The organism is Paenibacillus sp. An7 (assembly GCF_009870785.1).
GTDB lineage: Bacteria > Bacillota > Bacilli > Paenibacillales > Paenibacillaceae > Paenibacillus.
This window is the reverse complement of record NZ_WTWX01000004.1, coordinates 115344-173014: the sequence shown is the minus strand read 5'-3', so window position 1 is coordinate 173014 and position 57671 is coordinate 115344. Positions and strand designations below refer to the sequence as shown.

55 protein-coding genes (2 of these 55 cut by a window edge) are annotated in these 57671 nt (G+C 41.9%); 18 read left to right on the top strand and 37 right to left on the bottom strand.

Features of this window, described 5'->3' with window-relative positions; all coding sequences use genetic code 11:
* The 22 genes from polA to GQY27_RS07525 all read right to left on the bottom strand — a co-directional run.
* A protein-coding gene (gene polA / locus GQY27_RS07635; protein WP_160032952.1) for a DNA polymerase I crosses the window boundary here: on the bottom strand, positions 1-146 show its 5' portion. The gene continues 2512 nt to the left of window position 1, outside the view; 146 of the gene's 2658 nt are visible here — the first part of the coding sequence; it begins with the start codon at positions 144-146; the stop codon falls past the left edge of the window.
* A gap of 154 nt (positions 147-300) precedes the next feature.
* Positions 301-1899: a glycine betaine ABC transporter substrate-binding protein gene (locus GQY27_RS21990; RefSeq protein WP_328802971.1), complete on the bottom strand. Its 1599-nt coding sequence runs from the start codon at positions 1897-1899 to the stop codon at positions 301-303.
* Between the two features lie 83 nt (positions 1900-1982).
* Positions 1983-2651 (bottom strand): ABC transporter permease, encoded by a 669-nt coding sequence (locus tag GQY27_RS07620; RefSeq protein ID WP_160032951.1) that lies wholly within the window; start codon positions 2649-2651, stop codon positions 1983-1985.
* Entirely contained in the window at positions 2638-3795 is a 1158-nt protein-coding gene (locus tag GQY27_RS07615; RefSeq protein ID WP_160032950.1) for an ABC transporter ATP-binding protein, read from the bottom strand. The genes GQY27_RS07620 and GQY27_RS07615 overlap by 14 nt, the downstream gene beginning before the upstream one ends.
* 276 nt (positions 3796-4071) lie before the next feature.
* Positions 4072-4731: a phosphate signaling complex protein PhoU gene (gene phoU, locus GQY27_RS07610; protein WP_160032949.1), complete on the bottom strand. Its 660-nt coding sequence runs from the start codon at positions 4729-4731 to the stop codon at positions 4072-4074.
* A gap of 55 nt (positions 4732-4786) precedes the next feature.
* On the bottom strand, positions 4787-5545 hold the full coding sequence (gene pstB, locus GQY27_RS07605) for a phosphate ABC transporter ATP-binding protein PstB (protein ID WP_160032948.1): 759 nt from the start codon (positions 5543-5545) through the stop codon (positions 4787-4789).
* A gap of 219 nt (positions 5546-5764) precedes the next feature.
* A complete protein-coding gene (locus GQY27_RS07600) occupies positions 5765-6496 on the bottom strand; it encodes a response regulator transcription factor (RefSeq protein WP_160032947.1) in 732 nt (243 codons plus the stop codon).
* A gap of 106 nt (positions 6497-6602) precedes the next feature.
* Positions 6603-8420, bottom strand: a complete 1818-nt coding sequence (pnpS, locus tag GQY27_RS07595) for a two-component system histidine kinase PnpS (RefSeq protein WP_160032946.1) — start codon at positions 8418-8420, stop codon at positions 6603-6605.
* Positions 8421-8467: 47 nt separating this feature from the next.
* Positions 8468-9466, bottom strand: a complete 999-nt coding sequence (locus tag GQY27_RS07590) for a bile acid:sodium symporter family protein (protein WP_328802969.1) — start codon at positions 9464-9466, stop codon at positions 8468-8470.
* A 128-nt stretch (positions 9467-9594) separates the two neighbouring features.
* Positions 9595-10458 carry an SDR family oxidoreductase gene (locus tag GQY27_RS07585; RefSeq protein WP_160032945.1) on the bottom strand — a complete coding sequence of 288 codons (864 nt, stop codon included), beginning with the start codon at positions 10456-10458 and terminating at the stop codon, positions 9595-9597.
* Positions 10459-10783: 325 nt separating this feature from the next.
* Entirely contained in the window at positions 10784-11203 is a 420-nt protein-coding gene (locus tag GQY27_RS07580; RefSeq protein ID WP_160032944.1) for a hypothetical protein, read from the bottom strand.
* 209 nt (positions 11204-11412) lie between these two features.
* On the bottom strand, positions 11413-12354 hold the full coding sequence (gene mdh, locus GQY27_RS07575) for a malate dehydrogenase (protein ID WP_160032943.1): 942 nt from the start codon (positions 12352-12354) through the stop codon (positions 11413-11415).
* Positions 12355-12366: 12 nt separating this feature from the next.
* Positions 12367-13662, bottom strand: coding sequence for an NADP-dependent isocitrate dehydrogenase (gene icd / locus GQY27_RS07570; RefSeq protein ID WP_160032942.1), 1296 nt, complete (start codon positions 13660-13662; stop codon positions 12367-12369).
* 129 nt (positions 13663-13791) lie between these two features.
* Entirely contained in the window at positions 13792-14904 is a 1113-nt protein-coding gene (citZ, locus tag GQY27_RS07565) for a citrate synthase (RefSeq protein ID WP_160032941.1), read from the bottom strand.
* 305 nt (positions 14905-15209) lie between these two features.
* Positions 15210-15605, bottom strand: coding sequence for an FxsA family protein (locus GQY27_RS07560; protein ID WP_160032940.1), 396 nt, complete (start codon positions 15603-15605; stop codon positions 15210-15212).
* A 23-nt stretch (positions 15606-15628) separates the two neighbouring features.
* Positions 15629-16138: an acyl-CoA thioesterase gene (locus GQY27_RS07555; protein ID WP_160033156.1), complete on the bottom strand. Its 510-nt coding sequence runs from the start codon at positions 16136-16138 to the stop codon at positions 15629-15631.
* A gap of 107 nt (positions 16139-16245) precedes the next feature.
* Entirely contained in the window at positions 16246-17661 is a 1416-nt protein-coding gene (gene pyk / locus GQY27_RS07550) for a pyruvate kinase (protein ID WP_160032939.1), read from the bottom strand.
* 98 nt (positions 17662-17759) lie between these two features.
* Positions 17760-18767 (bottom strand): acetyl-CoA carboxylase carboxyltransferase subunit alpha, encoded by a 1008-nt coding sequence (locus GQY27_RS07545; protein ID WP_160032938.1) that lies wholly within the window; start codon positions 18765-18767, stop codon positions 17760-17762.
* Between the two features lies 1 nt (position 18768).
* A complete protein-coding gene (gene accD, locus GQY27_RS07540) occupies positions 18769-19659 on the bottom strand; it encodes an acetyl-CoA carboxylase, carboxyltransferase subunit beta (protein WP_160032937.1) in 891 nt (296 codons plus the stop codon).
* 211 nt (positions 19660-19870) lie between these two features.
* Complete coding sequence (locus tag GQY27_RS07535; RefSeq protein ID WP_160032936.1) at positions 19871-20059, bottom strand: glutamate decarboxylase; 189 nt, start codon at positions 20057-20059, stop codon at positions 19871-19873.
* A gap of 168 nt (positions 20060-20227) precedes the next feature.
* Complete coding sequence (locus tag GQY27_RS07530) at positions 20228-20719, bottom strand: phosphatidylglycerophosphatase A (RefSeq protein ID WP_160032935.1); 492 nt, start codon at positions 20717-20719, stop codon at positions 20228-20230.
* A 200-nt stretch (positions 20720-20919) separates the two neighbouring features.
* Complete coding sequence (locus GQY27_RS07525) at positions 20920-24627, bottom strand: DNA polymerase III subunit alpha (protein WP_160032934.1); 3708 nt, start codon at positions 24625-24627, stop codon at positions 20920-20922.
* A 155-nt stretch (positions 24628-24782) separates the two neighbouring features.
* Here GQY27_RS07525 and GQY27_RS07520 point away from each other — a divergent pair, with 155 nt between their 5' ends.
* From GQY27_RS07520 to GQY27_RS07510, 3 genes are all read left to right on the top strand, one after another.
* Positions 24783-25109, top strand: a complete 327-nt coding sequence (locus GQY27_RS07520) for a YtrH family sporulation protein (RefSeq protein ID WP_160033154.1) — start codon at positions 24783-24785, stop codon at positions 25107-25109.
* 18 nt (positions 25110-25127) lie between these two features.
* Positions 25128-25613: a sporulation membrane protein YtrI gene (locus GQY27_RS07515; protein WP_160032933.1), complete on the top strand. Its 486-nt coding sequence runs from the start codon at positions 25128-25130 to the stop codon at positions 25611-25613.
* Positions 25614-25717: 104 nt separating this feature from the next.
* Positions 25718-26029, top strand: a complete 312-nt coding sequence (locus GQY27_RS07510) for a YtpI family protein (RefSeq protein ID WP_160032932.1) — start codon at positions 25718-25720, stop codon at positions 26027-26029.
* A 20-nt stretch (positions 26030-26049) separates the two neighbouring features.
* On the opposite strand, the gene GQY27_RS07505 is transcribed toward GQY27_RS07510, so the two are convergent.
* From GQY27_RS07505 to GQY27_RS07495, 3 genes are all read right to left on the bottom strand, one after another.
* Positions 26050-27387: a DRTGG domain-containing protein gene (locus GQY27_RS07505; RefSeq protein ID WP_160032931.1), complete on the bottom strand. Its 1338-nt coding sequence runs from the start codon at positions 27385-27387 to the stop codon at positions 26050-26052.
* A 156-nt stretch (positions 27388-27543) separates the two neighbouring features.
* Complete coding sequence (locus GQY27_RS07500) at positions 27544-27813, bottom strand: hypothetical protein (RefSeq protein WP_160033152.1); 270 nt, start codon at positions 27811-27813, stop codon at positions 27544-27546.
* Positions 27814-27964: 151 nt separating this feature from the next.
* Positions 27965-28312 (bottom strand): YlbF/YmcA family competence regulator, encoded by a 348-nt coding sequence (locus tag GQY27_RS07495; protein WP_160032930.1) that lies wholly within the window; start codon positions 28310-28312, stop codon positions 27965-27967.
* 195 nt (positions 28313-28507) lie between these two features.
* Here GQY27_RS07495 and GQY27_RS07490 point away from each other — a divergent pair, with 195 nt between their 5' ends.
* The 5 genes from GQY27_RS07490 to GQY27_RS07470 all read left to right on the top strand — a co-directional run bounded on the left by GQY27_RS07490 (position 28508) and on the right by GQY27_RS07470 (position 34742).
* Complete coding sequence (locus tag GQY27_RS07490) at positions 28508-29875, top strand: YheC/YheD family endospore coat-associated protein (protein ID WP_160032929.1); 1368 nt, start codon at positions 28508-28510, stop codon at positions 29873-29875.
* Between the two features lie 31 nt (positions 29876-29906).
* The gene (locus GQY27_RS07485; protein WP_160032928.1) at positions 29907-31022 is read left to right on the top strand and encodes a YheC/YheD family endospore coat-associated protein; all 1116 of its coding nucleotides are present in this window, start codon (positions 29907-29909) and stop codon (positions 31020-31022) included.
* A gap of 108 nt (positions 31023-31130) precedes the next feature.
* A complete protein-coding gene (locus GQY27_RS07480) occupies positions 31131-32504 on the top strand; it encodes a YheC/YheD family endospore coat-associated protein (protein WP_160032927.1) in 1374 nt (457 codons plus the stop codon).
* Complete coding sequence (locus tag GQY27_RS07475; protein WP_160033150.1) at positions 32504-33613, top strand: YheC/YheD family endospore coat-associated protein; 1110 nt, start codon at positions 32504-32506, stop codon at positions 33611-33613. Before GQY27_RS07480 ends, GQY27_RS07475 begins: the two co-directional genes overlap by 1 nt.
* A 16-nt stretch (positions 33614-33629) precedes the next feature.
* A complete protein-coding gene (locus GQY27_RS07470; RefSeq protein WP_160032926.1) occupies positions 33630-34742 on the top strand; it encodes a YheC/YheD family endospore coat-associated protein in 1113 nt (370 codons plus the stop codon).
* 138 nt (positions 34743-34880) lie between these two features.
* Here GQY27_RS07470 and GQY27_RS07465 read toward each other — a convergent pair whose 3' ends face one another.
* Positions 34881-35570 (bottom strand): HAD family hydrolase, encoded by a 690-nt coding sequence (locus GQY27_RS07465; protein ID WP_160032925.1) that lies wholly within the window; start codon positions 35568-35570, stop codon positions 34881-34883.
* A gap of 379 nt (positions 35571-35949) precedes the next feature.
* On the opposite strand from GQY27_RS07465, the gene GQY27_RS07460 reads away from it, so the two are divergent.
* Positions 35950-38610, top strand: a complete 2661-nt coding sequence (locus GQY27_RS07460) for a cation-translocating P-type ATPase (RefSeq protein WP_160032924.1) — start codon at positions 35950-35952, stop codon at positions 38608-38610.
* A 98-nt stretch (positions 38611-38708) separates the two neighbouring features.
* Here the strand turns inward: GQY27_RS07460 and yfkAB are convergent, their stop codons facing one another.
* The 3 genes from yfkAB to GQY27_RS07445 all read right to left on the bottom strand — a co-directional run bounded on the left by yfkAB (position 38709) and on the right by GQY27_RS07445 (position 42562).
* Positions 38709-39851 carry a radical SAM/CxCxxxxC motif protein YfkAB gene (yfkAB, locus tag GQY27_RS07455; protein ID WP_160032923.1) on the bottom strand — a complete coding sequence of 381 codons (1143 nt, stop codon included), beginning with the start codon at positions 39849-39851 and terminating at the stop codon, positions 38709-38711.
* A 101-nt stretch (positions 39852-39952) separates the two neighbouring features.
* Positions 39953-41068, bottom strand: a complete 1116-nt coding sequence (locus GQY27_RS07450) for an HD-GYP domain-containing protein (protein ID WP_236570525.1) — start codon at positions 41066-41068, stop codon at positions 39953-39955.
* Positions 41069-41113: 45 nt separating this feature from the next.
* Entirely contained in the window at positions 41114-42562 is a 1449-nt protein-coding gene (locus GQY27_RS07445; protein WP_160032922.1) for a bifunctional metallophosphatase/5'-nucleotidase, read from the bottom strand.
* 132 nt (positions 42563-42694) lie between these two features.
* On the opposite strand from GQY27_RS07445, the gene moaD reads away from it, so the two are divergent.
* The 4 genes from moaD (at position 42695) to GQY27_RS07425 (ending at position 45861) form a co-directional block, all read left to right on the top strand.
* Positions 42695-43426, top strand: a complete 732-nt coding sequence (moaD, locus tag GQY27_RS07440; RefSeq protein WP_160032921.1) for a molybdopterin converting factor subunit 1 — start codon at positions 42695-42697, stop codon at positions 43424-43426.
* An 85-nt stretch (positions 43427-43511) separates the two neighbouring features.
* Positions 43512-44567: an HD-GYP domain-containing protein gene (locus tag GQY27_RS07435; protein WP_160032920.1), complete on the top strand. Its 1056-nt coding sequence runs from the start codon at positions 43512-43514 to the stop codon at positions 44565-44567.
* Positions 44568-44922: 355 nt separating this feature from the next.
* Entirely contained in the window at positions 44923-45180 is a 258-nt protein-coding gene (locus GQY27_RS07430; protein WP_160032919.1) for an autorepressor SdpR family transcription factor, read from the top strand.
* A 48-nt stretch (positions 45181-45228) separates the two neighbouring features.
* Positions 45229-45861 carry a DUF1648 domain-containing protein gene (locus GQY27_RS07425; protein WP_160032918.1) on the top strand — a complete coding sequence of 211 codons (633 nt, stop codon included), beginning with the start codon at positions 45229-45231 and terminating at the stop codon, positions 45859-45861.
* Between the two features lie 220 nt (positions 45862-46081).
* On the opposite strand, the gene sufB is transcribed toward GQY27_RS07425, so the two are convergent.
* From sufB to GQY27_RS07395, 6 genes are all read right to left on the bottom strand, one after another.
* Complete coding sequence (gene sufB / locus GQY27_RS07420) at positions 46082-47479, bottom strand: Fe-S cluster assembly protein SufB (protein WP_160032917.1); 1398 nt, start codon at positions 47477-47479, stop codon at positions 46082-46084.
* A 20-nt stretch (positions 47480-47499) separates the two neighbouring features.
* Complete coding sequence (gene sufU / locus GQY27_RS07415) at positions 47500-47931, bottom strand: Fe-S cluster assembly sulfur transfer protein SufU (protein ID WP_160032916.1); 432 nt, start codon at positions 47929-47931, stop codon at positions 47500-47502.
* Positions 47921-49144 carry a cysteine desulfurase gene (locus tag GQY27_RS07410; RefSeq protein WP_160032915.1) on the bottom strand — a complete coding sequence of 408 codons (1224 nt, stop codon included), beginning with the start codon at positions 49142-49144 and terminating at the stop codon, positions 47921-47923. The genes sufU and GQY27_RS07410 overlap by 11 nt, the downstream gene beginning before the upstream one ends.
* On the bottom strand, positions 49141-50442 hold the full coding sequence (gene sufD, locus GQY27_RS07405; RefSeq protein WP_160032914.1) for a Fe-S cluster assembly protein SufD: 1302 nt from the start codon (positions 50440-50442) through the stop codon (positions 49141-49143). Before sufD ends, GQY27_RS07410 begins: the two co-directional genes overlap by 4 nt.
* A gap of 26 nt (positions 50443-50468) precedes the next feature.
* Positions 50469-51251 (bottom strand): Fe-S cluster assembly ATPase SufC, encoded by a 783-nt coding sequence (sufC, locus tag GQY27_RS07400; protein ID WP_160032913.1) that lies wholly within the window; start codon positions 51249-51251, stop codon positions 50469-50471.
* Positions 51252-51634: 383 nt separating this feature from the next.
* A complete protein-coding gene (locus GQY27_RS07395) occupies positions 51635-52099 on the bottom strand; it encodes a Dps family protein (protein ID WP_160032912.1) in 465 nt (154 codons plus the stop codon).
* A 298-nt stretch (positions 52100-52397) separates the two neighbouring features.
* Here GQY27_RS07395 and mtnK point away from each other — a divergent pair, with 298 nt between their 5' ends.
* Positions 52398-53621 carry an S-methyl-5-thioribose kinase gene (gene mtnK, locus GQY27_RS07390; protein WP_160032911.1) on the top strand — a complete coding sequence of 408 codons (1224 nt, stop codon included), beginning with the start codon at positions 52398-52400 and terminating at the stop codon, positions 53619-53621.
* Positions 53618-54727 carry an S-methyl-5-thioribose-1-phosphate isomerase gene (gene mtnA, locus GQY27_RS07385; RefSeq protein WP_160032910.1) on the top strand — a complete coding sequence of 370 codons (1110 nt, stop codon included), beginning with the start codon at positions 53618-53620 and terminating at the stop codon, positions 54725-54727. The genes mtnK and mtnA overlap by 4 nt, the downstream gene beginning before the upstream one ends.
* 127 nt (positions 54728-54854) lie before the next feature.
* On the opposite strand, the gene GQY27_RS07380 is transcribed toward mtnA, so the two are convergent.
* Positions 54855-55157: a YunC family protein gene (locus tag GQY27_RS07380; protein ID WP_160032909.1), complete on the bottom strand. Its 303-nt coding sequence runs from the start codon at positions 55155-55157 to the stop codon at positions 54855-54857.
* Between the two features lie 264 nt (positions 55158-55421).
* Here GQY27_RS07380 and GQY27_RS07375 point away from each other — a divergent pair, with 264 nt between their 5' ends.
* Positions 55422-55913 (top strand): hypothetical protein, encoded by a 492-nt coding sequence (locus GQY27_RS07375; protein WP_160032908.1) that lies wholly within the window; start codon positions 55422-55424, stop codon positions 55911-55913.
* A 41-nt stretch (positions 55914-55954) separates the two neighbouring features.
* Here GQY27_RS07375 and GQY27_RS07370 read toward each other — a convergent pair whose 3' ends face one another.
* Positions 55955-56329, bottom strand: a complete 375-nt coding sequence (locus GQY27_RS07370; RefSeq protein WP_160032907.1) for a DUF423 domain-containing protein — start codon at positions 56327-56329, stop codon at positions 55955-55957.
* 189 nt (positions 56330-56518) lie between these two features.
* Here GQY27_RS07370 and GQY27_RS07365 point away from each other — a divergent pair, with 189 nt between their 5' ends.
* Positions 56519-56947: a hypothetical protein gene (locus GQY27_RS07365; RefSeq protein WP_160032906.1), complete on the top strand. Its 429-nt coding sequence runs from the start codon at positions 56519-56521 to the stop codon at positions 56945-56947.
* 93 nt (positions 56948-57040) lie between these two features.
* Positions 57041-57671, top strand: the 5' portion of a protein-coding gene (locus GQY27_RS07360; protein WP_160032905.1) for a DegV family protein. 218 nt of this gene lie beyond the right edge of the window; the window shows 631 of its 849 coding nt (coding positions 1-631); it begins with the start codon at positions 57041-57043; the stop codon falls past the right edge of the window.

The window sequence follows — 57671 nt, the reverse complement described above, 5'->3', positions numbered from 1 at the left end:
TTGTGTTCTTCCAGCAACCGAAGAAGCATGGTCGTAAATCCGTACACCGCGTTTGTATGTAATCCGCTTGAATTCGTCAGCGGGGGCATGGCAAAAAAGGCTCGATAAATAATACTATTCCCATCAATTAAAACAAACTTTTCCATAGATACACCTCTCTTACTCTTGTTTCACTTCTTCCTATATGATAACACAAGGGAACTCTGCTTCAAAAAACAAAACCAAATAACTAGTCACTCTCCAGCATTATCGGCCAAATGAAAGAAAAACAGTCCGAACCGGAGTTCAGACTGTTTCCTTTTACCGTTTTGCTATTTTAAATCGTTGTGCCAGTCTACCAAGGAAGATATCAGCCAGAATGGCAAGTAAAGCAGCGGGAATAGCTCCAGCTAATATTTTGATATTATGCCGCTGATTCAGACCTGCATAGATTTCACGGCCTAGTCCATCTCCTCCGATAATCGGTGCGAGTGCAGCCACCCCAATTGCAATGACCGCTGCTACACGTAAACCTGCCATGAGGAATGGAATGGATAAAGGCATTTCCACTTTCCACAGCAGTTGGAACCTGCTCATGCCCATCCCTTTTCCTGCATCTTGGAGTGCGGGACTTACTTCCTTTAAGCCAACATAAGTATTACGCACGACGGGATTTAAAGAGTAAAGGAATAAGCCGATCACAACACTCTTAAATCCGAGACCGAACATAACCATGAGTAGAACGAGCAGTGCCATACTTGGAAGTACTTGAATAATGTTTGTAATGAACATGATGACTCTGCCTGTTTTGTCATAACGAGCACTAAGAATACCAAGTGGAATCCCAATAACTAAAGCAAGTCCCAGCCCGCAAAGCACCATTAAAATATGTACCCATGTTAAATGAAATAAGTAAGATGCATTTTCCGTAACGTAATAATAAAATTTCATAAATGAATTTGCATCTGGATGCATCGCTGATGCAGGAAGCTTAGATTGATCAAGCAATCCTAAATCGACCAGATACTTCATCGCTACCGTTTTCGGTTCCATTTTTTCTACATCTACTTGATAACTAAGCCCTGTCATTGTCTCTTCATCAATGGTTCCCACTAGAGAAGAAAGCACTTCATCCAGTTCAGGATGCTCTTCAATCAACTCTTTACGAACAACCGTTGAAGCATCAAATGGAGGGAAGAATTGTTTGTCATCTTCAAGGGTCACAAGATTAAATTCTTTTAGCCCTGGATCTGTAGTATACGCTAGCACAACATCTACAATGTTATCCGAAACTGCTGAATATACGAGTGAAATTTCCATAGGAGAGGTCTGAGCAAAAGTAAACCCGTACTCTTTTGTGAATGCCGGATAGCCGTCAGTCGGACGCTCAAGCCAAGTCGTATCCACTCCAATTCTCATATCTGCTGCATGTTCTTTTAAATCAGACATCTTGCTAAGACCGTATTTATCTGCAACTTCTTGTTTTACCGCTAATGTATACGTGTTCTCAAAGCCAAGCGGCTCATACCATTTCAGATTCCATAGCTTATCAAAACCTTCCTGAGCCTGACGGAGGACTTCATCTCGATCTCTAGTATCCTCAACTTCAAAATAACCGTTAAAAATTTCTCCTGAATATAAACTTCCCATATCCATTTCGCCTTTGCTAAGTGATCTTAGCAGTAGACTGGAAGAAGCTAGGTCTGTCGTTACATCTACATTTAGATCGGTGCGATCTTCAATTATGGCTTTATATATCTCAGCAAGCACCTTGGATTCCGTAAAGGTTTGCGTTCCAATTCTCACCCTGTCTGCAGCTGCTGCCTTACCAGGCAAGTTTACTGAAAAAATAGACAGAATGAGCATGAATAGAACCAATGTGCGCGTGGCTTTCCACGATTTTTGTTTAATAATTCTCATTTGTACGATCTCCCTCTTTCCTTAGTAGCTTATGAGACTTTGATCTTTATATCTCATATGATTTCTTCAGACAATTAGGAAACCTACGCCTTTGCACTATTTTGGTTCGGTCTAATTGCTTTCTCTAGCGCTCCAAGTAACAAGTCAGCAAGCAGTGCAAAAAGAATAGCTGAAAGTGCGCCTGCTACAATAAGTTCGGTCTTGTTAACCCCAAGTCCCGACATAATTAACTGTCCGAGTCCACCAGCTCCAATAAGTCCAGCGAGAGTAGTCCAACTAATGATATAGACTGTCGTTATTCTAATACCTGACATAATGTACGGAACCGCCAAAGGCAGCTCGATCTGAAATAAACTTTGAAGTCTGCTGTAGCCCATTCCCTTCGATGCATCTCTCAGTGCAGGGTCAACTGCCTGTAGTCCAGCATATGTATTTCGTAAAAGCGGCAACAAAGAATATAAAAATAAGGCAACAATGGCCGGTGTCATTCCAATACCGAATAAAGGAATCATCAAAGCAAGAAGTGCTAAACTTGGGATGGTTTGAAATAGATTCGCGACACTAAATACCAGGGAATTCACCCATTTTATCTCTGAGCTTGAGATCATGATCGCTACGGGTATCGCAACAACAATGCCTAAAATGGTAGCAATCGCTGCGATTAAACCATGCTGACCTGCTGCACTAAGAATATCTGGGTAACGTTCACCTATGAAAACAAAGAAACTTCTTATCGATTCAAATACCTGCATTCACTTCTGCCTCCTCTGGTTCTGGAGTATAGACGTCTGCAAGCAGTCTTACCACACTACCTCTTGTGATGAGACCAAGGAAAATTCCATCTTCATCCACGACAGGCAAATTAGAAAGCTGGTTCTCATTCATTATCGTAAGCGCGGTGGTCACCGAATCTCCTCTATAAAGTACGTGCTCTACGGGGTTCATAACATCGACTATTTTCTTATCTTCTTCACGATAATGTTTAATTAACTGATAGATCGTTACGTTACCGAGCAAACGTTTATTCTTATCAACCACCAGCAATGAGTCTACTTTACGTCTTTGTAGAATCGTAATTGCTTCTGCAATCCCTCTGGATGGGAACGCAGTAGCTGGATTATTAATCATAACTTCTTCCACATTCGGGAATTCAGTGAGGTCGTCTGACAGCAAGCGATCTTTACCGATAAAGCTTTCCACGAATTCACTTGCCGGGTGACGTAAGATCTGATCTGGTGTTCCTACTTGTTCTATTTGCCCACCTTTCATCAGGACAATGGTATCGGCGAGTTTAATCGCTTCATCCATATCATGTGTAACGAAAACAATGGTTTTTTTCACTTCTGTTTGAAGACGAATTAACTCATCTTGCAGTTCTTCTCTGCTAATCGGGTCAAGTGCACTAAAAGGTTCATCGAGCAAAATAATATCGGGATCTGCTGCTAGTGCACGAATAACACCAATCCGCTGTTGTTGTCCACCACTGAGTTCGGAAGGATAACGATTTCCAAATGTCTCGGGTTCAAGTCTGACTTGATTAAGGAGTTCATCTACACGTGCATCGATTTTTGTTTTATCCCATTTCAGCAAACGAGGTACGACACCTACGTTTTTAGCAATTGTCATATTGGGGAATAGACCCACACTTTGAATGACATAACCGATGCTTCTTCTGAGGTCAACTGCATCCGTTTTCGATATATCTTTCCCGTTAATCAATATTTGACCATGGGATGGAACATTCAAACGATTGATCATTCGCATCGTGGTTGTTTTACCACAACCAGAAGGACCAATGAACACCGTGATTTCACCTTCTTTGATCGTAAGATCAATGCCTTTTAATGCTTCAAAACCATCATCATACACTTTCTTAACACCTTTAAATTCAATCATGAATCGTTTCCCCCTGTCATATTTCGTCACTGCGCCTAAAAAACTCCCAGCATATAGCAAAAAAAGCCGATGTCAACAGCGGCTCATTTCACTATCTTTACGAAATTTGCTAGGTGAGTTGCTTAACTGACAGAGTATAATTACCCACTACAGCACAAAAAGAAACAGAATTACCCGAAAATTTCTAAAAAAAAATAGAAATTCAAGAATAATTCTGCTGTTATTTGGGTCTAAGAACCCTATATTATAAAGTATATTACTATGCTTTTCGTCCTCTTATTGATTCAGATCAGGACGTTTACCTGTAACTAAATATACAGCACTCTCACCAATATTCGTTGCATGGTCACCTATCCGTTCGATATAACGACCCACGAGCATAAGAAGCATAGCCTGGGAAGCATCTTGCGGGTGATCCACCATGAGTGCATATAGGTCTGTTATCATATGACTGTACAGTTCATCCACTTCATCATCCGTTTTTGCCATTTTGTAAGCCAAATCTGCATTTTCATCAAGATAAGAGGTAATGGAATCATTAATCATAAGCTTTACAATCTCGCCCATTCGCGGGATATCAACAAGAGGTTTAATTAGTTTCTGACCTTCCATTCGCAGTGTCACTTTGGCTATATCCAGTGCAAGATCACCCATTCGTTCGAGGTCACTTGAGATTTTGAAAGCTACGATAATTCTTCTTAGATCTTTAGCGACAGGCTGTTGTGTAATAATTAGCTTCGTTCCAAGTTCCATAATCTCTTCTTCCATTGCATTCAGCTGGATATCTTCCGATACTACCTTTTGCGCAAGTTTGAGATCACCTGACTTTAAACTGCTAATGGCATCTACCAATGCTGTGTTTACATGTTCCGCCATCTTAAGCAATACATCTCGAAGCTGATTTAATTCCCGGTCAAATCCCTTTCTACGAATCATCCCTGCTGTTCCTCCTCATGTAAATGAAGTGTAGCTATGTTATACGTACAATCCGTTAACCAAAACGCCCGGATACATAGTCTTCCGTTCTAGGGTCTTGTGGATTAGAGAAAATTTCGTTCGTTTCTGCCGCTTCGATCACTTCCCCATTCAGGAAAAAGACCGTTTTTCCAGATACGCGAGCAGCTTGATGCATATTATGTGTAACCATAACAATCGTGTAGTGATCTTTTAACTCTTGTACAAGTTCCTCGATTTTGAGGGTAGAGATCGGATCGAGAGCTGATGTTGCTTCATCCATAAGCAGCACCTCAGGCTGAACTGCCAAAGCACGGGCAATACATAAACGCTGTTGTTGTCCTCCAGACAGACTCATTGCCGAGCGTTTCAAATAATCTTTCACTTCATCCCACAGTGCAGATCGGCGTAAACTTTGTTCAACAATCTCATCAAGTACCTTTTTATCCGTTGTGCCGTGAAGGCGCGGACCATAAGCGATGTTATCATAGATCGTCTTAGGAAAAGGATTGGGTTGTTGAAACACCATGCCTACCCGTTTACGAAGGGTCTCTATCGGCAGGTTATCACTATAAATATCTTGTCCGTCTATCTCTACTTTCCCTTCAATTCGTGTGCCCGTAATCATATCATTCATACGATTGAGTGTACGAAGAAGTGTAGATTTACCACAGCCAGAAGGTCCGATAAAAGCGGTTACTGTATTTTTGGGAATCTGAAGATTCACATTTTTTAGCGCATGAAAAGATTCATAGTATAAGTTCAGGTTTTTAATATTTATCATCGTGCTGTTCATCCCTGGTTTATCTCCTTTACTGCATAGTGAGGATCATCTGATCTACAGATAACAAACCTCACAAAATAAAAGCTCTACAACATTGTAACGTCTCATTGTAAAGGCTATATAAACAATTGTTAACGCTATGTAAAATGTAAATCAGACCATTCCCCTCATCCGGTTATTTTTCAGCCTCAAGAAGTAGACTTTTAGGCTTAAAAGGCTTTGCATATAGATTCATCGGAGCGGCGAAACCGTCTTTCGTTTCCCTGCTACAAGCTTATATCCCACACCACGTATGGAGTCAATATGAACCGTTTCGGGATCCAGCTCCAGCTTTTTGCGCAGAGAACTTACATGAACATCTACGGTTCGCTGACCTCCAATATAATCAAATCCCCATACCGCATTCATTAAATCATCCCTAGTTAATACAACACCAGGTTTTTTAGCTAAATACAAAAGCACTTCAAACTCTTTCGGTCGAAGCTGTATAGGTTGTCCGCTCAGCGTCACTTCATACTTCTTCGGATAAATCTCAAGTTCTCCTAGAACAATTCTTGATCCATCCTCTTCATCAGGTACGGGCTGTTCCTCAATCCCCGATACCCTGCGCAGTACGGCATCCACTCTGGCCAGCAGTTCCGATACGCCAAATGGTTTTGTTATATAATCATCTGCACCCAGTTTGAGTCCCTGAACCACTTCATTTTCCCCATTTTTAGCGGTGAGAATAATAATAGGGGTTTTTACCCCCGTACTTCTAAGTTTACTTAGAACCTCAAGTCCATTCATCCCAGGAAGCATAATATCGAGCAGGATCAGATCAAACTCCTGAGAAGAAGCTCGTTCGTAACCGGATGTACCGTGATCCTCTACTGTTACATCATGACCTTCTTGGGTCAAATTATAGGAGAGTAATCTTGCTAGTGTAGGCTCATCTTCAATAACTAATAATCGTTGTGCCATGGTATCCCCTGCTTTCTTTTCATGTTCATTCAGTCCATAATACCACCACTTTGTTATCGTGGTGTAAAATATGAGAGTCTATATAATCTGCTATCTATTAGATAATCTATTCCTCGTCTGCATGTTCCTGAAGAAGCGGTAAAACAACGGTAAATGTCGTTCCTGTACCCAGCTCGCTCTCCACCATTAACGTTCCATGATGCAGTTCAACCAAATGTTTTACAATGGAAAGTCCTAGTCCCGTACCGCCTGAATTACGCGATCTCCCTTTATCTACCCGATAAAATCGCTCAAATACTCTAGGTAAGTCGGCTTTTGGTATACCGATCCCCGTATCACTGATTTGGAAAACTATATTTTCTTCTCCTTCATTCTTGTCAATGGATGCCTGAATTTTCACTTGTCCACCCTCAAGAGTATAGTTAATCCCATTACTAATTAGATTCAAAAAGATTTGTTTCAGCTTATCCTCATCCGCTTCCATAAATAATTCATTAGGCACGTCTACAAGAAGACGGATCTGTTTTTTCTCTGCTTCATTGCTTAGCGTTCCGATCACCATATCAAAGAACGAATGAAGATGAACCGGAGAGCAATCCAGGTTAGATCTTTTCGATTCTATTTTCGATAATTCTAATATGTCACCAATGAGCCGGTTTAATCGATCACCTTCATCATATATAATTTGCAAAAAGGATCGTACGGTTTCCTCGTCTTTTACCGCACCGCTAAGAAGTGTCTCTGCAAAACCTTTCACTGCTGCTACTGGTGTCTTTAATTCATGGGATACATTGGCTACAAATTCACTCCGTATATTTTCCAGACGCCGAATGGCTGTGATATCTTGAAGTAAAAATAGCATCCCTCGATAACTTCCATCATTCTCCAACATCGGAACACCGTCTAAACCAACAATTAATTCTTCGGGTGTATATAAACGCACCTCTTCATGTATACGATCTCTATGATCTATAGAAGATTCAATGAGTTTCGTTAACTCATAATGTCTTTTTTTGAGTTCATGATAGGGTCTGCCCATCACACGATGCTGTTCAATACCAAGCATACGCTCACTTTCTTTATTGAGCACAGCTATATTTTGCGTGGCATCAATCATAATAATACCACCTGTCATATTACTCATTACACTCTGAACCAAATCCTCACTGTCACGGATCATTTTTAGCTGAGTCTGCAGGCTGTCAGCCATACCGTTAATCGCTTTCCCCAGTTGGCCGATCTCATCATCACGATTAAATTTAACTCTTGCATCATAATCCAGTTTTGATATTTGATTCGCTACCTTCGTAATGTGTTCAATAGGACTCGTAAGACTTTTCCCCACCCGATAGCAAACAAATGCCACTAATACAAACAAAATAATAAGAGTGATAAACATAAGAAACCAGCCTCGGCCTAGACCTTCGTCCACTGCTTTCAAGCTCATAGAAAGCCTGATGTACCCATCAAAGTTCCCATCTGATGAAGTTACAGGAAGCGCGATATATAACATCTTATCGCCAAGTGTTTCGCTCGTTCGAATCGAATGTCCGTATGAAGTAGTCCCTTCGGTAATGGATGTAATTTCCTCACGGTTTAAATGGTTATCCATTTTTGATGCACTATGCTCCGAATCACCAATGACTGTACCATCTCTAAGAATGAACGTCGTTCTAGAATCGGTGAGTTCCTCAAGTTCTTTGGCATTTTCTGTATAATATTTGGTTACCGTCTCGGAGTCCCCTTGCGTCTTCATAAAAGGAAAATGGGTTTGTAGTAGTTTAATCTCACGCACCATATTTTCTTCAAGGGCATTAATATGTACTTCTTTGAACACTTGACCCAGAGCCACACCTGCCGCTAAGACAGAAATAAAGATCAGCGTCATCATAATGGCTGTAAGCCGAAAACGAAAAGTCTTCATATGCGTTATTTACTCATCCTTTATATAGTTATTCTAAACATTGTATTTTACATTTCTTCTTTTTGAACAGGAACAAAACGTTGCAATAGCGCATGATGCAGTGTTGCAAGCGGCTGCTGAACCATAATTCCAAGCACAACAGGGATCGCTGCCTGCGGCGAAAAATAACCCATCGCAAGAACAAGGCCGAGTGAGATATTACGCATCCCAGCTGCATAAGACATCGTCACCCTTATTTCCCGGGAAACATTTCTCATAAGATAAGAGCCTGCAAATCCAATACAATAGCATAACGCAACTAACAACACGACAGCAATAGAAGCGAGAATAACACTTGTTTCCAATGTTCTCATATGAGGAGCGATGGCTGCGGCATTTAGAAGTACGACTGCAGCGAAGAATATTTTTGAAATAGGCAACGTAACGGGAGCAGACCAAGCTTTGAATCTTCCTTTTGAAATTTCGTAGATGGTTACGCCAAGTACAGTAGGAACTACGATTATTAACAAGAGATCCTTCATAAGTGAAACGGTGTCAAATTTGATAGCAGTTCCAAAAAAAAGTTCAATGAGCCCAGGTACAGTAAGCGGACTAAGTGCTGAATCTACAACTACCATAGCAAGCATTAAGGGCACACTTCCATAAGACATGCCGACCCATAATACCGAAGAAACACCTAAAGGAATAATCGAGAATAAGACCAATCCCACCGTATAGTCAGAACTCGGGCCAAACAGAGCGGCTCCAATCGCAAAAGCTATCAGTGGTGTAAGCACATGAGCTAGAAGCAGTGTAATAAATACAGGCAACGGTTTGTATACTACATTTTTCAAATGAGTAAGACCACATCCCAAAGCCATGACAAACGTGACAAAGCCAAATAAGTAGGGAACCCAGGAGACAAATGGTAAAAATAGTTCAGAAAAAATAATCCCTATAATTAGGGTCATTGGAATAATAGCAAACATATATTTCTCAAACCAGGCTGCAAATCGAAGTGACCAAGATCCCATATCATATCCGATTCCTTTCCCTAATTCTATCAAATTGATCATACCACACATTAAACAGCGTACTTCGATCGTTATGTAAATTTTATCAAATTAATGTAAAAAGGTCTCATACGGATGTAAGACCGTACAAGACCTAATTAGTTAAGTTAGTGCTGATGTTATTAACCGTTGACTACTTCTCCGCCATTTACATGAATCACTTGTCCGCTTACGTAAGAAGAATCACTGGATGCGAGATATACATAAGCTGGCGCGAGTTCTTCAGGTTCACCTGGACGTTTCATCGGCTGCGTTGCTCCGAATTCACTTACTTTCTTCTCATCAAAAGTAGAAGGAATGAGCGGAGTCCAGATTGGACCCGGTGCTACCGCATTTACTCTGATTCCTTTATCGGCCACATGCATGGACAAGGAACGTGTGAAAGCAGTAATGGCACCTTTCGTAGCAGAGTAATCGATTAGATTTTCACTGCCTCGGTAAGCCGTGATGGAAGTCGTATTAATGACTGCACTGCCGCTTGTTAAATGAGGCATTGCTGCTCTTGTCATGTAGAACATACTGAATATGTTCGTACGGAACGTTTTTTCCAGCTGTTCATCGGTAATATCTTCAAAGTTCTGCTGTGGATGCTGTTCCGCTGCGTTGTTCACTAGAATGTCTAGTCCGCCTAATTCCTCTACCGTTTGTTTGATCGCTTCGCTGCAGAATGCGGAGTCCCGAATATCACCTGGGATCAGAACACACTTCACACCCTCTTGCTCTACGCATTTCTTTGTCTCCTCAGCATCGCTATGCTCATCTAAGTAGACGATCGATACGTTTGCACCCTCTTTTGCGTACGCAACGGCTACAGCACGTCCGATTCCGCTGTCACCGCCCGTAATCAGAGCATTCTTTCCTTTCAATTTCCCTGCTGCTTTATAGGATTCTCCCTTGTATTTCGGTCTTGGGGTCATTTCCGATTCAATCCCTGGCTGTTTGCTTTGCTGCTGTGGAGGTAACGTTTTGTTTTGATTCTCTGACATGATCTCGTTCTCCCTTCCTTTTCTAGAATGTTCTATCACGTATTTCCATAAACAAGTTATAGGATGGCTCATCTTACTGTCCTTATACGTTAAGCTTTGAATCCTACAGTAGACTAGCAACAATCCTCTTCGTAATGATTTTACCCGTCCTCTGCTTAATGAAACTTTCTTGCCCCACCCTATGAAAAGAAAACTCATCCTTTTTCTATGGAAAAACACAAAAAAAAGACAGAACATTGCGCAAATATTTGCGTATGATTCTGCCTTACTTAAACATATATAGGTTGATAAATACTCTATATCGATATGTATCTTTACCAGGTTTCTACCAAGGGTAGACCATGATTCCAAGTATAGCGAGCAACAATACAGCTAAAATAATACTGAACATACGCAGTTTATTTTTTTCTGCACTGATATCACGTTTCTCTTGAATGCCTGCAATGCCAAGACGAAGTGATTTACCCATGATTCCACCAATGGCAAGCATTGCGACGAAGATCACAACAACTAGAATCATCCAGGAAGTAGCGTAATCCCCTTGACTCATGATGTATCCACCGCTAATAAACTGAATGATCAACCCGTATTGAGCAACACGATTAAATGTTCTTACTGCGGCAATACTTCCCTCTTGAGCGGGTGCTGCTAGTTTCATAAGTGCACTAACCACAAAAGGAAGTAATAGATAATAACCTACTGATACCGCACCAAGGATGTGTACAAAATAAAAAATTGAACCCATTTTTTCCATTCACTCCTTTCCCTACTATTTTAGTATGATCTTACCCATAGAAATAAAGCCGGAATCAATCCATGGACAATAATAAATGACTTTATTCCTATCTCTCAAATTATACTGATTATGAAGCATAAAGAAAAGGAAACCCTGCTCTTTTACAGGATTTCCTTATCATTTATTCACTATTTATTCATTTTATTATTAAATGAGTCCTATACCGTTACGACAGACATGACATTACGCACAGATTCAGCCGATTGATCAAGAGCTGCTTTTTCCTCTGTTGTAAGATCAAGTTCAAATATTCGCTCAATTCCACCACCGCCCAGGATCGTAGGAACACCAAGAAATAAATCATGGTAACCATATTCACCTTCAAGATAAGCAATGACAGGAATAATCCGCTTTTTATCCTTGAGAATAGCTTCCGTCATTTGTACAAGGGAGGCAGCAGGCGCATAATAGGCACTTCCGTTACCAAGCAAGTTCACAATTTCTCCACCGCCAACGCGAGTTCGCTCTACGATGGATTCTATCCGTTCTTCTGAGATCAATGATTCGATAGGAATGCCGCCCACACTGGAGTAACGTACGAGAGGTACCATATCGTCGCCATGACCTCCAAGCACGAAGCCGCGAACATCCTCGACAGAGACGTTCAGTTCTTGAGCGATAAAAGTGCAGTAGCGAGCCGTATCCAGTACACCCGATTGCCCAATAACACGGTTCTTTGGAAAATCAAGTGCATGGTATGCAACATAAGTCATCGCATCCACTGGATTACTTAATATAATAACAATGGAATCAGGACAATATCTTTTAATATTTTCACAAACCGATTTGACAATCCCTGCATTGGTGTTCACCAGATCATCACGACTCATTCCTGGTTTCCGAGCAATTCCTGCAGTGATAATAACAATATCCGAATCAGCTGCATCTTCGTAGTCTGAAGTACCAACGATGTTACTATCAAAACCTTGAATTGGGCTTGCTTCGAGCATATCAAGCGCTTTTCCCTTCGTTGGGTTCTCAAGTTGAGGAATATCAACAAGAACAACGTCACCAAGTTCTTTCTGAGCTATCATAAGTGCGGTAGTAGCTCCGGTAAACCCGGCTCCAACGACAGTAATTTTTTTACGCTGAATTGTCAATAGATTCGCTCCTTATAGGTTTTTAATAATTTCATTAGCAAATTCGGAACATTTCACTTCAGTAGCCCCATCCATCAAACGTGCGAAATCGTAAGTTACTGTTTTGTTATTGATGGAAGTTCCCATACCTTTATAGATCAGGTCTGCCGCTTCCTGCCATCCCAAATGTTCAAGAAGCATTACGCCGGACAAAATTACTGAACCTGGGTTAACCAAGTCTTTGTCTGCATATTTAGGAGCAGTACCGTGTGTTGCTTCAAAGATTGCATGTCCTGTTACATAGTTGATGTTTGCTCCCGGTGCAATACCAATTCCGCCTACTTGGGCAGCAAGAGCATCAGACAGGTAATCACCGTTCAAGTTAAGCGTTGCAATCACATCAAATTCAGATGGACGAGTCAACACTTGTTGTAGGGCAATATCAGCAATCGCATCTTTAATGATAATTTTACCTGCATCTTCTGCTGCTTTTTGAGCGGCATTCGCTGCATCCGTACCTTCTTTTTCTTTGATTTCATCATACTGAGCCCAAGTGAATACTTTATCGCCGAATTCAGCTTCAGCCACTTCATAACCCCAGTTTTTGAAAGCACCCTCTGTAAACTTCATGATATTACCTTTGTGTACAAGGGTAACGCTCTTACGTCCATGAGTGATCGCATACTCAACAGCTGCACGTACAAGACGTTTGGATCCTTCGGAAGAAACAGGTTTAATGCCGATTCCGGAAGTTTCAGGGAAGCGAATTTTGTTAGCGCCCATTTCCTGTTGTAGGAATTGGATTACTTTCTTCACTTCTTCCGAACCTTCTTGGTATTCAATTCCTGCATAAATGTCTTCTGTATTTTCACGGAAAATGACCATGTCAACAAGTTCAGGACGTTTTACTGGAGAAGGTACACCATCGAAATAACGTACAGGACGCAAGCACACATACAGATCAAGTTCTTGACGAAGTGCTACGTTTAGTGAACGAATTCCGCCACCGATTGGTGTAGTAAGCGGTCCTTTAATTGCTACGATATACTCACGGATTGCTTCAAGTGTATCCGCAGGAAGCCACTCACCGTATGTATTAAATGCTTTTTCACCAGCAAAAACTTCATACCAAGCAATTTTCTTTTCGCCGTTATATGCTTTCTCAACAGCCGCATCTAGTACGCGTTTGGATGCTTTCCAAATATCGCGGCCTGTTCCGTCCCCTTCAATAAAAGGAATAATCGGGTTATTAGGAACTTGAAGCTGTCCATTATCAATGGTAATTTGCTCGCCTTCTGTAGGGAGTACGAATTTTTCAAAGTTTGGCATAATATATTTCCTCCTTGTTTTGTAAATCTACAGCATTACTACATGGGCATAGAAGAGCCCTGCAACAAATTTCCTTCACGGAAACTATTGCCAAGGGCACTTTCTTTTATTATACATGTTTCTTAGTAACTAGCGACGTTCAATCGGGATATACTTCTGATTCGTCGGACCGGTATACTCTGCACGAGGACGAATAATCCGGTTATCAGAAAGCTGTTCCAGGATATGAGCAGTCCATCCAGACACTCGACTAATTGCAAAAATCGGTGTGAACAATTCTCTATCAATACCAAGCTGTGTGTACACAGAGGCTGAATAGAAATCTACATTAGGTTTCAGACCTTTTTGAGAGGTAATCAACTCTTCAATCTGAACTGACATCTCATATAGATCGGTATTTCCTTTTTGCTCTCCAAGTTCAAGAGACATTCTTTGCAGATGTTTCGCACGCGGGTCGCCATTTTTATATACCCGATGACCAAAACCCATAATTTTCTGGCGGTTATCCAGTTTATCTTGAATATAGGATTCGAGTTTTTCTACAGAACCGATCTCACTAAGCATTTTCATTACCGCCTCATTGGCTCCACCATGAAGAGGGCCTTTGAGCGCTCCGATAGCTGAAGTCACCCCTGAATAAATATCAGAGAGCGTGGCTACTGTCACTCGGGCAGCAAAAGTTGAGGCATTAAGTTCGTGGTCTGCGTGAAGCACGAGTGCTTGATCAAGTGCTTTGACAGATGTTTCGGACGGTTCTTCACCTGTCAGCATATACAAGAAATTCTCAGCGATGGATACACCCTGTTTAGGCGCTACGGGTTCATTTCCTTCACGAATTCGGGCAATCGCTGCAACGATGGTTGGAAGCTGAGCCTGCAATTTCACTGCTTTGATCTCATTTGCTTCCTGTGAATCATCTTCCGCATTCTCATCATAAAGTGCCAAAGCTGAAATGGCAGAACGAAGAGCCGCCATAGTGTTTAGTTTTTTTGGATATAATTTAATTTGAGAAATAAGGGCATCAGGAATAGGTGCATATTCACTCAGCTTCTGTTTTAGGTTATCAAGTTCAATCCTGTTCGGCAGTTTGCCAAACCAGAGCAGATAAGCAACTTCTTCAAAGCAAGCATTTGATGCTAAATCATCAATATCATACCCACGATAAGTGAGGACGCCGTCAACAATAGAACTGATTGAGGAAGTTGTCGCCACAATGCCTTCAAGTCCTTTGGTAGCTGTCATTTTACACCTCTCCTTTTGTACAAAATAGAGTTCTAATCAAAATGAAAACAGTTACATTATTAAATATTCATAAGAAATTCTAGGCTCTGCAGACATCATGTGTAAAAGTATCACTTCCATCATCATACTGGATTTTGTCGATGATGTGAACAATTTGAAGGTTTCAAAGGATATCAAAGATTTCTTTCAGAGGCATAAGTATTTTTTTGTAATCACTTTCATTGACAAATAAGGACCCTTATGTATATATTTGCCTATCATAAAAAGGAGCAGAAAGAAATTAATCTTCCTGCTCCTATAAATAATCAGAATCGCCGATGAATTCTAATTTTTCCTTCTTTCAGTTTCTTCTCCAGCCATTTTAATAAAAAGATTCGATATAATGGTCTTGTTAATGGAAAGAGAAGAGTAAAGCCAATAATATCAGTGACAAATCCGGGAATGACAAGCAGCATGCCCCCTACAAAAACACAGAGGCCATCCAGCATCTTGCGGCCAGGCACCTGGCCATTTTTCATTTCTCTCTGGGTGTCCTGCATTACTTTACGGCCTTCAAATTGCATCATCGCGATCCCAATCAGCGATGTTAAAACAATCATCAAAATCGTGGATCCAGCGCCGATTCTTTCACTTACCCATATAAATCCAAACAATTCCACACCGGGAATGATTAAAAGCGCAGCCCACATCCAATTTCGCATGTACGGTTACTCCCTTCCAAGCCTTAAAGCCTTAAAGCCTTACTTAATGCATCGTACAGGTTCGGAAAACTTTTATCAAGTCTAACAGGGCGGAAATCACTGTTTACCCACGCATGCTGTGTTGTACCGGTAACAAGAAGTTCACCTGGAAGCTTCGCAGAGGAGAGGATAGGTCCTAAGGAGATGGGGCTTTGCCCTTGTAATGACAAACTTTCATCTCTTCGCACTTCATACTCATAAGTAAGCCGAACACTGCTCATTTGATTGATTCGAGTCCAAACCGTGACACAATCATCATATCTGGCAGGTTTTTTGTATGTTAGATCAAGTCCGATTACAGGTAACAGCACCCCCGCTTCTTCCATACTGCGATATGTCAGCCCAAGACTGCGGATCATCTCGGTTCTGCCAATCTCAAACCAATTCACATAATTGGCATGATATACAACGCCCATTTGGTCACTTTCCTGATAACGCACACGAAAACGAGTACCAAACCACGCACTTTTTTCTTGTTCATCCCTATTCTTTATTGGACTCATAGATGTTCACACCCTTTACATAGCTTCATACTGTGAAAAAAGCAATGGGACCGATTGGCCCCATTGCTTTTTGTCGTCTATTATTTGAATTATATCGATTAGATATGATCAATTTTAATGAGGTTTGTAGAACCAGAGCGTCCAAGTGGAATACCTGCTGTAATAACAACAAGATCGCCTTCTTCTACAATACCGGATTTTCTGCCGCCTTCTACTGCATTTGCAAACAATCCGTCCGTAGTATCACAAGGTTTACCTTTAACAGGAGCTACACCCCAAGTCAAAGCCAGCTTACGCATTGTACGGTCTTCATTTGTTACGGCTACAATTGGAGCTTCAGGACGGTATTTGGAAACCATACGAGCAGTATGACCAGATTCCGTTGAAGTAAGAATCGCTTTTGCATGTAGTTCATACGCACTGATCGCAACAGATTGGCTGATCGCCTCAGTTACTGTGATTTCTTGAGCACTGCGTTGTTTTTTGTAAAGCTCTTTATAATTCAAAGCAGATTCTGCTTTTTCTGCAATACGAGCCATGGTTAGAACAGACTCAACTGGGTATTTCCCTGCTGCTGTCTCACCAGACAACATGATTGCATCTGTACCATCAAAGATTGCATTCGCAACGTCACTCGCTTCTGCACGAGTAGGACGAGGGTTACGCTGCATAGAATCCAACATTTGAGTTGCTGTAATTACTGGTTTACCAGCAATATTACATTTCTCAATCATGCGTTTTTGCGCAAGAGGTACCTCTTCTGCAGGAATTTCTACTCCAAGATCACCACGAGCAACCATTAAACCATCGGAAACTTCAAGAATTTCATCAAGGTTATCTACACCTTGTTGGTTTTCAATTTTGGAGATAATGTGGATATGACCAGCGTTATGCTTTTCAAGCAATTCGCGAATTTCAAGTACGTCACTTGCTTTACGTACGAAGGAAGCCGCAACAAAATCAATACCTTGCTCAATTCCGAAAATGATATCGTTAGCGTCTTTCTCGGTAATACCTGGCAGGGAAATGTTAACTCCTGGTACGTTAACGCCTTTTTTGCTCTTAATCGTACCGCCGTTAACGATGCGGCATTTAATTTCTGTGCCATTTACTTCCACTACTGTTAAACCGATCAAACCGTCATCAATCAAAATTGTTGATCCTGGAGATACATCTCCTGGCAGATCTTCATAAGTAACAGAAATACGATCTTTGGTACCGAGGATTTCTTCGGTTGTAAGGGTAACAAATTCATCTTGAACTAGTTCAATCGGTTCTACTTCAAGTTTACCTGTACGAATCTCAGGACCTTTCGTATCAAGCAAGATTGCAACCGTCTTGTTCAACTCTTCAGAAGCCTGACGAATGGTTTTGATACGTGCTCCGTGCTCTTCATAATCACCGTGGGAGAAGTTTAGACGTGCCACATTCATACCAGCCATGATCAACTTTTTTGTGTTCTCCAACGATTCACTGGAAGGACCAATGGTACATACAATTTTTGTTTTGCGCATTTTTGTAGTTTCCTCCGTTTTCAAGACTCTCTTTATATATCTTTTCCAACAATTAAATCTACTACAAATTTCGTCATTTGTATAGGAACTTTGTCATATTAATCTTTGCCGAAAGAAGAATCTTCTATAAGAGGGTCTTTTATTTTTTCTAAATTCTCTTGAAACTTTCCGATTTTGCGGAATTTGTTGTATCGATCTTGACGAAGTTCTTCCCCTGTCATACTTATTAACTCGGAAAGATGCTGTTCAATCATTAGTTTAATTGATTTGGCTGTCGCTTCATAGTCAAGATGGGCTCCGCCTTTAGGTTCAGGAACAATGTCTTCAATAACTTCCATCTCTATTAGATCCTGTGCTGTAATCTTCATAGCTTCTGCAGCTTGGTCTGCCTTCGCGGCATCCTTCCACAGAATAGAAGCTGCACCGTTAGGCGAAATGACAGAATAAATGGCATGCTCCAACATAAGTACCCGGTTTCCAACGGCCATCGCTAATGCTCCGCCGCTTCCGCCTTCTCCAATTACGACACAAATGACAGGTACAGACAGCTTCGCCATTTCAATTAAATTGCGAGCAATCGCTTCTGACTGTCCTCTTTCTTCCGCCGTTTTACCAGGATAAGCACCTTTAGTATCAATAAACGTAATGATGGGACGACCAAACTTGTCCGCTTGGCGCATCAAACGCAGTGCTTTTCGAAACCCTTCTGGATGAGCGCTTCCGAAAAATCGTGCTATGTTATCTTTAGTATCTTTACCTCGTTGCTGACCAATAACCGTCACTGGTCTGCCTCCAAGTTTAGCAAGACCTCCTACTACTGCTAGATCATCACCAAACAGGCGATCGCCATGAAGTTCCATGAAATCGGAAAATACAAGCGTAATAAGATCTAGTGAGGTTGGACGCTGGTGATGCCTTGCAATATGCATTTTCTGAGGAGCCGTGATCGAAGAATATACTTCTTCCTCAAGTTTGGCATATCGCTCTTCTAATCGGTTTACCTCATCTGTAAAGTCAATTCCTTTTTCAAGACCGAACTGCTGAAGCTCTTCAATCTTCTTGCGCATCTCCGTAAGGGGCGCTTCATGTGGCAACTCTCCCGCCAACTTACACCTCTCCCTTCACTTCATGCATGTCTAGTAATTTGGCTAGAGTAGTCCGTAAATCTTTACGATGCACTACCATATCGAGCTGTCCATGCTGCAAGTTAAATTCAGCAGTTTGAAAATCATCCGGTAACTTTTGACGAATGGTTTGCTCAATTACAATTCGGCCAGCAAATCCAAAAATAGCTCCTGGCTCCGCAATATTAATATCGCCGAGCATAGCAAAGCTGGCAGATACACCGCCTGTTGTTGGATCAGTGATGACAGAGATATATAGTCCTCCCTGCTCGTCCAGTCTTGCAAGAGCACTGCTTGTCTTAGCCATCTGCATTAAACTTAAGATACTCTCCTGCATTCTAGCTCCTCCGGATGTGGAGAAGATAATGAGAGGCAACTTTTTCTGGGTCGCTTTCTCTATAGCCCTTGTGATCTTTTCGCCAACCACGGAACCCATACTTCCTGAAAAGAAGTCAAAACTCATAACACAGACCACTACAGGATGACCATCTATGCTGCCTTCACCAGTAACTACAGCATCCTTCAGACCTGATTTCATCGTTTGTTGTTCCAGCTTTGATTTGTAACCAGGGAAATCTAATGGATCCACTGAGACCATATCTGCGTCATATTCGATAAAGCCTTCATCAAGTGTCATCTTGACACGTTCCATTGCATTTAAACGCATATGATAGCCGCACGAAGGACAGACTTTCAGATTCTTCTCAAGCTCTTTACTATATTGAATCGTGCCACATTTACTGCACTTGTTCATGAGCCCTTCCGGGATCTCACGTCTTGGGCGGTCCACTCCTTCAGGAGCATCATTCTGCCCTGTTCGCTCTGAAGGTATGGTCGCGTATTTCCGCTTTTTCTGGAATATATCTTTGAACACAACTACACCTCTTCAGCCGTAAATTTGATGGCTTGCTAGTCTAGAAATGACCAGCCATTAACAACATAGCATGGGCAAACATAAAAAGTGCCTATACGCAAAAAAAAGAGGAGACAGACACACACAGACAAGGGAGTCGTTCGCTCTTTCCTTTAAATTCCCTGCCGCATAGAATAGGTCCGCAAACAAGAATAGAACTCCATTGCTTCATCTAGGAATGCAAGATGGAATTCAGTACTTCCTGAACCTCTTCTAACTCACCGGAGGGAACGAGAATTTCATACTGTTGCTTGGATAAACTGATGGGACGGGTCTGTACTAGAAATCCTTCATCCGCAAGCCGAGTTTTTAGTCTGTCAGCAACTTTTGCTGTCGGTGCAATATATATCACCGTCCACATGCCATTTCCGCCCCCTAAGCCCTATGATTAAAGCTCGCATAATGGCTTAATGATAACATAACTCTCTTTTTTTTCGCAAGAAAGGCTTGGAGGCAGAATGATTCATGTGTTTTTCCCTATTCATGTAACTATTGTTTTCGCCTATTTTCACGGAAGATAAACCTTTATTTATGGATTAAAAGGATAATTTTTAGCGCTGATGTTCTTATGAGCAATTCTGGCAGATGCGGCAGCGGCAAGACCAGCAACTAAGTCATCCAAAAAAACATGAACTCCTGAATTTTTGTCATTCAGTGTTTCAATGATCCCCATTTTTTCTTTATCTAAGTAGCCAAAACTCGTCAGTCCAATCATTCCATATACACTAGTAATACCAAGTGCTAGAGTCTCGTCCACACCATAAAGTGGCTCATCAGCTTCGAGCAGTGCTTGAAGCGGCTGCGGTAACAGTTTTTTCTCTGCGAGCTCATCCAGTGCAATTCCTGTGTAAAGTGTATACTGGACCTCTCGTTTACCTAAAACCGCACGAACACTTTCCACACACTCTTGTTCTCTCAGTTCCGGGTGAAACTTCTTCTGAAGGGTGAACACGATCTCTGCAATCGATTCAATCGTCACACCTCGTCGTTTCAGCATCGCTTCCACAATTTCATATGACATCCGCTGATTCCCCCATCCCTGTAGCCATGATTGTCTCATTTTGAAAACGTCTATACCAAAGTGAGAGCAAATCATCTACTTAAAAATGCACCAAATGTTTGGTGTTCCTAAGTGTATGCAGCGGGGATGGAAATTGTTCGTAAAAAGTACGTTAAATGAATCATTTTCACAAGACCTTACTCTTGCTTTAATCACAGGTATTACTTCACTACGACGGTTCCCTTACCCAGAATTTCTTCAAGCCCGGCAATCAGTTCTGGAGAAGGTTTAATACTATACGCATCACTTAATGCTCTATAAGACCTGTGCTCTTCATAGAATAAGACAGTTGTTACAGGTCCGGGATGCTGCTGTAATACAGCCTTCAGTTTTGTAAGGACACCTGACTTTTCTGCTGCTGATGTTATTTTCATATACACCCGCTGTTTTACATGCACGTTAAGTTTAGGTGTCGACTCGTTCCCTGACCCCGATTTTGTTGTCCCTTTCGCTTTGAGAGAAGCATAAGAATCCCCCCTCGGCGATGTATTCACTCTAGCACGGTTCGCTGCTTCGGAAGCTCGCTGCGGCAGAGGAGAAGGAGCTGTCTTCGCCCGAAAAGAGGAACCATATTTTTTATCCTGCCGCCCTGTATTTCGCTGTTTTTGTAAGGCTAGACGATGCAGGTTCTCACCGGATAAAGGAGCTATTTCGTCAGCAAGAAGCTTAAATCCTTCATCCTGAAGCTGTACTTTAGCTCGAATCGCAAGTAATGCACCTTTGTCAATCAATTGCTCGCTTTTTCGCCATACTTCTGGAAAAAGAACTACTTCTGTCCGCTCGATCTGATCCTCAAGCTCCATGAAGGCCATCGATTTCCCTTGTTTGGTCGTAATCTGTTTGACCGATACAACCATGCCTGCGGTTACAACCACTGACTCATCTTCGGCATCTGTAAGTTCCATCAGCTTGCTTGCTTCTTCTGTCTCCAAAACATCACTATAATCGTCAAGCGGGTGGCCAGAGAGGTACAGCCCAAGCAGTTCACGTTCGAGCTCTAACTGTTGTGACATGCTATGTTCAGGTATATTCGGATACTCAATCTCCCAATTTGGCGTTTCTACAAAATCAAAAAGTTGAATTTGTAAATCTTCTCGCTCTTTCCGCCATTTCAGAGCCGCTTCTACCACCTCATCGAGCATGGCGAGCAGCTGTGCCCGGTGGCCTGGAAGCTTGTCAAAAGCACCTGCCTGAATCAGAGATTCAATTACTCGTTTATTGCAGACTCTAAGATCAACTCTTCTGCAAAAATCAAGCAAACTTTCAAATGGACCGTCTTTGCTGCGAACAGCAAGAATACTCTCCATCGCTTGAGTTCCCACATTTTTAATGGCAGCAAGCCCGAATCGGATACATCCCTGCGGCTTCTCTTCTTTGGCCGGTTCAACCCCAGGAGAGTCTCCATTATGTCCTGCAATTGGAGTGAATAAAATCCCGCTCTCATTCACATCAGGCGGAAGAATCGGAATACCCATCCGTCTGCATTCGACAACATATTCCGCTACTTTCCGGTGATTTCCCATGACCGCAGTTAACATGGAAGCCATGAATGGTGCAGGATAATGCGCTTTTAAATACGCGGTTTGAAATGCCAAAATCCCATAGGCTGCCGCATGCGCACGCGGGAACCCGTAGTTAGCAAAACGAACAATCATGTCATAGACTCGGTCCGCCTCTTCCTGGCTATAACCTTGCGCCGCACTTCCTTTAACAAAGTGTTCTCGCTCGAGATCGAGTACTTCTCTTTTTTTCTTAGACACAGCTCTGCGCAGCAAATCGGCTTCTCCAAGTGAAAAACCGGCCATGCCTGAAGCAATCTGCATAATCTGCTCCTGATATACGATAATTCCGTACGTGTCTTCTAAAACAGGTATGAGATCTTTATGCGGATACTCCACTTCAATGAGTCCATGCTTACCCTGAATATACTTAGGAATAAATTCCATTGGACCCGGACGATAAAGAGCAAGTACCGAGATGATATCTTCAAAAACAGAAGGTTTCAGATCCTTCAGCACCTTACGAATTCCTGCAGATTCCAATTGGAAAATGCCTGTCGTATCCCCATTTCCCAGCATTTCATAGGTCTTCGGATCATCATCAGAAATATACCGGAAATCTGGAGCTTTGCCTTCCTGTTCACTAACCCAGCGTAAACAACGTTCGATGATGGACAGCGTTCTTAGTCCCAAAAAGTCCATCTTGAGCAAACCAATCGACTCGAGGTTTTCCATAGAGTACTGCGTCAGCGCTGCTCCTTCGCTGCCTTCCTGAAGAGGAACCACATCTGTCAGTGGATCTCTCGATATGACAACCCCAGCCGCGTGTGTCGAAGCATGTCTTGGCATGCCTTCTACTTTTTTCGCCATATCCAGCAGTGCTCTTGTTTTGGGTTTAGTTTCATAGAGTGCTTTGAGCTCAGGAGTGAGTTCGAGCGCCTTGGCAATATTCATGCCGATCTGACCTGGAATCAGCTTTGCTGCTTTATCAACTTCTGCATACGGAATGCTGAGTACTCTTCCCACATCCCTTACTGCAGCCCTCGCAGCCAGTGTTCCAAAGGTAATAATCTGTGCGACATGCTCGCGGCCATATTTTCTAGATACATAGTCAATAACTTCATCTCTTCGCTCATCGCTAAAGTCAATATCGATATCAGGCATCGTAATCCGCTCGGGATTTAGGAACCTTTCAAAAAGAAGCCGATATTTTATCGGATCGACATTTGTAATGCGCAGCACATAAGCGACAAGGCTGCCCGCTGAGGAGCCCCGTCCTGGTCCAGTCGCAATGCCCTCCTGATGGGCATAGGCAATAAAATCCCACACAATTAAGAAGTAATCAGAAAAACCCATTTCTTCAATTACACCAAGCTCATAATACAGCCGGTCAAATAGTTCCTTTTTCCCTTCTTCACTGCTCCAGTGGCTTGTATCCTCATATCGTGATCTAAGTCCTTCTTCACACAGCTGTTTAAGATACTCGCCTGGTGTGAGTCCTTCTGGTATCGGTCTATAAGCCGGGAGAATATAGTTTCCAAACTCAAGTTTTAAGTCGATACGCTCCGCGATTCGCACTGTATTTTCAACCGCTTCTGGTACATGCGGGAACAAACTTTGCATCTGCTCACTGCTCTTTAAATAAAGCTGGCTTGAGGGGATGCGAAGCCGGTCTTCATCATCCACGGTCTTCCCCGTACCAATGCAGATGAGTACGTCCTGAACTTCCGCATCTTCTTCCGACAGATAATGAGCATCGTTCGTTGCAACGAGCGGAATATCTAGTTCTTTGGATAGACGAATGAGTTCAGGGTTTACTCGTTTCTGTTCTGAGAGACCGTGATCTTGCAGTTCAAGATAAAAGCGGTCTCCAAATATCGTTTTATAACGAGTAGCAGCCTCTCTAGCCTCATCTATCCGTCCCATGAGTATATGCTGCGGAATCTCTCCACCAAGACACGCACTTAAACAGATAATTCCTTCACTATATTCCGTAAGGCTCTCCATATCGATTCGAGGCTTATAATGAAAACCTTCCAAATGACCAATCGAGCAAAGTTTCATTAGATTTTGATAACCGATATGGTTCTGAGCAAGCAATATCAAATGATAAATCGGCTGATCTTTACGGTTTCCCCGTTCATGACGAGAACCTGCTGTTATATAAGCTTCACAGCCGATAATCGGCTTAATTCCTTTTGCTACACATGCTTTATAAAAAGGGATTGCTCCGTACATGACCCCATGGTCTGTTAATGCAAGAGCCTTCATCCCATCGTTCGCTGCCTTGTCCACGAGCTCTACAATCCGTGCAGCACCGTCAAGCAGGCTGTATTCGCTATGAACATGTAAATGCACAAATGAACTCATGACCGTTACATCCTTTCCTTAATCATATTTCACGTATTTTATCTTTTCTATTTTATCATATCAAGGCAGGCTCCGCCCATAGAATAGAGTACAAGCAAGCTGTGTCCTTCCTTTCTAGGATTCACATGAAGGAGGACAGAAAGGAGCCGGACCACATTATGAGTTTCATGTCTAAGATTATCCTTGATTTCTTTATTGCGTTTGGCATTGTACTCGGCGGGGCAATGCTCGGCGGAGTCGGTGCAGTTGTATCCCTTCAGCCTCCTACTCAGACGATGCTGGATGTTGCAGGCAAAATAAAAATCTGGGCCCTGGCCGCCGCTGTCGGTGGAACGATTGATCCCATGCGTGTCATAGAAAGCAATATGCTGGATGGGAACTTATCTCCTGCGATTAAACAAATCTTGTATCTGATTTTTGCTTTTTTAGGTGCTCATATGGGGACAGAGCTAGTCAAATGGATATGCACAACACGAAACTAGGAAGGAGGTAAACGTATCATGCGTGTACCGCCAACCTATCTTATACGTCCTTTTATACAATTATCCGGTGTCTTTGTGCTGGGTATAATTATCGGATGCGTCGTCTACAATGCCGTATTTCACGCAAGTTACAATGAGCTTTGGCTTGAAAACAAGGATTTAAAGATTCAAGAAGAACAGTATATCGAAGATATAAAAACCTTAAAAAAATATAGTAAACGACAAACTGTAATCAAAGAAATTCATGTTCGTGCAGAAGAATCAGACAAGATCCCCGACTCGGTTTCAGTGAAGGAGATTATACAACTGTTAGGCGATGAACTCGAGGTACTGCGGGGCAGAGATGTATATAACATCGATGAGTACAGTAAAATGACACGAATTATGATGGATAAAAAAACATACACCGTGAGAGAGAAGCCCTACGCTGTGAAAATTACAACCATGCTTGTTATGGAAGGTGTGCTTCAAGTATGGGTCGAAATCACGCCATCTTTTCGATAAGGAAGGCTAAAGCCCGCAGGATCTTTTTAATATACTAGAGGAAATTCATGATACAATGAGGACAACATGTATATTTTTCCTAAAAAGGAGCTGTCTTACCAACTATGCTAGATATCATTAGATACGTTTTATTCGCACTGCTTCTTATCTCTACAGTCACGGCGGGTATCTCTAGTGTTCGTAGCAGACGGTCACGTGATCTGCAGCAGAGAGGCATTTTACAAGCGCTTAGCAATATTTGGATGGGCATCATGCTGATTGTACTGGCATGTATCCAGATGTTCATGTTTCAGGGGTCTACGATTGCCGTTATCATCGAAGCTATCTTTCTTGTTCTAGGCGCATTCCATGTATTTTCCGGTATTCGTAACCATAGTTACTATGCAAATCAAAAAAGCGAAAAGTCCCCTGTATAAGGTGGACTTTTCGCTGTAGTTTACACCCGGTCAATCGCTTGAAGGGTCATGATTGCTTTACAGATTAACTTATTATCTTCAAGGACAATATCAATATCCAATTTACAGTTAAGTCTGCTGACTTCAAGTATTCTCGGTACAATACTAATCTTGTCTTCAATCTGTACAGGCCGGACAAAGTAAGTTGTTATATTCTCAAGTACATGATCACTGCCTGTCTTCTCCTGAGCGGCTTTATAACCCGCCTGCGTCATTAAGTTGACAAGTACACCTTCCGAGATCGTTCCTAAGTCCGTAGCCATCTGAGGAATGATAATCCCATTATATCTTGTCTCTCCTTCGGGTCCTCGCTCTTCTACAAAACCATTCCATATCAAATGATCGAACGTTTCGCCAAGCTGCGGTTGTTTCTGTGCTTCTCGCATGGCATCCAGCACTTCTCTGCGTTTAACCGAGGTAATGAGCTTCCGATTTCGATCCACAATAGGTAAATAATCAATCCCCTCCGAAGCCATTAACTGAGCCGCAGAAGCAAGAGAAGTTTTGAGGGTTGCTGTAACCGGCTTGCGAACCACACATTTTTCGATCGCCTCGTTCTGATCGAGTTCGATGACATCTTTGCGAGTAATAATCCCGATCACCCGATTCCATTCATCTATAACCGGAAAACGGAGCTCGCCTGTTTCCAAGACCAGTCTGCTGAAATCGGAAACTGTACTGCTAAGTTTCAGATAATAGGATCTGGGCTTATCTCCTACTATATCTTCAACAAGCATAATCTTTTTCTTAATCAGCCGATCAAAAATAGCCCTATTGATCATAGATGCTACTGTAAAGGTGTCATGTCGGGATGAGATAATAGGAAGGCTCAGTTCATTCGCAAGCTGAATTACCTCTGCACTCGTCTCGAATCCTCCTGTAATTAGCACCCCGGCCCCCTGATTCAAAGCCAGTAAATGGGCATTGTCGCGATTTCCTACGATGAGCAAGCTGTCTGCATCAATGTATTTAGCCATCGCTTCTTCTTTCATTGCACCGATAACATACTTGTGCAGTGGTTTAGAAAGCCCCTCTCTGCCTCCAAGAACATACCCTTCTACAATCTCTACTACATCTCCAAACGTCAACTGTTCTGAAGCACCGCGCAGTCTTTTCTCTACTCTTATCGTTCCTACTCTTTCTCTCGTAACAACAAGTCCCGCATTTTCTGCTTCTTTTACAGCCCGATAAGCCGTTCCCTCACTTACACCTAGTTCTTTTGCCAATCCACGAACTGATATTTTTGTTCCGATTTTGAGATGCCTTATGTATTCAAGAAGCTGCACATGCTTCGTAACGTTTTCTTCGTTCCCTTCCAATCTGTTACACCCCTTTATTTCCGAACTGTACTAGTCTGTACTCATTATATCACGAACTACACAAAATAACCAAAAAAAGGTTTTTAATAGAAACAAAAAAAGGGTTGTTCTGAAGCCATTTCCAGCTTACAGAACAAACCCTTGCGTGTGAAAGATTCACTGTGAACGCTCCTTAGCAGGAACAATTTTCACCGTCTTCCCACTCTCCTTATCTTCCATCCACTTTAATTCCCACTGACGAAGTTTCGATTTGCGTACTCGGTCAAGTGCTTTTTTCTTCTCCTCGTCTACACCCAGTATAAAGTGCAGATTAGCACCAATAACGAGAAGGGCAAAAGCTAACCAAGTAGCACTGAATGCTGCACTCCATCCGGTAAACGATAGGTTAGGCAAGGCATAAAGCGTCATTCCACCGGCAATAAGCATGTAGAAAATATGTTTTGCCTTCGATAATTTTAATTTTCCTGCCACATTTCTCACTCCTCTTTTTCATGAATCTATATATCTACTCTATGAATGAGAAGTGGTAAATATGTGGACAAATTAGGAAGCGTGAGAAATCAGAGAATCGATCCTACTAATTTGCAGGTCCGCCATATAGATGTTGCAGACTTTCCATAATAATTTTGTTTACATCTTCAATGATCACACTCAAACGGCGTTCAGCTTCAAATAGTCTGCGGATATTAAGATTCAGGCTAAGTACTTCAAATGATTTTTCCATTTGTTCCATCTCTTCTTGAGCCGGCATATCACCTGACATCATGCGTTGCTGAATTTCGTTCTGGCGTCTGCGGAAGTCCTCGAGCATACGTTTGCTGTCTGGATCTGCATCCACCAATTTCATAGCTGCTGTAATTTCCTGTACTTCTTCACTTTCTTTCAGTGCTTTTGCAAGTTCGTTAGCTTTGTCATGAACATTCATTAATAATTCCTCCCAGCTGATTTTAAATAATACTTCGTTTCTAGGTTAGGTTTTCAGGCAAGTTAAAAACAATTTTAAAAAGTAGGTCAATCACCAAGGGATATATGTCCTCATATGATGAATTACATGCATTGTTCTATTACCCATTCCACCCTAAAACAGACATCTTGTTTGCCCCCTGGAAGGAGATCCACGATGTCAAAGAAAAAAGTAGTGATCCAAATAAGCGGATCTGGCCTTCTGCAGGATGACGTCGTGATGCTCGGGGATAAATTTCTCAAGCAGTGGAAAATCCCCACTGGACGTCCGTTAATCCTCGCATTCGGAAGTTTCAATCAAGAAGTAACCGTTCTTTCCGTCCCGAAATACGAAGGGATGCGGATGAGTCCCTCCTTTGCTAAGAAACTGGGTCTCATTCACCGTTCTGTCCTTCAAATTCGTTATCATGCCGACAGCCGTACACTACGTATTGGTCCGCTCATTAGTGTTCTAATCAGCAGAGACTACCCGGAACAGCTTGAAAAACCTTTTGGTTCAATCACCATGTTCTGTAGAGAACTGGTCGGTGCGTGTCAAAAACAGGGTGCGTATGTGTATTTCATTACTCCAAGTCACATCGAAACGGTAACTGGGCAAATCGAAGGCTGGATCTACGACGATGGCTGGAAAAAAACAGTCATGCCAGTAGCCGACGTCATCAATAATCGGCTTACTTCACGCAAACTTGAGAATAAACCTAGCGTACAGCATTTTGTGAAGGAAGTAAAATCCCTGCACGGAACAGAGATGTATAATGAGAAATTTCTCGATAAGCATGAAGTATTCGAAGCGCTGAAAACAAATGCTGGACTTAAACGATATTTGCCTGAATCCCATCTGCTTAAGTCCTTTTCTAGATTTAAAAGTATGTGTTTGGCTCATCCCGTTGTATTTCTAAAACCTGTACGGGGCAGTCTTGGCAAAGGCATTATTCGAATTTCACGGCAAACGGACGGCTCCTATCTGACTCATGCCACCTTAGTAGGCGGTGTACAGAAACAGACTTATCCGACTCTAGCCAAACTTTTCACAGGATTATCAGGAAAAATGAAAACAACAAAATATCAGATCCAGCAAGGGATCTCGCTTATTGATATTGGGAAAAAACCGGTAGACTTTAGAGCCTTGGTCCAGAAGAATAACACAGGAAAATGGAAGGTTACCTCTATTGTCGCGCGAATCGCCGGAGGAAGCCATTTTGTGTCGAATCTGGCTAGAGGCGGCTCACTTAGTACGTTAAAAGAAGCGGTAAATAAAACGTCACTTTCTCCTGAAGTCAAAAAAAATGCCCTTCCGCAAATGCGCCGAGCAGCCCTTGATATTGCTGCAGCCATTGAAGAAACCATCCCAGCTCACTTTGGAGAACTTGGTATTGATCTTGCTATGGATACATCAGGAAACATTTGGCTTATTGAGGTGAATTCCAAGCCTTCCAAAAATGATAACACACCGCTTTCGGATAACAAGATACGACCTTCTGTAAAAGCAATGCTTGAATATTCTGCCTATTTGGCAGGCTTCTAAATCCATATACCAGAAAGGAGGAACATGAGATATGCAAGGAACACTCGGTACTCTCGGGGTTCTCGTTAACGAACGAGAAGGTTCACCTCCTTTTGCGGATGAAGTCTTTTGCCAAAGGTTATGTGAGGAAAGTGATAAATTTGATATGGACGTTGTGGTGATCACTCCTAAAGGGTCTGCACCCAATGGAAAATATCAAGGTTATCGCTATGTAAATGAGAACTGGACTCAAGAAACGATTGATTTACCTGACCTGATATATGACCGTTGTCTCACTCCAGTTCCCGGAGTATTTCGGCGCAGGTTACGTCAGGCAAGCAAATCTGCTTCGCGCAAAATTCGGTTTCTCTCTAGAGCCCTGCCAGGCAAATGGCATGTATATCAGGCACTACAATCATGTAAAATACTGCATAAACATTTACCTGAGACTGAACTCTACACCTCTAAAGAGCAGCTAAAAGCATGGCTAAAAAAACATCCGGATGGCGTCTTTCTGAAACCGCAAGCAGGATCCCATGGCAAAAGTACGGTGAAAGCACAGTGGATCTCTGAAGAGCAAACTCTATATATTCAGGGACGAAACCGGTATAACCGGAGCTTCGAAAAACGATTCTCCCATCTCTCTTCCGGCCTTGCACAGCTGCATCGTATTCTCATCGCCAAACCTTACATTATCCAGCCCTTTCTGCCGCTTATAAATAAAGATACGAAACCATTTGACCTTAGAGCTTTGGTACAAAAAAATGGTGCTGGCCAGTGGGACCTTAGCGGGCTAGTTATTCGAGAAGGTCCGGCAGGCAGTCTTACCTCCAATCTTCACGGGGGCGGAACAGCTAGGGATGCCCTCACCTTTCTTGAACAAGAATACGGAAAAGAAACCACCTCTCTCCTTTTCGCAAAAGCTACAGCACTGTCTGCTCTTATTCCGAGCATTCTAGAAAGCCGCTATGGAAGACTCAGCGAGCTTGGCATTGATTATGGAATCGACCGAAACGGTCAACTATGGATTCTTGAAGTGAACTCTAAACCAGGGCGTGCTGCCTTCCTTCTCTCCGGTGATTCCGAGAGTATAAATAAAGCTTGTCATCGACCGCTAGAGTATGCTCGTTATTTACTGCTCCGTTCACATGACTCACCTATTCATTAGAGTAATCACAAATAAGAATGAAATACATCCCTCCAAAGCAAGCTGACAGTTCTGTAAATATACACATCAATAATCCTTTGCGTTTTTGGGATAGGAGGATAAAAATAAATGAGCCTGACATTATGCAATCTGCATTTTACGAAGCGGCCGGAGAAAATCATCTATTTATCTAATGCCCTTATTAAAAATTTTCAATTATCCGGTAAAAAAAATATTCATATCCGGCTGGGGAAAAATCGGATTCAAGTCAATCTAAAGCCAATGAAGAAAAGCGGAAAACATATCTATCTTTCAAATGGTGTTCGCAGTGCGATTAAGGTACCAACCACAGGCGGCATCCTGGTAAAAAATGTGGAAGGAGACGAAGTGCATCTCGGACCACTAATCGGGATTTTATCAGATGGCCCTCCCTCTGCTGTCAAACCCTTTGGTTCAAGAACCGGCTTTGTGAAACAGTTACTCAGAGAGGGAAGCCAAAAATCGTACACTTTTGGTTTCACACCTCGAGATATTGACTGGAGCAGTGATACGATAAACGGTTATTTTCTTAACAGCTCTGGCAGTTTTGTCAGAAAGCGTGTGCCGCTTCCTGATGTGATCTATAATCGCCTGCCGAGCAGACGATCTGATTTCTCGTATTCTACAAACCAGCTCCGAGATCGTTTTGAACGAAAAAATATCCCTTTCTTTAACTGGAGTTTCTTTAACAAATCAGATATTTACAAACTCCTTGAAGATGATCAAACCGTCAATGGTTATGTACCGGAGTCCCATCTAAATCCAAGCATGGAGCTCATTAATGAAATGTTAGAAAAACACCAAATTGTGTATTATAAACCTTCTTCCGGAAGCCTGGGTCAAGGTATCTATCGATTGACCTATTTGCCGAGCCGCGGATATTTTTGCCGTTATCGTAAAGCAGGCGGCAATGTACTTCTGCGCTTTAAGACGTTTAAAAGCCTTGCCCGAATGTTAAAAGCAAAAGTTGGCTCGGAGTCTCATGACTATGTTGCACAGCAAGGAATTAGGCTTATTGAAATTGACCGCTGCCCTATCGATTTTCGATTTCACATGCACAAGAATGGTAACAATAAGTGGGTTGTCGTGGGAATCGGGGCTAAAAAAGCCGGAAAAGGATCCATTACCACCCACATAAAAAATGGCGGTTCTTTAATGACACCAGAACAAGCGCTCAGCAAAACATTTGGCAGCAGATCATCTGAAGTTTTGCAAAAAACAAAAGATGTGGCTATAAAACTTGCAGAGGCCATTGAATTTCATCATAAGCATGTTCTTGGTGAAATCGGATTTGACCTTGGCATTGATCAGGAGGAACACGTATGGATGTTCGAAGCGAACGCAAAACCGGGGCGATCGATCTTCCGTCACCCTCAGCTCAGAACAGAGGGGAAAGCATCGGTGGAACACATAGTAGACCACTGTTTATATCTAAGTCAGTTCCACCAGAGGGAAAATTTGTGATTAGCGAGATCAGGGACACGAAGCCTACTATTGCGATTCTGACCATGCATGATAAGAAGCTTCTCTTTCGGGGAAATCGCAACAATTTTCGTGACATTATAAGTACCGGTGAAGAGCTTGGTTGTTCCGTATACATCGTAACCGTTCGCGACCTGAAGCTGTCTTCTCGTGAAATTAAAGGATATCGTTATGATGAACACGTAAAGGAATGGGTCCAAGACCTGTTCCCCCTTCCTCAGGTGATCTATAACCGAATTCCTCAACGGGAAGATGAACAAGATCCACTTGTAAAGAAAAAAATACAGGAGTGTCTGGACCATCCCCGCATCACTCTGTTCAATCCTTATTTTTTTAATAAATGGGATCTGTTTGAATGGCTTAGTAAAGGAAAGTCTACCCGCGATTTTATCCCGTATACCAAAAGACTTCGAACCAGGCGAGGATTAGGAAAAGTGCTGGAGCAATATCCCTATGTTTATTTAAAACCGGAAAATGGAAAAGCAGGAAAAGGAATTATGCGGCTTACTTTTCAGCAAAAAGAGAAACTGCCTTATATCCTTCGAATACAAGATAACAAAAAAAGTGTGACTTACAAGGCAGCTACTCTCCAGAAACTTTGGAACAGAGTCCAACTAGAAACGGAAGATTGCAAATATATCATTCAGCAAGGAATCAAACTCGCCACCTATAAGGGCCGGCCTTTTGACCTTCGCGTACTGGTTCAGAAGAACAACAAAGGCGTATGGAGCCTCTCAGGAATTGGAGCAAGACTTGCTGGTCATAAAAGTATTACAACACATGTTCCTCGCGGAGGCAGCGTGGAAGACCCGTATGAACTGCTGAGTGAAGTATTTGGTTCAGAAGGGGCAAGTCAAATTATGAATCATGTGAAAGAAACAGCCATCACGATTGCAAAACAAGTGGAAAAGGCAGCTGGGCATAAGCTTGGTGAGATGTCCATGGATCTCGGTGTTAACCCGAGCGGAGGCATCTGTTTCTTTGAAGCGAATGCAAAACCGATGAAATTTGATGAGCCTTTGATACGCAAACGATCACTGGAGCGAATCATTCATTACTGCACCTATTTAGCGAGACAAATACAAAATTAGAGAAGGTGATCCTTTTATGCCATCACCTGTCCTAGGCATACTCACGCTGTACCTTAACGATAAAAAGCATCTTGAAGAGAAAAAAGTCTATGAGATGATGATCGAGGAAGGCCAAAAGCTGGGCATTGACGTATATGTATTCACTCCCTCCGATGTAAATTCCAGCAAAGAATTGATTCATGCCCTCATGTATTTACCTGAGCAGAACCGCTGGATCCGTAAATGGCGTTCTTTTCCGGACCTTATCTTTGATCGTTGCCGAATTCAGCGAGGAGAACGATTCCAGGAACTGCTTCGTTTTCGCAAAAAGTATGCACATCTACTATTTCTAAATCGTCCGCTTCGTAATAAGTGGACCCTGCATCAAACATTGAATAAAAAAGCACTTTTTCGCCCTTTTTTACTTGATACCAAACTGTATGGAAGCACAGCCGATGTCAAATTAATGCTAAAAAAACACAAACTTCTTTACCTGAAACCAATTAACGGTACGGGCGGCCGTGGAATTTTGCGTATTGAGCACAGCTCAAAAAACGGTAACACCTTACTTGTACAAGGACGGGATCAACAGAGACATATCCTGTCCCCTAGAAAGATCGAAATAGAGAATATATCTACGTTACTTCCTTCTGCAGATACGAAAACTCGTTATATCATCCAAGAAGGCGTTCAATTAAAACTTCCCAATGGTCGTGTTCACGATTACCGTATGCTCGTACAGAAGAATAAACATGGGCAGTGGGAGTGCACCGGCTGTGCGGGACGAATTGGTGCAGAACGTAGCGTAACTTCTAATCTGCATGGCGGCGGCAGAGCTGCAGAGATGAACGAACTTTTATCGAGATGGATCTCCCTTCCCGAAAAACGAAACGAGGTCCGAGAAACAGCAGAAGAATTCGGTATTGAGGTTGCTAAATATTTGGAGAAAACCTACGGAGATTTATGTGAACTGGCTCTCGATCTGGCTATTGATAAGAAGGGGCATATTTATCTTATTGAGGTCAATCCTAAACCTGCGCGTGAAGTATTTATTGAGATTGGTCAAGAAGAGGTATACCGACAGGCCATGATTAAACCTCTTGAATACTCGCTCTGGCTCTACAAACAAAAAAACAGTTCATTATTATAAAAGATATGCCAAAAATAAGCCGTATATGTTATATCTATCCACTGAAGGAGCGTTCCATCCTTCATGTAGGAAAGCATATAACAAATAGCGGCTTGTTTTATTTTTATTATGCAGCTTTAATAGGTATTCCTAATTTATCTACTCCTCGGCTTGATTGTACAGCTCGAGAAGCTCCGTGAAGTCATTTATATATGCATTTGATCCCTTAAGTTCGTCTTCCTTACCAAACCCAGCATAGGTGCAGCCAATAACAGTCTGACCATTCTCGGCCCCCGCTTCCACATCGGATGAACGATCTCCTACCATCCATGCATTTTTAATTTGGTGTTTATCTAAAAGCAGCTTCACAAGATCAACTTTTGAAGCGGTACTGAATTCACCTGCACTGTATAGATCGTCAAACCATTCGGTGATTCCGTGGATTTCTGCTATCCCTTTTACATAATGTTCTAGTCCATTACTTGCTACAAAAAGTTTGACACCCCTGTTATGAAGCTCTTGAAGTGTTTCTTTTACTCCTGGATAAAGGACTCCAGATCCTGCTTTTAGATCTTCTAGTTCAAGCTGCAGAAGAAGCTCATCCGCACGAGCCTTTGCCTCATCTGTTGCATTCGGAATTACTTTATTCCATATATCCGGCAGCAGCATCCCAAGACATCCGAGCATGAGTTCGTCAGGCGGAGTTGGACCTTCATGATGACCTTCCTCCCTCAAGATATCAAACAGGCGGTGATATACGGGAATGAGAAGTGATTCTGTTTGAAAAAGAGTACCATCCATATCAAAGATCATGGCCTCCGGCTTTTTGAGGGTAACCATTTGATTCATTATTGCAGCATCCTTTCCGTAACAAAATATTTCGAAGTATATAACGATCTATATATATGATACGCATTTTTTAACAGCCATGTAAACCTGGGTTATGTAAAATATAAATTGTTTGGATCCATTCCATAACTCATTAAATGGATTCGATTCACAAAAGATATATATTTAACTGAAAAAATGGGGTGTCTCCGCTTATTTATGCGGGTAATGAACAGAGTATTTATGATTCAAGCATAACAAGAGGAGGGTGTGGAGAAATTACACTGGAGAGAGATAATAACTTTCTTTTGCTGATGCTTGAAATATACATAAGGCAAAAGAGAATGCAAGCCTGGTTTACATCTTCGACAGCCAGAATAACAAGGGAGGGAAATTCGAATTGAATTACTATCAACAAAGTAAAGAAGAAGTTCTCAGCAAAGTAAATAGTTCAGAACAAGGGATTTCCAGTACAGAAGCACAAAAACGACTGGACTCAGAAGGCTATAATGAACTGAAATCAAAAGATAGAGATCCCCTATGGAAACTTTTCCTAGATAACTTTAAAGACCCTATGGTCATTGTACTTCTCATTGCAGCTGCTGTTCAGCTTTTCCTTGGGCAATATATTGAATCTTTGATTATTTTCCTTGTTCTTGTTCTTAATGCCATCGTTAGTGTTGTGCAAACAAGAAAAGCAGAAAGTTCACTTGATGCCCTTCGTAACCTCTCTGCTCCGGAAGCGAAAGTCATTCGAGACGGACAACGTGTAACGATACCTGCCAGAGAACTTGTACCCGGCGACATTGTACTGCTTGAGGCAGGAGACAACGTGCCTGCAGATGGTCGTGTCATCGAATCAGGCAGCTTAAAAGTAAATGAAGGAATGCTGACTGGTGAATCGGAAGCGGTTGAGAAGCATACAGAGCCTATAGAAGGTGAAGTTGCTATTGGTGATCGCCTAAATATGGTATTTAGCGGTGCTCTTACTGTTTACGGCCGAGGAACGATTGTCGTTACCGCTACCGGAGAACAAACAGAGATTGGAAAAATTGCGGGTCTGATCGAAAGTGCAGAATCTAAGCAAACACCACTCCAGCGTAAATTAGATAAATTCAGTAAAAAACTCGGGATATTCATTCTCATCCTGTCCGTTATTATTTTCGGCGTAGAAGCAGCGCGTATCTACTTTAACAATAATTCCGTAGATATGACGGCATCGATCCTGAATGCTCTTATGTTCGCTGTTGCGGTTGCGGTTGCTGCGATCCCGGAAGCTTTATCATCCATTGTGACGATTGTTCTTTCCGTAGGAACGAATAAAATGGCAAAACAGCATGCGATTATTCGTAAATTGCCTGCGGTTGAGTCTCTAGGTTCGACAAGCGTCATTTGTACGGATAAAACGGGAACACTGACTCAAAACCGTATGACCGTGGTCGATTATTATCTGCCTGAAGGAACCAAAGAAGAATTTCCGGATGATCCAGATACGTTAACCGCTGCAGAACGAAGACTTTTGCACATTGCTGTCCTTTGTAATGATTCCCATATTAATGAAGAAGGAAAAGAACTCGGCGACCCAACGGAGATAGCGCTTATTGCGTTTAGCAATAATAAAAACAAACATTACCGAGAAATTCGAGATCAATTCCCACGGGAAGCAGAAATCCCTTTTGACTCGGATCGAAAACTGATGTCTACCATCCATACGTTTGATGGACAGAAAACTATTTTGACAAAAGGCGGACCTGACGTACTCTTCAGTCGTTGTAATCGTGTCTTCATCCACGGTGAAGAACAACCGCTCACAGATGAAATGATCGAACAGTTTCGTCATCAAAATGAAGAGTTCTCTAAACGAGCGCTTCGTGTTCTAGCATATGCCTATAAAAATATTCCTAATGAGACCACTGAAGTTAGTGTGAATGACGAGCATGACCTTGTTCTTGTCGGTCTTACCGCGATGATCGATCCTCCACGTGAAGAGGTCTTTGACTCCATTATGGAATCCAAAAAAGCAGGAATCCGTACGGTTATGATCACAGGCGATCATAAAACAACAGCTGAGGCTATTGGACGAGATATCGGACTCATGAGTGAAGGAGATATTGCAGTAACAGGTCAAGAACTTGACGCCATGTCTGAACAAGAGCTTGATCAAAAGTTAGAACATATCTCCGTCTATGCCCGTGTATCACCGGAAAATAAAATTCGAATTGTTCGTGCTTGGCAGAAAAAAGGCAAAATTACCGCAATGACAGGTGACGGAGTTAACGATGCTCCTGCATTGAAACAAGCGGATATTGGAGTTGCAATGGGAAGTGGTACGGACGTAGCCAAAGATGCGTCGGCCATGATTCTGACAGATGATAATTTCGTTTCTATTGTTAACGCCGTTGAAGTAGGTCGTACTGTATTCGATAACATCAAGAAAGCGATCGCTTATCTGTTCGCGGGAAATTTAGGTGCAATTATAGCGATTCTCTTCGCCTTGATTGTGGACTGGATTAATCCATTTACAGCGATTCAGCTCTTGTTCATCAATTTGGCGAATGACTCGCTTCCTGCCATCGCACTCGGGATGGAAAAAGCAGAACCAAATGTGATGTCGCGGAAGCCGCGTGATATTAACGAAGGTATCTTTGCCGGCGGAACGCTCACAGCAGTGATTACCAGAGGTCTCCTCATCGGGATCGCCGTTATTATCTCCCAGTATATCGGGCTTCAACATTCGCCGGAGATGAGTGTGGCTATGGCCTTTACAACGCTGATTTTGGCACGTACCCTGCAGACCTTTGCAGCACGATCCAATCAGCAAACCATTTTCCAGGTTGGCTTCTTGTCCAATAAGTATGTTATTGGAGCCGTCCTACTCTGTTTCGTTCTTTACGGTATTACTTTGCTTCCTGGTGTGCGCGGTATCTTCTCCATTCCAGCAACGTTTGGATGGAATGAGTTCCTTATTGCCGGTGGACTTGCCCTCGGCTCCGTACTGCTGATGGAAGTAATTAAATTTATTCGAGTAAGCATGCGTAAAGATGATAAGATCACTTCCTAACGAATGAATCTAAAAAGAGGCAGTCACGTATATGACGTGACTGCCTCTCCTTTATTACAATTCTTTTTACCTGCTGATAACACTTATGTTTACTTAAGTTACATCATATCAGTGAGTGCTTTTCTAGTTTTGAAATCTACATCCTTATAATACATATCTGCTACAAGCAGGTTAGGACCACAGCACTGAGCAGCGTCACAAAAACAGTTTACGGTCTGATTGAGTGGATGATTTGTCGTCCATTCTTCAAAAATATCATCAAGCTTCTTATTTTTAATGTTACCGAAGGCAGGGATATCTGCAAAATCCGTCACATACACATTACCGGTAAACATGTTCACATTAACCCGATTGCGACCATCCGGATCGTTACGAACCGTTACATTTGGCTCTTTATGCAATCTAGAAATTAGCTTGCGATCTTCCTCTCCTCCATTACAAGCGTAGAATGGAAGGGTTCCAAACAACATCCACATGTCTTTGTCTCTAGCATCCAGCAGTCCATGAATACTGGCTCGCATGTCATCTAAGGAAAGCACCGGCAGTGAAGCGGCAAAATTAGACGCATACATCGGGTGCACTTCATGACGTTTTGCCCCCATCTGTCCGATTAAACGATGAATACCAGCCAATTTATCATGCGTGCGATAATTAATCATGGATTCGGCTGATATAAACATTCCTTGCTCACTGAGTTTCAAAGAATTCTCCATCATTTTATCGTACATTCTTGCTGCTACTTCATAATTTACTGGCCGAGGACTGTTTGTAAATCCTACCTCATGCAAATCCTTAGCGCTTAGATAATTAAAGGAAATATGCATAACATCAAGATAAGGCAGCATTTTCTCATAACGACTCAGGTCAAGTGTCAGGTTAGAGTTAATCTGGGATCTTATTCCCCGTTCTCTTGCGTATTTCAGCAGCGGTACAATCATTTCATCTACCGTTTTTTCGAGAAAACTTGGTTCTCCGCCTGTCAAACTAATCGTTTCAAGATGCTCCACCTGATCCAGTGCCTTAATCATCTCAGAAACAGGCAGTGCAGGCGCCTCTTTCATGACAAGCATGTCTCCTACCGCACAATGTTCACAGCGCATATTACACAAGTGAGTCACTGTCATCTCTACACTTGTCAGCTTATGCTGCCCATATTTTCGCAGTGACATAATCGGGTCCCATGGATCATAAGACGGAGAAATCATTTGTAAAGAATTTGTTTCATGATTTAATAAACTCATTTTAATTCACCTTACTTCCTAAAATAAACGGATTGCATAAACCAATCCTTAACATTATTCATTTCGTATATCACATCTGTTTACCGAACAAAAATACCTCGTTATGTAAACTGAGGCTCTTCCGAAGTCATCATGACTGCCTCCCTGCCCACACCCGCAATCATAACGGATAAATGTTCCATTAAATCAAGATCATACGGAGTATGCAGCTTCCTGCCTTCCGAATCTTTAATAACTCGAACAACGGGACGATGCGGTGCTTCGGGATGAATACGAACAACAACTGCCGTGTCCCCGGTGATAAGCTGTACCGTAAGACCAATTGGATAAATAGCTACATAATCCCTAAAAACCTCCAAGATATGCTGATCATAGAGTGTTCCTGAACCCGCGAACAGCATTTCCACTGCTTGATGAGGCAGCAGAGCATTCTGGTATATACGGTTCGTGGTCATGGCATCATAAGAATCTGTAAGTGCAAGCAGTTTGCCATATTCGTGAATATCCGATCCCTTTAGGCCTTGAGGATAACCTTGACCATCCATTCGTTCATGGTGCTGAAGTGCACAATGTGCTGATAATAAAGGGATGCCAGGTTCATCTTTTAAAAGTTTGAATCCATATAACGTATGATTCTTTACGATTCCATATTCCTCAGGAGTCAACTTTCCTGGCTTTTGCAAAATGTGAGGAGGGATTTGAGTCTTTCCTATATCATGCAGCATCGCACCAAGACCGATCTCCATCAATTTGTTTTTGTCATAACCGAGTGCCTTACCAAGAATCAGAGAATGAATACAAACATTAAGAGAATGATCATACAAAGTGTGATCCATGGTATGCATTCCCGACATCATAATCATAACACCCGGCTGAGAACAAATATCCTCAAGGATCAGCTCCATCACACCGGTAAATTTTTTCCCTAAATAAGGATATTTATTTTTCATATTACCGCCTGCTAGACTGGTGAACTGCTCTTTAATTTCCTTCATAGCTCGGATTCTAGTTTCTTCTCGTAACATAACAGGAAACTCAATATCTTCCATGTGAGAATCCTGAATATATACATAACGAATACCCAACTGAGAGATTCGCTTGATCAGATGGGTTGTCAGTTCAATTTGTTCCCTGAGTAAAACAATACCCTCATCATTATATATTCGCTTGCCGAGTTTCATCCCCGGCTCAAGCATAGCAATGGGTACAAGACGCAAGGTCACCCTCTCCTGCCTACATTAAAATGCTCTCTAACCGTTCCTTTACCTCGATATGGCTTGATGCCAACGGGCTGACGAACTTTCTTCTAGTGACTCTGGTCTTTGCAGTTCTATACCGAGCAAGTCTCTAATAAACTCGGGTAATCGATAGGATAAATCGGTCCCTAAAGACAGACTTTCATAACCAATATTAAATGTAAACATATCAAGCGTCCCTACTTTATAAAGCTGCTCATCCCTAAGAACCGTTCCCTGAACACGAATCTCCGTGATCTTATGATAAGGAGGCAGCGAATCATCATAATATACTTCAGCACCATCAAGACACAAATTTCCCATTTGATAACCTCGGAAGCCAAAACCTTTGAATACCAGCTCTCTAAATTCAGGAAGCAGACTTTGTTCTAGCGCTCTGCGCAAATCTGACCCTTTTAACTGAATTGTACACGCATTTATGGGAGAAGGACATAAAGAATGTAACATACCCTCCGTAATATTTCCTGCTGGGAGCGCCCCTAAAAGTTGACCTGCATTCACAATTGAGAGTTCTGCCCCTGTAAATTGTCTTACTGCTTGAGCTAATAAATTACCAAAGGGGGATTCCACATCCCAAGAAATCGGAAGTTCTCTGTCTGTAATCGCTACGGTCCGGCTCAGCTTCATCTCAGCCTGCTCACGATGAGCAAGAATGGCCGCAGTTACATTTTCATCTAAAAGCATCTCTTTTACCGGATAACATCCGCCAGAAACCAAAGAAAAACGCTCCTGTCCAGGATGACGTTCGAGGGTTACTTTCCCCAAATACTGACCGTATTTTCCCGCGCCGCAGACCACAGTATGATTGATGAGCAGCGGTTCTTTAAGCACATGATGTGTATGTCCCCCGAGAATCACATCAATCCCTTCTATTATTTCGGCTATTCTCTCATCCATCATAATACCTAAGTGAGACAATACAATCACAATATCAACCTGATCCCTTATCTCGGCAACCTGACTTCGGAGTGTATCCATCGGATCAAGTGCTTCAAGCCCAATGAGTTCATAAAAAGAGTTAAACGGAGCAGTCGCTCCGAGGAGTCCAATCCGAATCCCGCCTTTATTTAGGATATGATAGGGTTCCATCCATAGGGGAGGTTTCCCTGTGCTTTTTGATAGGAGGTTCCCACAGACAACCGGACATAAAATTCCTGCATATGCTTGATCAAGAATGTCTGCTGTAAACGTTAGACCTTCATTATTTCCGATTGTAATCGCATCATAGCCTGTCATATTGATGATATCTATATTTGCACCGCCCATCGTGCCCTCTGTCTCTACGGCCATCCGGTCCATATGATCTCCTATATCAAGAACGAGCACTTCTTCTCCGGATGAAGATTGTTCTTTAGCTTCATGAATCATCGCTGCGAGCGAGCCCATTTGTTCAAAATGACTATGGATATCATTCGTGTGAAGAATGGTAAGTATTTGTTTGTGTGAAACGTTCATCTTCGTTCCCTCCTCCGGAAAAATGATACAGCCTGGCCCTTATTTCCTGTTTCCTCTAATAGATAAGCATAACATTTCTATGTTAGATATGATATATTAAAAGGGTTTACCAAGCAAAAATGAGGTGAAAAAATGAAAATAACCGTTTTATTATTTGCTGGAATAGCTGAAAGAATTGGCAAATCCAGAGTCGAACTTACGTTAACAGAATCTACAACAGCTGGGCAAGTAAAAGAAGAACTCATTCATCAGTATCCGGACGCTGCGGGACTAATCGAAAGTGCAATTATTGCCATAAACCAAGAATACGCACCCTCACATTCACTGCTGAATTCAGGCGATGAAGTCGCCCTCATCCCGCCTGTTTCTGGTGGAGATGGTACTACTTCGGGGTCCGCTGAACATGAAGAGATCCACACAACGTCAGATGGTCTATATACAATTGGGTACGCTCCGCTGTCTGTAGAACAAGTAACCGATAAAGTCATCACTCCTAATCATGGAGCTTCCCTATCCTTTGTTGGTACCACACGAGAAATGACAGGCGATCAGCGGACAATTCTCCTTGAGTATGAGGCTTATATTCCTATGGCTTTATCTATGATGCAAACGATAGGACAAGAAATAGACCAACGCTGGCCTGGAACGCGGTGTGCTATCTCTCATCGACTGGGTAAAGTAGGAGTTGCAGAGGTTAGTGTAGTCATCGCAGTTTCTTCTCCTCACCGAGCTGATTGCTATGATGCCAGCAGATACGCTATTGAACGTCTAAAAGAAATTGTGCCTATATGGAAAAAAGAAGTATGGGCAGACGGGTCCGAGTGGAAGGGCCATCAGACCGGACCGTGGAATCCCAAAACATGACCGTTTCCTTTAACAGGTCATTGTCATACCATTTTTTTCTTGTTATGATCATTTTAAATTCAATGCTTAAAGGTGGTTTATTTGTTTGAGATTACATGTCACCGATCTTAAGCCCGGTCAGTTACTGGAAAGTGATGCATTTAATCATTCCGGTGTGCAGCTGATGCCAGCAGGCTCTCTCCTTGATGATTCTGATATTAATAGACTTAAATTACACGGTATTGATTATGTAAACATTGCGGATAGTGTACAGCTGCCCGATTTCCCTGCTCCTGTTGTCCTTTCGTCACCAGGGGAATCACTTATGAAGCTGGTTCCGCTGTTTGATACAACGATGGCAGGAACTGCAACTATTTTCAAGCAAGCGATGAACTCTGGAACCATTGCTATGAACGAGGTTGATGAACTGCTTCAACCGATGACTGAGCAGCTTGTCGAGCAGAAGGATGTTGTCTCACTGCTCCTGCTTTTAGACCGGGATGATGAGTATACATATAACCATTCAGTCCAAGTAGGCATTCTCACGTTTTATATGGCCTCTTGGCTCGGTTATTCAGCAGAGGACTGTTATAACATCTCTAAAGCAGGATATCTCATCGATATCGGAAAATCAGTAGTTCCACAAGAACTATTGCATAAGCCTGGCAAACTCAGCACCGAAGAATTTCGAATTATGAAAAAACACGCAAAACAAGGACATGAGATTATTCTTGCGTCCACAGGAAATGAACTCCTTGCTCTGCCTGCACTTCAGCATCATGAACGGGAAGATGGAAGTGGATACCCCTACGGGTTGCGCAAGGATGACATCCACCCTTATTCGCGTATAGCGGCTGTAGCAGACGTATACAGCGCCATGACTACCACTCGTGTATATCAATCCAAACAAGAGTATATCTCTGTCCTATGTGAGCTGTACGGCCTTAGCTTTGGTCAATTGAATGCAGAAGTCACCCAAAATTTTATCAAAAACTTGCTGCCGAATTTCATCGGTAAAAAAGTCCTGCTCACTACCGGTGATACTGGCATGATTGTAATGAACAATCCAAATGATTATTTCAGGCCTCTTGTAAAAACCCCTCATGGGTTTATTGATCTAGCGAAGCATCGTTATATCACAATTGTAGAAATTTATATTTAACAGTAACGAACTAGAACAGATACATAAAGCCCTATCAAGTTATTTATAGTCATCAAGCTAACCATGACTACCAAGCTAACCATGTCTATCAAGTTGCCTATGACTGTCAAGCTACCTATAATTATCAAGTCATCTATGACTGATGTGATGTCCCTTTAAATTTATTGCATGCGTTGTCTATAACCAAACAGCTAAAGATAACAAAAAGGCTGAGGAATCTTTCCTCGGTCTTTTCTTATCTTTGAATTCAGATAAATTAGAAACCAAACAAACTGTAAACCAATTCCATTTCCCTAAACTAACTGTTATACTGTATTTAGAAAATTACCTAAATATAGATATGTTGGTGAAATCCATGTTTAACACATTTAAAGCTCTATCCGATCCTACGAGAATGAAGATCCTTGAATTATTGAGAAAAGAAGACTTGACCGCAGGAGAAATTGCAGACCATTTCCATATGACAAAACCAAGCATTTCACATCATTTAAGTATTTTAAATCAAGCTGATTTAATTCACGCAGAGAAAAAAGGACAGTTCATTCACTACTCTCTTAACACAACGATGATTCAAGAAATTATGTACTGGGCACTGAAATTTAACAAGGAATAAAACAAAATGTACCGTGTTTATTTTTTAAATGAGGGGAGTTTGAGTCATATGGTAAAAAAGAATCTCTTTTCACTCGTATTCATCTGTATAACGATGATCCTAGGTTTATTTGCTTACCCATTCTTGCCTGAAACATTAGTTATTCAATTTGGAGCAGATAATACACCTACGAATACCGCACCTAAGCTTGTGGCCTTGGCCATCGTTCCTGGTACCATGCTTCTGCTTCTACTCACCCGTGAAAATGCTAAACGTCTTGTTCATCGTGCAAATCTTCTAGAAGTCACATTGATTTACAAGATTTCACTATTCATTTTGCTCGGAATCCAAATTGCGCTGATTTTATACGGATTAGGTTACCATTTTAATTTCTACATGCTTGGAAATATAACTGTCAGCATCATCTTTATCATTGTTGGTAATTATCTATACCGAGCGAGAAGTGGCTACGGTTTTGGATTTGCCAATCGCTGGACCTTATCAAACGAAACCGTGTGGAAAAAAACACACCAACTGGCTTCTGTCGTTTTTATTCTGGCTGGAATTCTTACTTTTGTGCTTAATATCATGGGTGGTTCTATGCTAGGGTATAACATTAGCATATTTGCTAGTGGTGTCGTCATTTGTTATATCGGGTCTTACCTCTTTTATCTTACAAATAAAAACAATAGCATATCGTAATCTCTGCATCTATAAACACTCACAGAGAAAGCAGGGTTAGAAACTCAAGATATTAAGGAAGTAAGAAAACATTTTTAAATAAATTGATGTAAAAATAAATTGATATAAAAAGAAGAAGACGAACTTTAAAAGTTCGTCTTCTTTATTTGAGAAAGCTTTTTGATCGGCTACAAATGTAGCACGTTAGTTCATAACCCTCTAAAGTTCTTCTATGACTGGATTAACCGATAGAACCTTCCATCTCAAACTTGATGAGACGGTTCATCTCTACCGCATATTCCATAGGAAGTTCTTTGGTGAATGGCTCGATGAAGCCCATTACGATCATTTGCGTAGCTTCTGCTTCGGACAAACCACGGCTCATCAGATAGAACAGTTGCTCTTCCGATACTTTGGATACTGTAGCTTCGTGTTCCAACGTAATGTTGTCGTTCATGATCTCATTATAAGGAATCGTATCCGAAGTGGACTCATTATCTAGAATCAATGTATCACATTTGATATTGGATTTTGCCCCTTCTGCGTTACGTCCAAATGATGCCAATCCACGATACGTTACTTTACCACCATGTTTACTGATGGATTTGGATACAATTGTAGACGTTGTATCTGGTGCAAGGTGAATCATTTTAGCACCTGCATCCTGATGCTGTTCTTTACCAGCAACCGCAATGGAAAGTACAGAACCTTTTGCACCGCGGCCTTTCAGAACAACAGCTGGATATTTCATCGTCAGTTTGGAACCAATGTTACCATCGACCCATTCCATCGTTGCATTCTCTTCAGCAACCGCACGTTTTGTAACCAGATTATAAATGTTTGGTGCCCAGTTTTGGATCGTTGTATAACGAACGCGAGCGTTCTTCTTGGCAATGATTTCAACAACCGCACTATGCAGGGAATTTGTGCTGTATACAGGAGCTGTACAGCCTTCTACATAATGAACGAAACTATCTTCGTCAGCAATGATCAAAGTACGCTCGAATTGACCCATATTTTCGGAGTTAATCCGGAAGTAGGCTTGAAGCGGCACTTCACATTTTACGCCTTTTGGTACATAGATAAAGCTTCCGCCTGACCATACCGCACTATTAAGTGCAGCAAACTTGTTATCCGCCGGAGGAATAACCGTAGCGAAGTACTCTCTCAAAATTTCTGGATGTTCTCTGAGTGCAGTATCCGTGTCCATGAAGATTACACCTTGATCTTCCAGTTCTTTCTGCATGTTGTGATATACAACCTCAGATTCATACTGAGCAGATACACCAGCAAGGAACTTTTGCTCTGCTTCAGGAATACCCAATTTATCGAATGTTTCTTTAATTTCTGTTGGTACTTCTTCCCATGTTTTACCTTGTTTCTCAGAAGGTCTTACATAGTATTGGATTTCCTCGAAGTCGAGACCATCAAGATCTCCACCCCATTTTGGCATATCCATTTTGTAAAATTGTTTCAGAGACTTCAGACGGAACTCAAGCATCCATTCTGGTTCTTCTTTAATACGGGAAATTTCTCTTACTACTTCTTCAGTCAGACCTTTACCCGTTTTAAAAATGGATTGGTGTTCGTCACGAAAACCATATTTATATTCTTCCATTTCTGGAGCTTTTTTAGCCATCGGGGTCTACCTCCCTATCGTTATTGTGATTTGTGATCCTCATCAATCCCTTTACGCAGTGCATTCCATGCAAGGGTTGCACACTTGATACGCGCCGGGAATTTATTTACACCGGATAGGGCTTCAATATCTTCGTATTCGTCAAATTCTTGTTCCTCTCCTTGCATCAAGGAGGAGAAACGTTCTGCCAAGTTCAAAGCTTCTTCCATCGATTTGCCTTTAACAGCCTCTGTCATCATGGAAGCAGAAGACATACTGATCGAACAGCCATCTCCTGAATACTTTGCATCCTCGACAATCCCGTCTTTAACTTTTAGCTGCAATGAAATCCGGTCACCGCAAGTCGGATTGTTTAAATTTACTGTGACTGCGTCATCAGCAAAAGTACCCCGATTCCGCGGATTTTTATAGTGGTCCATAATTACGCGCCGATACAGATCGTCAAGTTGCATCACTAAAATACTCCTTTGTCTGGATTAAGGCGCTGACAAGACGGTCAACGTCTTGCTCAGTATTATATAGATAAAAACTAGCTCGTGCAGTGGAACCTACTTCAAGCCACCGCATAAGCGGCTGACAGCAGTGGTGCCCTGCACGGATCGCTACCCCGCTTGCATCAAGTACGGTCGCTACATCATGAGGATGAACACCCTCTAGATTAAACGTCGCCAGTCCAACGTGACGTTTCTTAGGACCGTAAATGGTGATTCCTTCAATCTCAGATAACCGATCCATAGCATAATTCGCTAAAACACTCTCATGTCTTGCAATCTCGTCCATGCCAATTTCCTCAAGGAAATCAATAGCCGCACCGAGACCTACTGCGCCAGCGATAATCGGAGTTCCTCCTTCGAATTTCCAAGGGAGTTCTTTCCATGTGGATTCGTATAATCCAACATCATCAATCATTTCGCCGCCAAATTCGACCGGCTCCATGGACTCAAGCAGCGCCTTCTTGCCATAAAGTGCACCGATACCGGTCGGGCCACACATCTTGTGTCCAGACAAAGCATAGAAATCACAGTCTAAATCCTGAACATCAACTTTCATGTGCGGAGTACTCTGAGCCCCATCGATGACCATAACAGCGCCATGACGATGAGCAATCTCAGCGATCTCTTTCACAGGGTTGATTACACCAAGGACATTAGATACATATGCCATAGATACGATTTTGGTTTTTGGCGTAATGGTTGATTCCGCATCAGCCAATGACACACTGCCATCTGGCTGAAGCGGAATATATTTTAGAACAGCACCTGTTCGTAAAGCAAGTTGCTGCCAAGGTATGAGATTACTATGGTGTTCCATAGGAGTAATGACAATTTCATCACCTTCAGAAAGTACAGAAGGACCATATGAGGAAGCAACAAGATTTAATGCTGTTGTTGTACCTCTTGTGAATATGATCTCTTGTGTACGTCTTGCATTGATGAATTTGGCTACTTTTTGACGGGCACCTTCATACGCATCTGTGGCACGGCTGCCCAGTGTATGAACTCCGCGGTGCACGTTAGAGTTCTCCCACTCATAATAATGTTTTACGGCTTCTATAACAGCAATCGGCTTCTGAGAAGTCGCTGCACTATCTAAATATACCAACGGATGCCCATTGATCTCTTGACCTAAGATGGGAAATTGTTTCCGAATCTCTTCGGCGTTCATTGTCCTAATTTCCTTTCAACGAGAGACTGCAGTTGAACTTGCAATTCTTTCATTGGAATATCAGAAATAACAGGAGCTAAAAATCCGTAAATGATCAATCTTTCCGCATCCGTACGGGAAATACCGCGTGACATTAAATAGAAAATTTGTTCTGCGTTCACTTGACCTACAGAGGCAGCGTGGCCCGCTGTAACATCATCTTCATCAATGAGGAGAATTGGGTTCGCATCTCCACGTGCTTTCGGGCTAAGCATAAGAACACGTTCTGTCTGCTGACCATCTGCTTTGGTTGCACCCTTTTCAATTTTGGTAATACCATTGATAATTGCTGTTGCTTCTTCTCTCATAACCGCGCGAGTAATCATCTGACTTGAAGAGCTCTTACCAAAGTGTTTCGCTTGTGTGGTGTAATTCAGTTTTTGAGAACCAGCACCTACAGCAATTGTTTTTTGATCGGATGTTGAACCATTGCCTTTTAGCACAGAAAGCGTATCACTTGCCGTATTGCCAATGTTCATCTCTCCCACGATCCACTCAATGGAACCATCATTCTCTACAACGGCGCGGCGGAAGGATACATCCGTCACTTGGTCACCAAACTGGTGAACCGTTGCAAAGCGAACTTTTGCACCTGCTTTTACAAATACTTCGGCTACCCCAATATGAGATACTTCTGCACCCAGTTGTCCAGATACATAGTTATCTACATAGGTTACTTCGCTGTTCGTATCGGCAATAATCAGAATATGTGGTGCAAATGCTGCAGTACCATCATCAGACAACAAAATTGCCTGAACCGGTTTGTCGAGAACCACATTACGAGGAACATAGAGGAATACTCCTCCGTTCCAGATTGCAGAATGAAGCGCAGCAAGCTGGTGTTCATCTGATTTTACTGCTGTATGAAGGTGTTTTTTAACAAGATCTTCATGTTCACGGACTGCTGTTTCTAGGTCCATGAAGATAACACCTTGATCTGCGAGCTCCTTGGAAAGATTACTATACACAACACCGGAATTACGCTGAATCAGCAAAGTTCCGTCTTCTTCTTCTCTGATCAAAGAGTGAATGGTTTCAGGAGCTTCTTCCAAAGAGATTGCGTTAGCTGCTTTATATTGACCGTATGCTGAAATATTCCAACGTTCGATTTTTGTTTTTTCCAGTTTCGGAAGCTCAAGGCTCCCAGCAAGTTCAAGCGCTGCTTGGCGCTGTTCTGCGAGCCAAGCCGGCTCATTTTTGCTTTCGGATAACGCACGAAGCGCTACGGAATCAACCGGAAGAATGGTTTGTGTTGTCATTTACTTTTGTCCTCCTCCGTTAATCTTTACGCTTCTTGTCCTACAGTTTCATCTTCAATACCAAGTTCTTCTTTAACCCAGTCATAACCTTCTGCTTCCAAACGTTCAGCAAGTTCAGGACCGCCGGATTTTACGATACGACCTTGCATCATAACGTGAACAAAATCAGGTTTGATGTAGTTAAGCAAACGTTGGTAGTGAGTGATGATGAGGAATCCGCGATCTTCGCTCTTCATTGCATTTACACCATTTGCTACAATGCGAAGTGCATCGATATCAAGACCGGAGTCAATTTCATCAAGAATAACAAGTGATGGATCAAGCAGCATCATTTGCAAAATTTCGTTACGTTTTTTCTCACCGCCGGAGAAGCCCTCATTCAGGTAACGATGAGCAAACTCAGGATTCATCTCAAGTTCTTTCATTTTACCTTCCATTTGACGGATGAATTTGATAAGAGAGATTTCGCTTCCCTCTTCACGACGTGCATTAATTGCACTACGCAAGAAGTCGGAGTTTGTTACACCGGCAATTTCACTTGGATACTGCATAGCCAGGAACATACCTGCACGAGCACGCTCATCAACTTCCATTTCTAGTACATCTTCACCGTTCAATGTTACCGAGCCGCCAGTAACTTCATATTTCGGGTGGCCCATGAGTGCGGAAGCTAAAGTACTTTTACCTGTACCGTTAGGACCCATAATTGCGTGGATTTCTCCACCTTTCATGCTAAGGTTAATTCCTTTCAGAATTTCCTTACCTTCTATTTCTGCTTTAAGTCCTTCAATGACGAAATTTGTAGCCATATGTGCCTTAACCTCCAATAAAATAATTTCATAGTCGAAATCATATTGTTTATCTAAATAGGGTCGCCCCTTGATTTCCAGTTTCGCTTTACAAAGCATCACTTTATAATAATTCTAAACTGATTCTCAATGATTCTCAAGTCATTTATGTTAAAAAGTTTACAGACTGCAGAAAGAAAATCCCCTTCTCCCCCTAAAACTCTCCACAACTTGACAGCAACACTACACTGTAACCACTGATACATATGAGTCTATATGAAATAGGGTACCGAATCAAATGAGATTCGTTTTTTTCACAATTTCATTATAATTCCTTCATCGTTAACCAAAAAGGCTGACCTTATAAGGTCAGCCTTTTTGGACTCTTTATTTTTCCTTTATAATTAAGCAAGATAGGAACGAAGCATCCACATATGTTTCTCAAGATCAGCTTGGAATCCAGTAAGCATGTCTGCTGTAGGCTGATCACCTGCTTCGTCTGCTGCTTCAATACCCTCAGCATACTCTTCGGACAAGGTAGCAAAGTCTTCAATAATATTTTGCACCATTGTTTTAGTATCTTCACCGCCAGCTGCTTCTTGAATGGAAGCAAGCTCAAGATATTCTTTCATTGTTGCGGCAGGGCTACCTTTAATAGTAAGGAGACGTTCCGCAATTTCATCCATTTGGAGAGTAACTGCATTATACAATTCTTCAAATTTCACATGAAGTGAGAAGAAGTTTGGACCCGTAACATACCAGTGATAGTTATGGATTTTCACATACATCACATTCAGGTTCGCAACCTGACGGTTTAGAATTTGTTCTACCCCTGTTTTAGTCTGTGTTTTATTGGTTGATTTAGCCATTGATATCCCATCCTTTTTTAATTTAATGTAACTTTCCAATCTTTATGTAGATCAGAAATCCTTCTATTTGGTGAAGATCAGATGCTGCTTTTCTTCTCTTCGCTGCTATTTTAAATTTACCCTTTCGCCTAGTTAATGAAACAAATCTCTCAACTGACTTCTAATATAAATAGTTTCTCTAATCGGATAATTGTTCCAAAAAAACGCTATAAAATTGAAGAGTAATCCGATATACTGATATACCAAGTAAAGAAGTTGGTTTTATTCTTTATCATATACTTTAACGGAGGTGCCTACCTTGTCTTCATATCATCCTTTAACTCTTGATGAAGCAATGCAATTGTCTCAGAAAGTACCGGATCTATTTGATGCAAACAGTAAACTAGCCTGCCAGGAAATTGGTGATGGTAATCTGAATCTCGTCTTTCATATTACAGATACGAATTCCCGCAACAGTGTGATCGTTAAACAGGCTTTGCCTTATGCCAAAATTGTTGGTGAATCATGGCCCCTATCGCTAGACCGCGCAAGAATTGAACGTGAGGTACTACAGGAAGAGTATAGAATCTGCCCTGGATCTGTTCCGGAAGTATATTATTATGATGATGAACTTGCTCTAACCATCATGGAAGATCTCAGTGATCATGTCATCATGAGAAAAGGATTGATTGAAGGAAACCACTATCCTCTGTTTTCCAAACATATCGGAGAATTTATGGCTCGGACACTTTTTTATACGTCAGATCTAGCGATGGATCAATCTCTTAAGAAAGAAAAAGTTAAGAAATTCGTAAACCCAGACCAATGTAAAATTACAGAAGACCTTATTTTTGAAGAGCCTTATCGCTTATCTGAACGAAACAATTATTCTCCTTCTATTGAGGATGAAGCAGAGGCGCTTCGTACGGATAGAGAGTTGCATTTGGAAATTTCCATTTTACGAGAAAAGTTTCTTACTGAGGCGCAAGCCCTGCTTCACGGGGATCTTCATACAGGCAGTATTTTTGTTACATCAGAATCTACAAAAGTAATCGACCCGGAATTCGCTTATTATGGACCTATGGGATTTGATATCGGTGCCGTTCTTGCAAATTTGCTTCTGCACTATGTATCTATACCAGGATGGATTATAGACGAAGCCGCCGCCACCGCACGTGCAGAAGAACTGCTTCTAATGGTTCAGAATGTATGGACCGAGTTTGAACACCATTTCTGCGAACTTTGGGATCAAGATGTTCAGGACTATATGGCTCGTACCAATGGCTATCAAGAGTTCTATATAGCTAAACTCCTTCAAGACAGCGCTGGATTCGCTGGAAGCAAAATGATTCGCCGCATTGTCGGACTCGCGCATGTAGCGGATATCGATACCATTAGCAATGAAACAATTCGAGAACAAGCTGAACGAACAGCACTCTCCATTGGCAAAAACCTGGTGAAAAATCACCGCCGGATTACATCCATTACAGACTTGATGAATCTCGTTACAGACGCCAGCAAAGGAAAGGTAGGACAACGATGAGCAATTTCAGCACAAATACCACGAATACCACCAATACAGAGTTTAATCCATTAATTTCACTAAACTGGAGAGGAGATCGACTTGAACTTCTCGATCAGAGACTGCTGCCTGAATCCATTGTTATGCTTGACCTCTATACACCGGAAGAGATATGGGATTCCATTCATTCCATGAAAGTGCGGGGTGCTCCGGCAATCGGTATCGCAGCAGCTTTTGGCGTGGTGCTTGGTGCAGGCCAGTATCAGAATGAGGATGTTGCTGGGTGGCTTGATAAAGTGAAGAAAGTATGCGATTATCTCGCGACTTCAAGACCTACCGCAGTAAATCTATTTTGGGCACTGGACCGTATGTATGCAGCCGCTGTACAACTTAGCAAGGACCCGAATTCCCTCTCTATTTCTGCATTAAATGAACGTCTAGCACAAGAAGCCATTGCGATCCGCGCAGAGGATGAAGAAGTATGCAGACGGATTGGTGAGCATGCCTTGCCTTTATTCCAAGACGGAATGGGAGTACTGACTCACTGTAACGCAGGAGGACTAGCTACAGCTAAATATGGTACCGCTACGGCTCCTATGTATCTTGCTAAAGAACAAGGAATTCATCTCAAAATTTTCGCAGATGAGACCCGTCCCGTTCTCCAAGGTGCTCGTTTAACGGCATTTGAACTGCAGCAAGCAGGTATTGATGTAACGCTTATTACTGATAACATGGCTGGGATGGTAATGTCTAAGGGCTGGATTCAAGCGGTTATTGTAGGTACCGACCGTGTAGCCGCTAATGGGGATGTGGCAAATAAGATTGGAACTTATAGTGTTGCTGTACTCGCTAAAGCACATGGGATTCCTTTTTATGTAGCTTGCCCGATGTCAACCATTGACCTGAATACACCGACAGGCGCACATATTCCGATCGAGGAACGTGCACCGGAAGAAGTGACAGAAGGATTTGGCAAGCGAACTGCACCCCAAGGAATCAAAGTATTTAATCCCGCATTTGATGTGACACCAAACGAGTATGTAACAGCTATTATTACGGAAAAAGGAATCATCCGCGCTCCTTTTGATCAAAATTTAAAAGCTTTATACTCTGTACCAATTTCGTAACGTTATTGTAGTTATTAAATGGATTACTCCGTTAACGAGTATGATTTCATCTGATTTATTTGTTAAGCAGCCCCCGTTCAGAAGGGGCTGCTTTGTTTTTGAAGAGCTAAGAATTCAGCTGCTTTACTCATATCATTCTAATCAAGGCTTCTACTCCGGTCATACCAGGTACGATCCCTAATTTTTCGGCTTCATGTGTTACAGATTCCATTGGTGCTGCCAGCAGTTCCGCAATGGTTTTCACCCCTACTGCTCTAGCTGCAATAATCTGCCGCTGCCCCAAACGCTCATTAAGTAATCCTACATCGAGCGCACCGCACATAATATATCCTTTTGATGTCGAAACCGTAATGAGTGTCGTTTTAGGTAACTTCACTTCCACGGCAGTAAGGGTATATTCTCCAACTTGAACCGGTTCTAATGTTACCATTTGCGTAAAACACCCCCTTCGCTTTTACGTCTCGACATCATATTCCTAGGTCTTATAAATGGTGTGGACAGTAGCGGAGCACCCATTTATTGATAAAACATGTCCTACAACCTATGAAACTCCCGAATTTGATCTCTTACTATTCGTTCTTTTGAAATTTTATACGTCTATTGTACTATTCATCCTTGCATTTTAATGATATAGTTAAAAAATACATATCCAAAAAATGTAACAGAAATCTGCAGCGTGGGGTAAAATAAAAACATGAACAAGTCCATATCATCAAACATAAATCATGAACAAGCCTTTTTATTTAATGTAGATATCATGATTCACAGCCGCACCAATGCCCTTGCCTTGCAAGCTTTGCTTGAAATTCTTAATGAACCGGAAGGAATCAGTGACTTTCGCATACAGTCCGGCATTGAGCTGGGTACAAGAATCAAAGAAGCTTTACACGAGTACCCTTCAGCGGATCCTAGAGCGGTCAGTATGGCAGACAAACCGCAATCCTATGCAGCAACTCAACCGTATTCTACACCTGCTTCCACGTGTCCTTCTGACGAATGGATCAATTCTGCAATGCAAGCAGGCAGACTCATTCGAATCCATATTAGTGACAACAAGGGCCAACAAAAAAGCATCCCTTGTCGTATATTAAATTATGATCAAGGAACCAAGTTAGTAAGCATTTATCACGTTGATGAGAAACAGGTGTACTCTATTCATACTTCCGAAATCGAAAAATACGTATAAAAGAAACGGCTTCTCTCAACAATAGAGAGAAGCCGTTTCTTTTATACTTTCTTCAAAGCGGTAACGGCTAGGCAGACCCAGCCAGCAATAAAACTAACACCGCCAAAAGGAGTTATAGCTCCTAATGGACCAATACCACTTATACTTAGCACATATAAACTTCCAGAGAATAATATAATACCAATAAATAATAGCCTAGCTGACCAGGCAAGTAACTTAGATTCACCGAAAACTTTTGCAATAACTCCAATTACAATGATGCCGAGTGCATGGATCATGTGATACTGAACACCTGTTTCATATACTGAAATCTTGTCCTCACCAATGATAGGTTCTAACATATGTGCACCAAATGCACCAATCATAACAGAAAGCATGACTAGAATTGAACCGATGCCTATCCATTTTTTTGCCACTTCCATTTCACTCCTTGTTCCTGTTGTCTTTCTATTATCTTACCTCAACTGGTTTCCCCTATGCTATCTAAAGTGAGGTTTGTCACTAAACTGCAACATTCAGATCGGTACTCACGTTCTCCTTTCTCTTGCTTTTTCGAAAGATTTATGAAACATTAAATGGTAAAACAGAAAATAAGGAGTATACGGATGGATAAATTCGAGCAGGTTCATGAAAGGGATACCACGAAACAAGAAGAGGTAACAGAAGTGATTAATCCTTATGGAACATTTCAGCCGCCAGTAACTCCGCTGAAACACTCAGGTCCTGGAATCGCTTCTCTTGTACTGGGAATCCTATCTCTTGTCACCTACATTACGATTCTTGCCTTAGCACCGGCTGCAGCCAAAGATATTTTACAGAGCAATTCTCCTGAAGCAATGCTTGAGAGCATTTATGTAATCATTATCGGCGTTCTGATCCTTGTTGGATTATTCCTTAATCTAATTGGTATGATTCTGGCGATTATTGGCCTAACCCTGAAAAATCAAAAGAAAATTTTTCCTATTATTGGAATGGTTATTCATGGAATCATCTTACTTATGATCATCGGTTTTTCTAGTCTAAGTTTTATTTAAGAGGAAATGAGATATCATTTTGCTACAAATGTCTATATGCATTATAATAGAACTGTATGTTATAAATGAATTTTTTCTAAAAAGGGGATTAAGATGTCGCGAATTAAAATTTTTGCGGACAGCACCAGTGATTTACCTGAGACTTGGGTCCAGCAACATGAGGTTGGTATTGTTCCACTTTATGCCGTGTTTGGCGATGAATCGTTAAAAGATGGTGTTGAAATTAGCCCCGAACAGCTGTATGCAAGGGTAGATCGTGAAGGTCGCCTTCCAAAAACGGCAGCACCTTCTCCTGCTGATTTTATGGCTTCTTTTGGTCCTTACATAGATCAGGGCTATCAGGTTTTATTTATTAGCCTTTCATCTGAGCTTTCTTCTACTTATCAAAATGCACTCATCGCTTCAGGCGAATTTCCTGACGGTAACGTTACCGTGTTTGATTCACTTAATTTATCTTCCGGAATTGGCGTAATGGTGATGAAAGCAGTTCAAGCTGCGGAACAAGGAAAAACCATCACTGAGATTGTAGATCTACTGACTGAGATGAGACCAAAAGTAGAAATCGAGTTTGTCATTGATACACTTGATTATCTGTACATGGGCGGCCGCTGTTCAGGAATGCAAAATCTAATCGGTAGTCTTCTCAAAATCAGGCCTGTAATCAAGGTGACTGACGGAAAGATGACGCCCGCATATAAAGTTAGAGGCAAACGCGAAAAAGCCA

Coding starts and splice junctions, on each gene's coding strand:
- sufC (WP_160032913.1), bottom strand. CDS start 51,251: ATGGCTACAAATTTCGTCATTGAAGGACTTAAAGCAGAAATAGAAGGT.
- GQY27_RS07445 (WP_160032922.1), bottom strand. CDS start 42,562: ATGAACGTTTCACACAAACAAATACTTACCATTCTTCACACGAATGAT.
- icd (WP_160032942.1), bottom strand. CDS start 13,662: ATGCCAAACTTTGAAAAATTCGTACTCCCTACAGAAGGCGAGCAAATT.
- GQY27_RS07485 (WP_160032928.1), top strand. CDS start 29,907: ATGCAAGGAACACTCGGTACTCTCGGGGTTCTCGTTAACGAACGAGAA.
- GQY27_RS07525 (WP_160032934.1), bottom strand. CDS start 24,627: ATGAGTTCATTTGTGCATTTACATGTTCATAGCGAATACAGCCTGCTT.
- GQY27_RS07425 (WP_160032918.1), top strand. CDS start 45,229: ATGGTAAAAAAGAATCTCTTTTCACTCGTATTCATCTGTATAACGATG.
- GQY27_RS07600 (WP_160032947.1), bottom strand. CDS start 6,496: ATGGCACAACGATTATTAGTTATTGAAGATGAGCCTACACTAGCAAGA.
- GQY27_RS07380 (WP_160032909.1), bottom strand. CDS start 55,157: ATGGTAACATTAGAACCGGTTCAAGTTGGAGAATATACCCTTACTGCC.
- pnpS (WP_160032946.1), bottom strand. CDS start 8,420: ATGAAGACTTTTCGTTTTCGGCTTACAGCCATTATGATGACGCTGATC.
- GQY27_RS07410 (WP_160032915.1), bottom strand. CDS start 49,144: ATGAACGCCGAAGAGATTCGGAAACAATTTCCCATCTTAGGTCAAGAG.
- GQY27_RS07470 (WP_160032926.1), top strand. CDS start 33,630: ATGCCATCACCTGTCCTAGGCATACTCACGCTGTACCTTAACGATAAA.
- GQY27_RS07530 (WP_160032935.1), bottom strand. CDS start 20,719: ATGTCATATGAAATTGTGGAAGCGATGCTGAAACGACGAGGTGTGACG.
- mtnA (WP_160032910.1), top strand. CDS start 53,618: ATGAGCAATTTCAGCACAAATACCACGAATACCACCAATACAGAGTTT.
- GQY27_RS07495 (WP_160032930.1), bottom strand. CDS start 28,312: ATGAATGTTCATGACAAAGCTAACGAACTTGCAAAAGCACTGAAAGAA.
- sufB (WP_160032917.1), bottom strand. CDS start 47,479: ATGGCTAAAAAAGCTCCAGAAATGGAAGAATATAAATATGGTTTTCGT.
- GQY27_RS07395 (WP_160032912.1), bottom strand. CDS start 52,099: ATGGCTAAATCAACCAATAAAACACAGACTAAAACAGGGGTAGAACAA.
- sufD (WP_160032914.1), bottom strand. CDS start 50,442: ATGACAACACAAACCATTCTTCCGGTTGATTCCGTAGCGCTTCGTGCG.
- sufU (WP_160032916.1), bottom strand. CDS start 47,931: ATGCAACTTGACGATCTGTATCGGCGCGTAATTATGGACCACTATAAA.
- GQY27_RS07535 (WP_160032936.1), bottom strand. CDS start 20,059: ATGTGGACGGTGATATATATTGCACCGACAGCAAAAGTTGCTGACAGA.
- GQY27_RS07615 (WP_160032950.1), bottom strand. CDS start 3,795: ATGATTGAATTTAAAGGTGTTAAGAAAGTGTATGATGATGGTTTTGAA.
- GQY27_RS07585 (WP_160032945.1), bottom strand. CDS start 10,458: ATGTCAGAGAATCAAAACAAAACGTTACCTCCACAGCAGCAAAGCAAA.
- GQY27_RS07465 (WP_160032925.1), bottom strand. CDS start 35,570: ATGAATCAAATGGTTACCCTCAAAAAGCCGGAGGCCATGATCTTTGAT.
- GQY27_RS07365 (WP_160032906.1), top strand. CDS start 56,519: ATGGATAAATTCGAGCAGGTTCATGAAAGGGATACCACGAAACAAGAA.
- yfkAB (WP_160032923.1), bottom strand. CDS start 39,851: ATGAGTTTATTAAATCATGAAACAAATTCTTTACAAATGATTTCTCCG.
- GQY27_RS07375 (WP_160032908.1), top strand. CDS start 55,422: ATGAACAAGTCCATATCATCAAACATAAATCATGAACAAGCCTTTTTA.
- GQY27_RS07560 (WP_160032940.1), bottom strand. CDS start 15,605: ATGCGAAATTGGATGTGGGCTGCGCTTTTAATCATTCCCGGTGTGGAA.
- moaD (WP_160032921.1), top strand. CDS start 42,695: ATGAAAATAACCGTTTTATTATTTGCTGGAATAGCTGAAAGAATTGGC.
- phoU (WP_160032949.1), bottom strand. CDS start 4,731: ATGATTCGTAGAAAGGGATTTGACCGGGAATTAAATCAGCTTCGAGAT.
- GQY27_RS07580 (WP_160032944.1), bottom strand. CDS start 11,203: ATGGGTTCAATTTTTTATTTTGTACACATCCTTGGTGCGGTATCAGTA.
- GQY27_RS07515 (WP_160032933.1), top strand. CDS start 25,128: ATGCGTGTACCGCCAACCTATCTTATACGTCCTTTTATACAATTATCC.
- GQY27_RS07480 (WP_160032927.1), top strand. CDS start 31,131: ATGAGCCTGACATTATGCAATCTGCATTTTACGAAGCGGCCGGAGAAA.
- GQY27_RS07500 (WP_160033152.1), bottom strand. CDS start 27,813: ATGCTTATTGCCGGTGGAATGACGCTTTATGCCTTGCCTAACCTATCG.
- GQY27_RS07430 (WP_160032919.1), top strand. CDS start 44,923: ATGTTTAACACATTTAAAGCTCTATCCGATCCTACGAGAATGAAGATC.
- pstB (WP_160032948.1), bottom strand. CDS start 5,545: ATGAACAGCACGATGATAAATATTAAAAACCTGAACTTATACTATGAA.
- citZ (WP_160032941.1), bottom strand. CDS start 14,904: ATGACAGCTACCAAAGGACTTGAAGGCATTGTGGCGACAACTTCCTCA.
- GQY27_RS21990 (WP_328802971.1), bottom strand. CDS start 1,899: ATGAGAATTATTAAACAAAAATCGTGGAAAGCCACGCGCACATTGGTT.
- pyk (WP_160032939.1), bottom strand. CDS start 17,661: ATGCGCAAAACAAAAATTGTATGTACCATTGGTCCTTCCAGTGAATCG.
- GQY27_RS07510 (WP_160032932.1), top strand. CDS start 25,718: ATGCTAGATATCATTAGATACGTTTTATTCGCACTGCTTCTTATCTCT.
- GQY27_RS07620 (WP_160032951.1), bottom strand. CDS start 2,651: ATGCAGGTATTTGAATCGATAAGAAGTTTCTTTGTTTTCATAGGTGAA.
- GQY27_RS07490 (WP_160032929.1), top strand. CDS start 28,508: ATGTCAAAGAAAAAAGTAGTGATCCAAATAAGCGGATCTGGCCTTCTG.